Origin of the sequence: Salinarimonas soli, from assembly GCF_008386575.1 — a bacterium.
Lineage (GTDB): Bacteria > Pseudomonadota > Alphaproteobacteria > Rhizobiales > Beijerinckiaceae > Salinarimonas_A > Salinarimonas_A soli.
Genome location: NZ_VUOA01000006.1, coordinates 53,292 through 108,675, shown reverse-complemented (window position 1 = coordinate 108,675; position 55,384 = coordinate 53,292). Strand labels below are relative to the sequence as shown.

Below are 55,384 nucleotides of genomic sequence, written 5' to 3'. Positions count from 1 at the left end.
GCCGGCAAAGGAGTTGCCCATGGCGCAGCGTTACTTCCTGTTCTAGGAGGAACCCGCGCGGCTTCGGCCGTCCTCGGTCAGGGCGCATGGCAGACCCCTTCCTCATCGCGCTCGCCCTGAAGATGGTGACGAGCGCCCTCATCGTCGTGGCGGCCTCCCTCGTCGTCGAGCGGGCGGGTCCGTTCCTCGGCGCCATGATCGCGACCCTCCCCATCTCGGCGGGGCCGTCCTACGCCTTCCTCGCCTACGAGCATGGCCCCGCCTTCGTCGAGGCGAGCAGCCTCGTGAGCCTCGCGGCGAACGCCGCGACGGCGCTCTTCATCGTGCTCTACGCCGCCCTGGCGCAGCGGCACGGGGTGGCGGCGAGCATCGCGGGGGCGCTGGCGGCCTGGCTCGTCACGGCCTGGACGATCACGCGGTTCGACTGGTCCCTGCCGGCGGGCATCGCGCTCAACGTGGCGGCCTATGGCGGTGCGCTTCTCGCCGCCCGCCGCTTTCTCGGGCGCTCCTCGGGGCGCGGGCCGGCGGCGAAACCCTGGTGGGCCGTGCCGGCGCGGGCGGTGGGCGTCATGTGCCTCGTCGCGACCGTCGTGGTGGTCGGGCGCCTGATCGGGCCGAAGGCGGCCGGCATGGCGGCCCTGGTGCCCGTGGTGCTCACGAGCCTCGCGGCGGTGCTCCACCCCCGGATCGGCGGCCCGGCCACGGCGAGCGTGATGGCGAACGGCTTGCCGGGCATGATCGGCTTCACCACCTCTCTCGTCGTGCTCCACGTCGCTGTCGTCCCCCTCGGCTCGGTCCTGGCGCTCCTCGCGGCGCTCGCCGTCTGTGTCGGGTGGAACGTCGGGCTGACCGTCCGCCAGCGTCTGCTCCGACCAGGCGCGTCGCGTTAGCGGCACGGCGGTTTCCCCCCGGGCGCGGCGCTGCTATCACTCGCCCACGCATCACGAGAGGCCCCCATGCTCCGCGCCACAGCCATCGTCCGCAAAGCCGCCGTGAAGGCGGACCGGGTCGTCGACACGGTCACCCTCGACCACGAGGGGCGCAGCCGCCGCCGCTTCGCGCTTCGGGGCGACGGCGGTCTCGACTTCCTGCTCGATCTCGACAAGGCGACCGTGCTCGCCGAGGGCGACGCGGTAAAGCTGGAGGACGGGCGCCTCGTGCAGGTGAAGGCCGCCCCGCAACGTCTCCTGGAGATCCGGGCCGAGAACCCGCTGCGTCTCATGCGGCTCGCCTGGCACATCGGCAACCGCCACACCCCCGCCGAGATTGCTGCCGACGCGATCTATATCGAGGACGACCACGTGCTCGCCGAGATGGTGCGGGGGCAGGGCGGCACGGCGAGCGCGGTCTCGCGCGCCTTCCACCCCGAGCGCGGCGCCTACGACCACGAATGCGGCCCCGATTGCGGGCACGATCACGGCCATCACGCGCATGCGCATCACGAGCACGGGCATGAGCATGCCCACGCGCACGCCCACTCTCATTCGCACGCCCATGCCGAGGCCCATACCCATCCGCACGCGGAGGCGCACAGCCATTCGCATGCCCATGCCGGTCATGATCACGGGCCGGGCTGCGGCTGCGGGCACGATCACCACGACCACGGGCACAAGCACGGCCATTGATGCACCCGGCCCATCTGCCCCTCATGGTCTGGCTGTCCCCGGCCTTCCCGGTCGGGGCCTTCGCCTATAGCCATGGGCTGGAATGGGCCTTCGAGGCGGGCGACCTCGGGGACGCGGCGGCCCTGGAGGGCTGGCTGTCCGATCTCGTCGCCCATGGGGCCTTGCGCAACGACGCGATCCTGCTCGCGGCGGCCTATCGGGCCGTCGTCGCGGGAGACGAGGGCACGCTCGCCGAGGTGGCCGAGCTCAGCCTCGCGCTGTCGCCCTCCGCCGAGCGCCGCCTCGAGACGGTGACCCAGGGTTCCGCCTTTCTCCTCGCCATCGGCAAGAGCTGGCCCTGCGCGGCGGTCGAGGCCTTTGCCCGCGCCACCGGGGGCGACGCGGCCTACCCCGTGGCAGTGGGCGTCGCGGCGGCGGGCCATGGCCTGCCGCTCACGCAGACGCTGCAGGCCTACGCGCTCGCCTTCGCGGCCAACCTCGTCTCGGCCGCCGTGCGCCTCGGCGTGGTGGGCCAGACCGACGGGCAGCGGATCACGGCGGCGCTTCTGCCGGCCCTCGTCGCCGCTGCCGGAGAGGCCGGGGCGGCGACCCTGGACGACCTCGGCGGCTCCACTTTCCGCTCCGATCTAGCGTCCCTGCGGCACGAGACGCAGTACACGCGGCTGTTTCGGAGCTGACGGGCTTCTAGAGCCGGTGCCCCCGCTTCTCCATCTCCACCTTGATCCGCTCCACGATCGCGGGACCGCGTTCCTGCATGGCGAGATGGAGGGCGCCGCCCATACGGGTGCCGAACTCCGAGCCCTTGACGGTCATCTTCATCCCGACCGGGCTGGCGTAGAAGGCGCGCAGCTGCATCAGCTCCTCGACCGTGAAGTTGTCACGGAAGAAGCCCGCCATGGCCTTCACGATGCTGTCGAGGATCGGCTGGAACTCCTCCTTCAGGACCGGGGCGAGGCTCAGGAGGTCGGCCCGTACCTTCGGGTCCGCGATCCTGAGGTTCTGCACGATCTGATCGAGCGATGCTTGAGTCAAGGCGTCGATGTCGATCTGCTTCACCTGGAACGCCATGATCTCCTGCGAGAGCGCCTCCTCGCGGCTGCCTCCCGTTTGGGCTTGCGCCGGGACGGCGGCCGTCGCCAAGATCAGGGTCAAGGCCACGAGCCCGTGGCGGATGCTGAACGTCATGACGGCCTCCGAGGCGACTGCCCCGCAGGATTGCGCGGCACGGTCGCTTCAGCCTAGCGTGACGTCGGCAGGATGGAATGACAAGATGACCCGCTCCCCCCACGGCCCCCTGCGCGTCGGCATCGGCGGGCCCGTCGGCTCCGGCAAGACGGCCCTGATGGAAGCCCTGTGCAAGCGCTTCCGCGACGTCTACGACCTCTGCGCCATCACGAACGACATCTACACCAAGGAGGATGCGCGCCTCCTCACCGTCGCGGGCGCCCTGCCCGAGGAGCGGATCATGGGGGTGGAGACGGGCGGCTGCCCGCACACCGCCATCCGGGAGGACTGCTCGATCAACCTCGCGGCGATCGAGACGATGAGCCGGCGCTTTCCCGCCCTCGACCTGATCCTGCTGGAATCGGGCGGCGACAATCTCGCGGCGACCTTCTCGCCGGAGCTCGCCGATCTCACGATCTACGTCATCGACGTGTCGGGCGGCGAGAAGATCCCCCGCAAGGGCGGCCCCGGCATCACCCGCTCCGACCTCCTCGTGATCAACAAGGTCGACCTCGCGCCGCATGTCGGAGCCGACCTCGCCGTGATGGACCGCGACGCGCGCCGGATGCGCGGCCAGCGGCCCTTCGTGTTCACCAACGTCCGCTCGGGCGAGGGGGTCGACGAGGTGGCGCGCTTCGTCGAGCGCGCCGGAGGCCTTGCGGCCAAGGCTGCATGAGCGCGCGCATCCGCATCCATCGGACACCAGCACTGGGGACCACGCCATGAAGGCCACGACGCTCGCCCTCGCTCTCCTGACCGCCGCCGCCTCGCCCGCCCTCGCCCATACGGGCGTGGGCGCGACGCACAGTTTCTTGGCGGGCGTGAGCCATCCCTTGCTGGGGCTCGACCACGTCCTCGCCATGGCGGCGGTGGGAGCGTGGGCGGGGCTCAACGGCGGGCGGGCCGTCTGGGCCTGGCCGCTCGCCTTCGTCGGGCTCATGGTCGCGGCGGCGCTCCTGGCGCTCGCCGGGGTCGCGGCGCCCGGGGGCGAGATCGGCATCGGGCTCTCGGTCCTCGTCCTCGGCACCCTCGTCGCCCTGCGCCTGCCGCTCACGCTCGCGGCCGGCGCCGCGATCTGCGGCGCCTTCGCGCTCTTCCATGGGCATGCCCACGGGGCCGAGCTGCCGGCCGGGGCGGGCGCCGGGTCCTACGTGGCGGGCTTCGTCCTCGCCACGGCGATCCTGCACGCCGCCGGCGTGGGGCTCGGCCTCGCCTCGGGCCGTCTCGTCTCGCCCTGGCTCGCCCGGGCGGCGGGCGGCGCGGTCGCTCTGGCTGGGGTCGTCCTCCTCGTCGGGTGATTCGCTTACGTACTGCCCCGCTTGACTGACGCTGGGGTAGGGCCAGCAGGGTGCGCCACCCAGGAGGCGTGGCCGTGCGTAAGTTGTTGCCAACCGTGCTGTTCGTGGAAGACTCGGATCTCCTCCGCCAGGTGGTGAGCGAGGAGCTGTCCGAGGCGGGCTTTCGCGTCCTCGAGGCCGCGTCCGGCGAGGACGCGCTCGCGGTCTTGCGCGAGCGGGTCGGGCAGATCGACTGGCTCTTCACCGACATCCGCCTGCCGGGGCCCATCGACGGCTGGCGGGTCGCGGACGAGTTCCGCTTCACCTATCCCCTGCGCCCCGTGATCTTCGCCTCCGGCGACACGGCGAGCCGTCCGCGGGCCTATGGCGACAGCCTGTTCCTGCGCAAACCCTACCGGGTCTCCGAGGTGGTGGAGAGCGTCCGCTCCCTCCAGGCCGGCTGGACCCATGCCGAGATCGAGATCGCGGCCCTGCGCCGGCTCCACCCCTCGGTGGGCGGGCTCCACGGGCGGCGCCCGGATTAGGTGCCGCGTCGATTCCGGTCAGGTGCCCAGCCGCAGGCGGTAGCTGTAGGCATCGCCGCGGAACAGGCCCTCGACATATTCCATCATCACCTCGCGATGGGTGTAGCTCGACCGCTTGAGCAGGAGGCAGGGGATCGGATGCGAGAAGCCGAAGATCTCGCATTCCTGCTCGTTCGGGAACGCCGCCTCGATGGTCTGGTCGGCATAGACGAGGGGCTTGCCGCAGGTCTCCGCCAGGAAGCCGTAGACGGAGCCCGACAGGTCCGCCGTCTCCAGCGCCGGCGCCGCCGTGAGGTTGTACCAGCCCGTCTCCCGCGAGAGCGGCACCCCGTCGCCGCAGCGAACCCGCACGAGCTTGAGGAAGCGGGCCTGGGAGGCCAGGCCGAAGATCGAGGCGATGGAGCGGTCGCTCACGATGCTGCGCTCCAGGATCCGCGACGAGGCTGTCTTGCCCAGGAGCCGCATCTCCTCCGTGAAGCCCTTGAGCCGGTCCATGCCGGGATGCAGCCGGGGTCCGAGCCCCTGGACCACCGAGCCGCGCCGCCCCTGCGCCAGCACGAGGCTGCGCTGGCGCAACGCGTTGTAGGCGCGCTGGACCGTCACCCGGCTGAGGCCGAGCGCGTCGGCGAGCTGGCGCTCGGCGGGTAGCACGGTCCCGGTCGGCAGGCGGCCGTCGCCGATCAGCTCGGCGATCTGCTCCTCGAGCTGCTGATAGATCGGCATCGCCGTGTCGGCGCGAAGCCGCAGGAGGGTTTCCAGGCGTGGTCTGTCCGGCTCGCTCGCCCTAGGCTCTTGGGCCTCGGGCCGGACCGGGTTAGAACTATCCTGGTCTCCGGGAACTCGGGAGGCCATTGACCGATGTCGCTCGCTCACGAGACGGACCTTAGCACGGAAGAGACAGGCTCTGTCTTCATCCTCGGCAGCTTCGTGGTCGCATGTAGCGCGAAAGTTGGGCGTTTGCCACGTCCGGGCGAGTCGCTCGGGGCCGAGGCCTTCACGGTTGAGCCCGGCGGGAAGGGGCTGAACCTCGCCGTCGGGGTCCGCCGCCTGGGGCTCGCCGTGGACGGAATCTTCGCGGTCGGCGACGACCTCTTCGGGCAGGTGGCCCCCGCCGCCTTCGCGCGCGCGGGCCTGAGATCCTCGATGCTGCGGTGCTTTCCCGGCGCGACCGGCGGCGGCGTGGGCTTCACGGACGCCACTGGCGAGAACTGCCTTGCCGTCCACATGGGCGCGAATCGCCTGCTCTCGGCGGCCTGCGTGGAATCTGCCGCCTCGGCCCTGCGGCGGGCCGATCTCGTGCTCGCCCAGTTCGAGATCCCCGACGAGCCCGTCCGCGAAGCCTTCCGTGTCGCCCGTGCGGCCGGCGGCCGGACCCTGCTCAACCCCTCGCCCTACCGGCCCGTCGCCCCGGACATCCTCGCGCTCACCTCCGTCCTCGTGCTCAACCGAGTCGAGGCTGCCGAGATGGCGGGGGCGCTCGGGGCGGGCGACGGGCTCGAGGGGATGGCCCGGGCCCTCCTGGAGCGGGGGCCGGACATCGTAGCCGTGACGCTGGGCGAGGAGGGCGCGGTCGCCTATCGGCGCAACGCCCCGCCCGTGCGCCGGCCCGCCTTCCCCGTCGAGGCGGTCGACACACTTGGGGCGGGCGACGCCTTCACGGCCGGCTTCGCCTCGGGGCTGGTCCGGGGGCTGCCGCTCGAGGAGTGCCTGGTCCGGGGGGCGGCCTGCGGCGCCCTGGTCTGCCGGAGCCTTGGCGTGCTCGACCACCTGCCGACGACGGCGGCTCTCGACGCTTTCCTGGCCCGCGCCCGCGCGCGCGCCTGAGCGTGCGGGCGCGAGCCCGATCGATCGTCCCGGCAAAACGCGCTCAAGCTTTGCGCATTTTGGACTGTTTTTGGCCTTGCCGAAAACAGTCCATTATCTACACTCACTGGCTTGAGGCGACTCGGGGGAGGGCCGGCCATGACATCTCGTAGGGGAAGAGCGACTGCAGGTCATCGCTTCGCCCGCGCGGTGCCGGGCCGCGGCCGCCGCAGGGCCTCGGTAATTTCCGTCTTGCTCGACTAGTTGCCCACGCGTTCTGCCGCGCCGAGCGCCGTCGCGCTCCGCGCCCGGGGGATGTCATGTCATTGCCGAGCGACGCGTCAGGTGATTGCGCCACCGCATGCGACCCCGCACCGGTCCTACAGGTGCGAGGTGAGCCCATGTCGTCCGTCTCCGAGAGCCGCCTGAGCGACATCATCGATGCCCTCTATGCGGGATCGGGGGATCCGCGCGAATGGCCGGGCCTGCTCGGGCCCATCTGCACCTATCTCGACGCCGAGGTGGGGCAGGTCGTGGTCGGCGACCACACCCGCTCGCGGTGGGACGGCGACTATTACTACGCGCTCACGCCCAATCGGGACGAGGCGGATCTGACGGACTTCCTCGCCGCCCACGGCGCCACCGATCCGCGGCGCAAGCTGTTCCTGGCAAGCGAGGGCAGGGTCTGGCTCGACCACGAGATGGAACCGCCCGGCTTCGACGCCTCGCCCATCGTCCGCGACTTCCTCGATCCCCTCGAGATCCGCCGGCAGATCGCCGCCGTGGTGGTGCGCGACGAGACGACGATCGCGACCCTGACCGTCATGCGCTCGCGCGCGGCGGGGCCGTTCACGGCCGTGCATGCCGACCGGTTCTCGCTCCTCCTCCCGCATTTCCGGCGCAGCTTCCACATCCACAAGGCGCTGCGGCAGGCGGCCGGCGTCGCTCAAGGAGCGGCAGCCTTCGTGGAGTCCCTCGACAATCCGGTGATCCTCTGCAACGGCGGCGGCCAGGTGGTCCTGGCCAACGAGGCCGCGCGGGCTCTCTCCCGGCAGGGCGCCCTGAGCCTTCGCGGCGGCCGCCTCTCCCTGCCCCGGGCCGCCGACGAGGGCCGGCTCAACGCCTGCATCGCGGCGGTCTTCGGCCACGACCGTCGCCTGGGGCGCGGGAAGGCCGGTCACGAACCTTGCGGCGCCATGGGCATCGCGGTTCCGAGGCCCGATCCCAAGCCGCCCCTGCGGCTCCTCGTCTGCCCGCTGCCCGGCGCGCATGCCCTTGCCGACGCGAGCCCGGGGACGAGCCTCGTGGCGCTCGTCGGCGTCGGCGACACCACCGACCGTCCGCTCGGCACGCTTCTCGCCTCGCTCTACGACCTCACGGCGGCGGAGACGCGCCTCGTCGACCAGTTGCGACGGGGCCTGTCGCTGAAGGAGGCGGCGGATGCGCTGGGCGTCGCCCATTCGACCACGCGAACCCAGCTCGCCAACGTGTTCGCCAAGACGCAGACGAGCCGCCAGTCGGAGCTCGTGGGCCTCGTGGGGCGCGTCGCCTCGCTCCAGGCGCCGCTTTAGGAGAGCCGCCTAGAGCTTCGTGCGCACCTTCAGGAACCGCATGGCCCGTTCCGAGAGTTCGGGCGTCACGGCGGCATAGGCTGCCCGCTCCGTCTGGATGCGCTGGGCCGAGAGGCCCAGGCGCTGGGCGCGCAGGGTCAGGATCCCGGCAAAGCCCGCCTGCGTGGCTCCCGCGGCCCGGCACGCCACGGCAATGCCCGTGACGTCGTGCTGGAGCAGGGCACGCAGCACCTGGGCGCTCGTGATGTCGGCCACCGAGCCCAGGGCCTGGGCGAGGTCGAAGGCGCGGTCCTGCTCGGCGAGGGTGAGCAGCACCTCGTCGATGGTGGTGCGGCCGTCCCGCAGGTCGGCGAGGAGAAGGCGCACTTCGAGCCGCCGCTCGCGGGCCTGCCGCGCCAGGGGCTGCGCCCCGACGGCGCTCGCCTGAGCGGTGGCCTGCGCGATCCGGAGCACGCGCTGGGCCTGCTCGGCGGGCAGGCGCGAGGCCCGATCCTGGAGGTTGCGGGCGATCTGCCCGTCGGACGCGCCGCGCTCCATGAGCCGCGAGAGGCCGCTGTCGGAGAAGGCCGCGCCCTCGTTGCCGCTGACGGTGCGCAGGACCTGCGCATCGCCGCGCTCCACGAGCACCTCGGTCACGGTCTCCGACAGCGTCGCGCGCTCGGCGATGGCCGCAAGGTGAGCCTGGGAATGCGTGACGGCGATGGAGGCCAGGTCCGCGTCGGTGAGAACCGGCGAGAGCGTCAGGACGAGCCGCGCCACGCCCGCGTCGTCGTCGCTCGCGAGGCGGGTCGCGACCGTCCGCGGCAGGGTCGGGCTCGCGGCGACGCGCTCGGCGTAGCTCACGCGGTCCTGCGATTTGAGCCCGTCGAGGGAGTGGGTCGCGATGCGGGCGTAGTCCTCCTTCACCGTCTCGCTCGGGTCCACGTCCACGAGGAAGAGGTCGGTTACCGCATGAAGAAGAGCCCGCCGGTGGTCGGGTGACGCACTGGAAGCGAGGACGGCCAGCTGCTCGATCATGGGGGCTCGCCAATTGAGCGTTCGACTCAGCTCAATTTGACGCAAATCACCTAAAGGTATGTGAATCGAATACGCTCCGGCAGGATCGCGAAAGGCCGTTTTGCACGCGGCGCGGGCTCCAGGCTCAAGGTGATACCTCGACGGGCGCGATCCGTTTCGCGGTCACGCGCAAGGCGAGCACGAGAACGACGTTGAGCGCCGACGCGGCCACGAGGACCCCGAGCAGCGCGCCCGGTCCGCCGATCTCGATGAGGTACGCCCCGAGCGAGGGAGAGAGGGCGGCCGCGAGCAGCGCAGGCATGGCGAGCCGCCCGATGAGCGCGCCGTATCCCCTGCGGCCGAACAGGGCGAGCGGCACCGTCCCGCGCGCAATGGAATAGACGCCGTTGCCGGCGCCATAGAGCACGAGCGCGATCCCGGCCTGCGGGATGACGGCGAGGAGCAGGAGGCCGAGCGTCATGAGCACGACCGACGCGGTCATGGTCCAGAGCGGGTGGAGGCGGATCCCCACCGTCATCTCGACCATGCGGGAGGCCACCTGCGCGGGACCCACGAGGGCGCCGAGCGCCACCGCGGTGGCGAGATCCAGGCCGCGGGCCTGGAGCAGGGTGAGCAGGTGGACGGCGATCACGGAGGTGATCACCGACCCGATCACCAGGCCGCCGCCGAGAAGGACGAGGGCGCGCCGCCGCCAGCGGTCGATCCGCACCTCGTCCGCCTGCGTGTCGCGCGCGTGCTCCACGACGGGAACCCGCCGCGGCACGAGCAGCCAGTGGATCGGCAGGGAGACCGTGAGCTGGATGGCGGCATAGACGAGGCACGCGCCGCGCCAGCCGAGCGTCTCGACCAGATAGGCGCTGAGCGGCCAGCAGACCGTGCTGGCAAGCCCGCCCCACAGCGTCACGCCGATGATCGCGCGCCGCGCCGCCTCGCCGTAGAGGCGGCCCAGGGTGGCGAACGCAGCGTCGTAAAGGCCCGCCCCCATGCCGGCGCCGAGGATGAGCCAGCCCAGGACGTAGACGGGAAGCGCGCCCGCGAGGCCCAGCGTCGCCTGGCCGGCGGCGATGAGGCATGAGCTCGCCGCCAGGACCGGGCGCCCGCCGAAACGGTCGATGGTCCGCCCGACATGGGGCGACACGAGGCCCGACACGAGAAGCCCGAACGAGAACGCGCCGACCACGAGGGACAAGGGCCAGCCCGTGTCCGCGGCGATAGGTTTCGCCAGAACCGCCGGCAGGTAATAAGTCGAGCCGAAGCCGAGGATCTGCGTGATCCCGAGCGCCGTCGTCACCACCCGGGGACCGGGTGTCGGCGGCGCCGAGGCGGCATCGTCGGCCGGGCTCATGGGACACTTTCGAAGGGTGGGCTGGCGCGCCGAATCGCTCCTGGTGCGTTCCTTTTGTCATGATGGAGGGCGGTAGGCGAGAGGTGGCTGCGGCCAGGTCCATCGCCCCTCGTGGTCTCGAGTCCATGACGACCGGGCGGCGGTCCCGCCAGCGGTCAGCCCGATCCCGTGACGCTTCGCCCGCCCGCGGGCCTGGTGCTCAGGCGTTCGACGAGCTTCGTCTCGAGCCGCACGTGAGCGGGAGCCCTGCGGCCCGCCAGGAGATCGAGAAGCACGCGCGCGCCCGTGCGTCCGAGCTCGCGCCGGGGCTGGTGGATCGTGGTGAGGGACGGGCGGGCCATGGCCGCGAACTCGATGTCGTCGAAGCCCACCACGGACATCCCGTCCGGAACCTCGATCCCCTCCGCCGCGAGGCCTCCCACGAGGCCGATCGCCATCTCGTCGCTGGAGCAGAAGACCGCGCCGGGCCTGCGCTTGAGCCGCAGCAGCGCCTCCGCCGCGGCCGCGCCCGAGGCGAGGGTGTAGTCGCCCGGCACCACGAGCTCCGCGTCGAAGGGGAGGCCTGATTGCTCCAGCCCGTCGCGGTAGCCCGCGAATCGTTCGCGCTCCAGGCTGTTTCCGGCAGGGCCCGTCACATAGGCGATCCGGCCGTGACCCTGGCGGGCGAGGTAGAGCGTGGCGGCCCGGGCGGCGCCCCGGTTGTCGATCTCGATCTGGGGGATGCCGGCGTGGGGAATGGCCTCGCACAGGGCGACCAGCGGCACCGAGAGAGGGGCCGGGCTGCCCTGCCCGTCGCGGGTCTGGCCCACGAGGTGGCCGTTGAGCAGGATCGCGCCGTCGACGAGGCCGGTCGCCATGAAGGCGGCGAATCGCGCCTCCTTCTCCGGCGATCCGTCGAGATTGCCGATGATCATGCCGTAGCCCGCCTCGAACAGCACGTCCTCGATGCCCTGGAGAATGCGGGAGAAGAACACGTTGGACAGGTCCGGCAGCACGACAAGCACCATCCGGCTCTTCTGCGAGCGCAGGGAGCGTGCCGCCTGATTCGGCAGGTAGCCCACCTGCGCCACCGCCTCCATGACCCGCGCCCGTGCCTTGGGCGATACCCGCTCGGGGTCGCTCAAGGCACGGCTCACGGTGGCCGTCGAGACGCCTGCGATCCGCGCCACGTCCTCGATGCGCGCCGCCCGCTGGGGTTGCTCAGGCGGGGCGGAGGGCGGGCTCTCGGAGGGGAGGGGGGGACGGCTCATCTTTCCATTTGACAGAACTCCGCACTGGCAACAAACTCATTTTTGTAATCGTTTACATCGTCACCGAAACGATGAGACGAACGCCCCGGCAAGAGGGCGGCGCCCAGAGGAGGAAAGCCATGACCGACCCGACTCCCATCGGCTGACGCCGTTCGCCGTCACGTTCGTTCCAACTTCAAGTCTTTCGCGGGGTGCCCATGGCGCCTGTTCTGCGTGCGGATCGCGTGTCGAAATCGTTCGGGCCCGTCGAGGTCCTGAGCGACGTCGTGCTGAGCCTCGACCCGGGCGAGGTTCACGCCGTCATCGGCGAGAACGGCGCGGGCAAGTCCACGCTCATGCGGGTCCTCTCGGGGCACCTGCCGCCGACGAAGGGCGGCCTGGTGCTCGACGGCGAGCCCGTCACCCTGAGCGGTCCCGTCGACGCTGAGCATCGCGGCATCGTCCTGATCCACCAGGAGATCCTGCTCGCCGACGACCTCACGATCGCCCAGAACCTGTTCCTCGGGCGTGAGGTACGTCGCGGCCCCTTCGTGGACGACGCCGCCATGCGCCGGCGCGCCGCCGAGGCCCTGGCGGAGCTCGGCTCCACGCTCGCGCCCGACACCCTCGTCCGCCGGCTCTCCATCGCCGAGCGCCAGTTCGTGCAGATCGCCCGCGCACTCCTCGTGCCCCACCGCGTGGTGATCTTCGACGAGCCCACCGCCGTCCTGACGCCCATCGAGGCCGACAAGCTGTTCGCCGTGATCCGCCGCCTGCGCGCCTCCGGCACGGCGGTGCTCTACATCTCCCACCGCCTTCCCGAGGTGAAGGCCATCGCCGACCGGGTCACGGTGCTGCGCGACGGCCGCCTCGTCGCGACCCGCGAGATCGCGGGGCTCGAGCCCATCGAGATGGCCCGCCTCATGGTGGGGCGGGACATGTCGAAGCTCTATCCCGAGAAGCCCCCGCTCGCGGGCGGCGATCCGGTGCTCGCCGTGCGGGACGCGCGGGTGCCGGGCTTCGTGGACGGGGTGTCGTTCAGTCTGCGCCGGGGCGAGATCCTCGGCTTCGGCGGGCTCGTGGGCGCGGGCCGCACCGAGCTGTTCGAGGGCCTCATGGGGCTCCGGCCTTTCTCGGGCGCGGTCGAGGTGGACGGGCGCGCCATGCGCTTTCGCGACGCCGCCCAGGCCTTCGCGGCGGGTGTCGCCTATGTGAGCGAGGACCGGAAGGGCAGGGGGCTCCTGCTCGGCCAGTCCTTGCGCGCCAACCTGACCCTCGCGGCCCTCGACCGCTTCACCCGCGGGCCGATCATCGACGTCGGCGCCGAGGAGCGCGCCTTAAGCGGCGCCATCCGCGAGTTCGACATCCGGGCGCGGCGCCCCGACCTCCTCGCCTCGCAGCTCTCGGGCGGCAACCAGCAGAAGCTGCTCCTGGCCAAGATCATGCTCCTGGAGCCCCGCATCGTGATCATCGACGAGCCCACCCGGGGCGTCGACATCGGCACCAAGGAGCAGATCTACCGCTTCATCGCCGGCTTGAGCGCGCAGGGGCGCTCGGTGGTGGTGATCTCCTCCGAGATGCCCGAGCTCATCGGCCTGTGCCACCGCGTGCTCGTGATGCGCAACGGAGGGCTCGCGGGCGAGGTCGGCGGGGCGGACCTCACCGAGGACGCCATCGTGTTCCTGGCGACCGGCGTCCACGAGGACGACGCCGCCCGCATCGCCGCCGGCCGATCCACCCACGGAGCGGCGCCCCGCGCCGGACACGCATGACCGACACCGCGCTCGCCACCGCACCGGCCCGCCGCTGGACGATGCCCGACCTCACGGCGCTCTCGCCCTTCATCGCGCTCGCAGCCCTCCTGCTGCTCGGCGCGCTGGTGAGCGACCGGTTCCTGACCTACGACAACCTCGTCAACGTGGCGACGCGCTCGGCCTTCATCGCCATCATCGCGGTGGGCGCCACCTTCGTGATCGCGTCGGCCGGGCTTGACCTATCGGTCGGGTCCATGGCGGCGCTCGTGGCGGGGGTGATGATCTTCGTCATGAACGCGGTGGGAGCGCCGGGCGCGGCCACGCCGGGCTTCCTCGCGGCGCTCTCCGGCATCGTCGGCACCTCGCCGACGGGCGCCCTCGTCGCGGGCGTCGGGATAGCTCTGATCCTGAGCGTGCTGTGCGGGCTCGCGAACGGGCTCGTGGTCACCTATGGCCGGATCGAGCCCTTCATCGTGACGCTCGGCACCATGGGGATCTTCCGCGCCCTCATCGTATGGCTCGCAGCGGGCGGCACCATTACGATGCGCAGCTTCGAGCTGCGCGAGGCCTATCGCCCGGTCTATTTCGGCACGCTGCTCGGCATCCCGATCCCGATCGTCGTCTTCCTCGCGGTCGCGCTCGTCGGCGCCGTCGTGCTCTACAAGACGGCGTTCGGGCGTCACATCGTGGCGCTCGGCTCCAACGAGGATGTGGCGCGCTATTCGGGTGTGCCGATCGATCGCGTGCGGATCCTGGCCTACGCGATCCAGGGCCTGTGCGTCGGCATCGCGGTGCTCGTCTACGTGCCGCGGCTCGGCTCCGCCACCCCCACGACCGGCCTCCTCTGGGAGCTCCAGGCCATCACCGCCGTGGTGATCGGCGGCACGGCGCTGAAGGGCGGCACGGGCCGGATCTGGGGCACCGTGGTGGGTGCCGTGATCCTGGAGCTTGTCGCCAACATCATGGTGCTCTCGTCCCTCGTCTCCGAATACCTCGTGGGCGCGGTTCAGGGCGCGATCATCATCGTCGCCATGCTGGTGCAGCGAAGCCTGCAGCGCAGGCGGTGACGCCTTCGGCCGGCGGACGCCGTCCGCCCGGTCACCGGAGAAGAGCCGGCCGGTCCTCTGGCAATCCGGCTCACGTATGGGAGGACACGATGAAGAAGACGATCGGATTGGGCCTTGCGGCCCTGGCGCTCAGCGCCGGCGCGGCGCTCGCGCAGCAGAAGTCAGTGACGGTCGCCGTCTCGATCCCCGCCGCGACCCACGGCTGGACGGGCGGCGTGGTCTACCACGCCGAGGAGACCGCGAAGCTCCTGGAGAAGGGCTATCCGGGGCTGAAGGTGATCGTGAAGACCTCGCCGAACGGCGCGGCGCAGGCCAACGCGCTCGAGGACCTCATGACCCAGAAGGTCGACGCCCTCGTGGTGCTGCCCTTCAACTCCGACGAGCTGACGAACCCCGTCCGCGAGGTCAAGAAGCGCGGCACCTTCATCACGGTCGTGGACCGCGGACTCAAGGACCCGGCGATCCAGGACGTCTATGTCGCGGGCAACAACCCGGAATTCGGCCGCGTCGCCGGCAAGTACTTCGTCGACAACCTAAAATCCGGCAACGTCGTGGTCTTCCGCGGCATCCCGACCGTGATCGACGAGGAGCGGGTCTCGAACTTCGAGAAGGCGCTCGAGGGCTCGGGCGTCAAGGTGATCGACAAGCAATACGCCAACTGGAACCGGGACGACGCCTTCCGGGTGATGCAGGACTTCCTCCAGAAGCACCCGAAGATTGATGCGGTCTGGGCCTCCGACGACGACATGGCCCTCGGCGTCATGGAGGCGATCCGCCAGTCCAAGCGCGAGGACGTCAAGTTCGTGCTCGGCGGCGCCGGCATGAAGGAGATGATCAAGCGCGTCATGGACGGCGACAAGATGATCCCCGCTGACGTCTCCTACCCGCCCTCCATGATCTCCACCGCCATGGGCGTCACGGCGGCGCACTTCTACTCCAACGCCCCCATGCGCGGCACCTACGTGCTCAACGCCCAGCTGATCACGAAGGAGAACGCGAAGGAGCACTACTTCCCCAACTCGCCGTTCTGAGGCGCTGCTCCGCGTCTCCCCTCTCCCGCATGGGAGAGGGGCCGGGGGTGNNCGGCCGGGAGGGGCGCACCACCTCACCGCCCCATCACCGTCATCCCCGGGCTTGTCCTTCGACAGGCTCAGGATGAGGCCGGGGACCCAGGCCCACGCGTCGACTGGATGGCCGGGTCAAGCCCGGCCATGACAAGCGGAGAGGTCGAGGACGTCTGGTTTCAACGCGCCACCCTCACCCCCAACCCCTCTTCCATCCGGGAGAGGGGAGTTCAGCTATCCCCGGAGGCCGTCCATGCCCACCATGAAAGGTCCCGCGATCTTCCTCGCCCAGTTCGCGGGCGACGAGGCGCCCTTCAACTCGCTCGATTCCATCTGCGCCTGGGCGGCGTCGCTCGGCTACGAGGGCGTCCAGGTGCCCTCCTGGGACGCGCGCCTGTTCGACCTCGCGAAGGCCGCCGAGAGCGACGCCTATTGCGACGAGGTGAAGGGGATCGCCGGCCGCCACGGCATCGCGATCACCGAGCTCTCAACGCACCTGCAAGGCCAGCTCGTCGCCGTCCACCCAGCCTATGACGAGGCCTTCGACGGGTTCGCGGCGCCGCATGTGCGCGGCAACCCGGAGGCGCGCACCGAATGGGCGATCGAGCAGATGCGCCTTGCCGCCCGTGCCTCCCGGCGGCTGGGGCTCGGCGCCCACGTCACCTTCTCCGGCGCGCTCGCCTGGCCCTATGTCTATCCCTGGCCGCAGCGCCCGGCGGGGCTCATCGAGACGGCTTTCGCGGAGCTCGGCCGGCGCTGGCGCCCCATCCTCGACGCGTTCGACGAGGTGGGCGTGGACGTCTGCTATGAAATCCACCCGGGCGAGGACATCCACGACGGCGCCACCTTCGAGCGCTTCGTCGACGCGGTCGGCGGGCACGCCCGCGCCTGCATCAACTACGACCCGAGCCACTTCCTGCTCCAGGGGCTCGACTATCTCGCCTTCATCGACCTCTACCACGAGCGCATCAAGGCCTTCCACGTGAAGGACGCGGAGCTGAACCCCGATGGGCGCATCGGCGTCTATGGCGGCTACGAATCCTGGGTGAGCCGCGCCGGCCGCTTCCGCTCGCTCGGGGACGGGCAGGTCGACTTCGCGGGAATCTTCTCGAAGCTCGCGCAATACGATTACGGTTCGTGGGCGGTGCTCGAATGGGAATGCGCCCTCAAGCATCCGGAGGACGGCGCGCGCGAGGGCGCAGCCTTCATCCGCGACCACATCATCCGCCGCACCGAAAAGGCTTTCGACGATTTCGCGGGCGGGGGCACGGACGAGGCGGCGAACCGGCGGATGCTGGGGCTGGAGCCCGCGGGCTCCCGCCAGGCGGCCGAGTGAGCGGGAGGGGGCATCCATGAGCATCGAGGGATCGAAGAGCGCCGGCCTCGGGCGCCGGCTGCGGCTCGGCATGGTGGGCGGCGGGCGCGGCGCCTTCATCGGCGCCGTGCACCGCATCGCGGCCCGTCTCGACGACCGCTGGGAGCTCGTGGCGGGGGCGCTCTCCTCCGACCCCGAGCGCGGGCGGGCGTCGGGCGCCGACCTCCTGCTGCGGCCGGACCGGATCTATGACGGGGCCGAGGCGATGGCCCGCGCCGAGCGGGCGCGCGCGGATCGCATCGACGCGGTCTCCATCGTGACCCCGAACGACGCCCATGCGGCGGCGGCCCGCGCCTTCCTAGAGGCGGGCATCCACGTCATCTGCGACAAGCCTCTCACCACGACGCGGGCGGAGGCCGAGGAGCTGGCGCGGCTGGCCGACGAGCGCGGCGTGATCTTCGCGGTGACGCACAACTACACGGGCTATCCGCTCGTGCGGCAGGCCCGCGCCATGGTGGCGTCCGACGCCATCGGCCGGGTGCGGGTCGTGCAGGTGGAATATGCCCAGGAGTGGCTATCCACGCGGCTCGAGGAGACGGGACAGAAGCAGGCCGCGTGGCGAACCGACCCGAAGCGCTCCGGCCCCGCGGGCGCGGTGGGCGACATCGGCAGCCACGCCTTCAACCTCGCCGAGTTCGTGGTGGGCGACGAGGTGCGGGCGCTCGCGGCCGAGCTCCATACCTTCGTCGACGGCCGCCCCCTCGACGACAACGCCCACATGATGCTGCGCTTCCGGGGCGGCGCGCGCGGCATGCTCTGGTGCAGCCAGGTGGCGCCGGGCAACGAGAACGGCCTGCGCCTTCGCGTCTATGGTGAGACCGGCGCCCTGGAATGGGAGCAGGAGACCCCGAACCGCCTCGTCCACGCGCCCCTCGGCGAGCCGCCACGGCTCATCCGGCGGGGCGGAGCCGGCGCCAACGAGGTGGCGGCCGCCGCGACCCGCATCCCGGCGGGACACCCGGAGGGGTACCTCGAAGGCTTCGCCCAGCTCTACACCGACATCGCCGAGCAGATCACGGCGCGGATCGAGGGCAGGCCCCCGAGCGAGCTGTCGGGGCAGGTGCCCACCGTCCATGACGGCGTGCGGGGCGTGCGCTTCATCGAGGCGGCGGTGGCCTCCTCGAAGGCGGACGCCGCCTGGACGGAGCTGTGACGATGGCGATGTACGAGTCCCTGAAGGGCCGCACCGTCCTCGTGACCGGCGGGGCGAGCGGCATCGGCGAGGCGATCGTCACCGCCTTCGCGGGCCAGGGCGCCCGGGTGGGCTTCCTCGATCTCGACGAGGCGGCGGGCCGGGCGCTCGCGGCCCGTCTCGGCGAGGCGGCTCATTTCGAGGCCGTGGACCTGCGCGACATCGAGGCCCTGCGCGCCGCGATCGGGCGGGTGCGGGAGCGGCTGGGGCCGATCACCGTGCTCGTCAACAACGCGGCCCGCGACGATCGCCACCGGATCGAGGACGTGACGCCTGAATATTGGCGCGAACGCTTCGCCACCAACATCGACCACCAGTTCTTCTCGACGCAAGCCGTGCTCCCCGACATGGAGGCGGCGGGGGGCGGGGTGGTCGTAAATCTCGGCTCCGTCTCGTGGCTCGTCTCGCCCGACGACTTCGCGGCCTACAAGACCGCGAAGTCCGCGGTGGCAGGGCTGACCCGGGCGCTGGCGCGGGAGCTCGGGCCCCGGAACATCCGGGTCAACGCCATCGTGCCGGGCTGGATCATGACCCAGCGCCAGATCGACCTCTGGCTCACGGAGGACGGCGAGCGGGAGCTGATGGCGCGCCAGTGCCTCAAGCGCAAGCTCGTGCCTGACGACATCGCCCGGGTTGCCCTGTTCCTCGCCTCCGACGAGGCCGGCGCCATGACGGCCCAGAACGTCATTGTCGACGGCGGGTGGGTCTGACGGGTCAGCGCGCCGCGTAGCGCTCGATCAGCGCGACCGCGCGGCCGACGCCGTCCTCGGCCCGGACGCGCACGCCGATGGCCCCGGCGCGGCGCGCCATCCCCGGGTCGCGGGCCACCTCGCCCAAAGCCCGGGCCAGGTTCTCGACCGTGAGCCCCGCCTGCGGGATCGGAGCCGGGCCGGCGCCGAGGCGCGCGACCTGCCGGCCCCAGAACGGCTGGTCGCCGAAGAACGGCAGGATCAGGCTCGGCCGTCCGGCACGCAGGCCCGCCGCCGTGGTGCCCGCGCCCCCGTGGTGAACCACCGCCGCCATGAGCGGGAACAGCCCCGCATGGGGCGCCGCGTCGAGCATGTGGACGTGGGCGGCGTCCGCCTGCGCCAGCCCGCCCCAGCCGGTCGCGAGGACGCCGCGCAAGCCCGCTCGCGCCAGGGCCTCGATCACAAGGGCGGTCGTCGCGGCGGGGTCGAGGGAGGGGATGCTGCCGAAACCCACATAGACCAGCGCCGGGCCTGCCTCCAGGAAGGCCGCCAGGGCCGGATCCGGGCGCCAGCCGGGCGCTTCGTCGAGGAACCAATAGCCTGTGAGGTGCGAGTCCGCGTCCCAGTCGCCGGGCCGGGGCACCACGACGGGGCTCACCCCGTAAAGCCGCGCCACCGGCACGGCACCGGGCCCCGCAGGCCCGCTCAATCCGAGCACCTCTTCGCGAAAGCGCGCCAGGGGCTTGGCGAACAGGCGGTCGCCGTAGCGCAGGAAGAGGCGGTGGCTGAGCGCGTTGAGGGGGCCGAGATCGGCGAAGGGCAGCATCGGGCTCGGGAAGGCGCGCGTCGGGGTCATGCCCGGCAGCGGGAAGCCGAGGAGCGCCGGGATCCGCAGCCGCTCGGCGATGGCCGTGCTCGCGACGGCCTTCGGATGGTAGAGGATCGCCTCCGCGCCCCCCGCCGCGGCCCATTGCGCCTCGAACAGGCCCCGCATCATCGGCCTGATGCGCCGGACGAGGCGCGTCATGGCGAGGGGGTTCACGCGCCCCGCCATGGCGGCGCGGCCCTCGGGCGCGTCCATGAGGTCGAGGAGATCGTCTGGCAGCGGCGCGAAGGCGAGACCGTGACCCATCACGAAAGCCTCGAACCGAGCCGGGGCGGCGAGCACCACGTCGTGGCCTGCCCGCGCCAGACCGAGACCCAGCGCGAGATAGGGCTGCACGTCACCCCGGGTGCCGAGGGTCTGGATCGAGATCTGCATGGGGCCGGCCAGCCATGAACGGCCGAAGAGGTCGCATCGGCGGATCCCATTTGGCAAGGCTGTTCCGAGACCCCGGATCGCCCCTCCTTGACGGGGCCCGGCGCCCGCGCCATGTCTCCACCCGCGCCGGCGGGCTGGAAACGGCCCGTCGTCGCGCGCTCGACCGAACCCCGGATGCCCGCTTGATCCGTGCCTGGACCCACCTTCGCCGTCTCGTCGCGAGCCTCATGCTCGTGGCCGTGACGTCGTTCGTGCTCCATGGGGGCGCGCTGGCGGCGCACCATACGGGAGGGCAGGTCTCGATCGACTGCGCCGCGAGCGCTCATCATGCCCACCATGACGGGGATGACCACGGCCATGGGCACCATCACGCCCATGCGGCGCCTGACGACGGCTCGGGCGCCAAGGCCGACAGCAAGGGCGACGGCAAGGGCTCGCCCTGCTGCACGGGCCTGTGCGCCCTGGTGCTCGCCCCCGTCGCGCCCGACACGGGCTCCGCCCCCATGGTCCCGGAGCGGATCGGCGAGGGCGTGTCGCGCCTCGACCCCGGCGTCGAGCCGGGCGGCCTGATAAGGCCGCCGCGAACCACCGACATCGCCGCCTAGGGGCGACCGGTCACGAGGCCGCGTCGCTCGCGATGCCGTGCTCTCGTTCCGGGTTCCCCCATGCTGTCCCGTCTCCTCCAGGCGCTGGCCCTCGGCCTCTGCCTTCTCGCCCCGTCCGCACCCCCCTCGTTCGCCCATGAGGGGCACGACCACGGCGCGCCCGTGCCGGCGGCTCCCGCGGCGTCGAGCCCGCGGGCCGCGGTTCATTCCGACGCCTTCGAGCTCGTCGGCATCCTGCGCGGCGGCCGGCTCGCGGTGTATCTCGACCGCTTCGCCACGAACGAGCCCATCACCGACGCCCGCATCGCCGTCACGCTGGGCGACGAGGAGGTGGAGGCGGCGCCCGCGCCCGACGGCACCTACACGGTCGCGTCCGCGAAGCTCGCCGGCGAGGGGCCGCTGGAGCTCGTCTTCTCGATCACAGGGCCGGCGGGCGACGATCTCCTGATCGGGACGCTGGAGCTGCCCCGCAAGCCCGTGGCGGCCGCGCCTGCTGCCCCACGCGCGTCGGCGCTGGAGGGCCTCGCGGCGATGCCGAACCTGCGGCTTGCCAACCGCGACATCCCGGCGCCCTTCGTCCTGGCGGGCCTCGCGCTTGCCCTGGGCTTCGTCCTCGGGCTCGCGGCGCGAAGCCGGGGCAAGCTCGCACCCGCGGCCGGCCTCGCCCTCATCGTGCTCGTCGCCTCCACCGCCTACGCCTTCGCGCACGAGGGCCACGATCACGGCTCGGAGGCGAAGGCGGCCTTTCCCGCCGGCGATACCCCGCGCCGCCTGTCCGACGGCACGGTGTTCCTGCCCAAGCCCAGCCAGCGCCTCCTCGAGGTGCGCACCACGATCACCAGGCCCGAGGCGGCGCAGCGCGGCATCAACCTCATCGGCCGCGTGATCGCCGACCCGAACCGCTCCGGGCTCGTCCAGAGCATCAATGGCGGCCGCATCCTGCCGCCCGAGACGGGGCTGCCGCGCCTCGGGCAGGCCGTCAAGCGCGGCGACGTCCTGGCCCTGGTGGAGGGCGCCGTCGCGCAGGCCGACCGGACCACCATCTCCGAGCGCACGGGCGAGATCGAGCAGCAGATCGCCATGGTGGAGGCCAAGCTCCAGCGCTTCCGTCAGCTGGCCGACCGGGGCATCGCGCCCCCGAGCCAGCTCACCGACGCCGAGACGGAGCTCGCAGGCCTGAGGCGCCGCCGGGAGATCGTCCGCCAGACCCGGATCGAGCCGGAGGTCCTGCGCGCGCCCATCGACGGGGTGATCTCCGGCGCCCGCGTGGTGGCAGGGCAGGTGGTCGCCTCGCAGGACGTCGTGTTCCAGATCCTCGATCCCAAGGGCCTGTGGATCGAGGCCCTCGTCTACGGCGAGGTCGATCCGGCCGGGGTCACGGCGGCGAGCGCCGCGGCCGCCGACGGCACGCCCCTGCGGCTCGCCTTCCAGGGCTTCGGCCGCGCTCTCCAGCAGCAGGCCACCGTGGTCCAGTTCGCGATCGAGGACCCGCCTGCCAACCTCGGGGTGGGCCAGCCCGTCACGGTCACGGCCCGCAACGGGGCGCCCGTCACGGGGATCATCCTTCCCCGCGACGCGATCGTCCGCTCGGGCAGCGGCGACGCGGTGGTCTGGCGCTACACCGATCCGGAGCGCTTCGAGGCGCGGGCGGTGCGGACCGAGCCCTTCGACGCCACCCGCGTCGTGGTGCGGGCCGGGCTCGGCGAGGGCGAGCGGATCGTGATCCGCGGCGCCGGCCTCATCAACCAGATCCGGTGAGGGCGCCATGTTCAACCTCCTGGTCTCGGCGAGCCTGCGCCATCGTCTCTTCGTCCTCATGGCCGCGATGGTGCTCATGGCCTACGGCGCCTACGTGCTCCCGCGCGTGCCCGTGGACGTCTTCCCCGATCTCAACCGCCCCACCGTCACCCTCATGACGGAGGCCGAGGGGCTCGCGCCCCAGGAGGTCGAGCAGCTCGTCACCTACCCGCTCGAGACCGCCATGAACGGCATGCCCGGCGTGCTGCGGGTGCGCTCGGTCTCGGGCGTCGGCCTCTCCATCGTCTATGTCGAGTTCGACTGGGGCACCGACATCTACCGCTCGCGCCAGCTCGTGGCCGAGCGCCTGGCGCTCGTGCGGGAGGCGATGCCGCGCGGGGTGAGCCCGCAGATGGGGCCGGTGACCTCGATCATGGGCGAGATCATGCTCATCGCGATCACCGCCGAGACCGCCTCGCCGATGGAGGTACGCGAGATCGCCGACTTCACGATCCGGCCGCAGCTTCTCAACATCGCGGGCGTCTCGCAGGTGATCCCCATCGGCGGCGAGGTGCGCCAGTACCGGGTGACGCCGAACCTCGCGGCGCTCCAGGCCCTCGACGTCACCCACGAGCAGATCGAGGCCGCGGTCACGCGCTTCGGCACCAATACGGGCGGCGGCTTCGTCGACCAGCACGGGCGCGAATATCTCATCCGCAACGTGGGCCTCACCCGCCGCCTGGAGGACCTACGCAACACGGTGGTGATCCACCGCCTGGGCCAGCCCATCCTGCTCCATCAGGTGGCGCAGGTGGAGTTTGCGCCCCGGGTGAAGCGGGGCGACGCGGGCTTCCAGGGGCGTCCCGCCGTGATCGTCGGCGTCCAGAAGCAGCCCGACGCCGACACCGTGTCGCTGACCCGCAAGGTGGAAGGGGCGCTCGCGGAGATCCAGAAGACCCTGCCCCCCGGCGTCTCGGCCACCAACGTGCAGTTCCGGCAGGCGACGTTCATCGAGACGTCGGTGGGCAACGTGAAGCAGGTGCTCATGGAGGCCGCCGCCGTGGTGGCGGTGATCCTCGTCCTGTTCCTCATGAACGTGCGGGCCACCGCGATCTCGCTCACCGCGATCCCGATCTCGATCCTCGCGACGGTGCTCGTGTTCCACCTCTTCGGGCTCAGCATCAACACGATGACGCTGGGCGGGCTTGCCATCGCGATCGGCGAGCTCGTCGACGACGCCGTGGTGGACGTCGAAAACATCCTGCGCCGCCTCAAGGAGAACCGGGAGCGGCCCGATCCGCGCCCCGTCCTGGAGGTGATCGCGCTCGCCTCGCAGGAGGTGCGCTCCGGGATCGTCTACGCGACGATGATCATCGTCCTCGTGTTCATCCCGCTCTTCGCCCTGTCGGGCATCGAGGGGCGCCTGTTCGCGCCGCTCGGCATCGCCTACATCGTCTCGATCCTCGCCTCGCTCGTGGTCTCGATCACGGTGACGCCGGTGCTGTCCTACTATCTCCTGTCGAAAGGCACGAAGGCGCACCAGCCCGACAGCCCCCTTGTGCGGCATCTGAAACGCGGCAACGCGGCGCTGCTGCGCTGGGCGTTCGACCGGCGCGGCGCCCTGTTCGCCGTCGTGGCGCTCGGGATCGGCGGGGCGGTCTATGCCGCCACGCTCCTGCCGCGCACCTTCCTGCCGCCCTTCAACGAGGGCACCCTCGTGGTCTCCCTCCAGTACAATCCCGGCATCGCCCTGGCCGAGAGCCACCGCCTCGGGCTCCTCGCGGAGCGCCTCGTGCTCGGGGTGCCGGAGGTGAAGTCGGTGGGGCGGCGCACGGGCCGGGCGGAGCTCGACGAGCACGCGGAAGGCGTCCACTCGTCGGAGCTCGACATCGACCTGCACCGCTCCGAGCGTACGAAGGAAGCGGTCTATGCCGACATCCGGGCGGCGCTCTCCATGCTGCCGGTCTCCGTCAATATCGGCCAGCCCATCGGCCACCGCCTCGACCACATGCTCTCGGGCGTGCGGGCCCAGATCGCGCTGAAGGTTTATGGCGAGGATCTCGACACGATCCGCACGTTGGCCGAGACGCTGCGCGAGCGCCTCTCGGCGGTGCCGGGCCTCGTCGACCTCCAGGTCGAGAAGCTCGTGCGCATCCCGCAGCTGCGCATCGACGTCGACTACGAGAAGGCGGCGCTCTATGGGCTCACGCCGGCGGCCGTGACGCAGGCGCTGGGCACCCTGTCCAACGGGCGCACGGTGTCGCAGATCGTGGAGGGCAACCGCCGCTTCGACGTGGTGATGCGCCTGTCCGACCAGAACCGCTCCACGACGGGCCTGGAGGACCTGCTCGTCGCGACCCCCACGGGACACGTGCCGCTGCGCATGATCGCGGCCGTCGCGGAGACGGACGGCCCCAACCAGATCCAGCGCGAGAACGGAGCACGCCGCATCGCTGTCTACGGCAACACGGACGGGGAGCGGGACATGACGGCCATCATCGCCGACATCCGCCGCATCGTCGCCGAGACCGCCCTGCCGCAGGGCTACGTCACCCGGCTGGAGGGCACGTTCCAGGCGCAGGAGGAGGCGACGGTCCGGATCGGGCTCCTGGCGATGGTGTCCCTCGCGATGATCTTCGTCGTGCTCTACACCCGCTACGGGTCGTTGGCCCTGTCCCTCATCGTCATGGGCAACATCCCGCTCGCCCTCATCGGCAGCGTGATCGCGCTCTGGCTCGCGGGGCAGCCGCTCTCGGTTGCCAGCATGGTGGGCTTCATCACGCTCGCCGGCATCTCGGCCCGCAACGGCATCCTGAAGATCAGCCACTACATCAACCTCGTGCTGTTCGAGGGCGAGCGCTTCGGGCGCGATCTCGTGATCCGGGGCAGCCTGGAGCGCCTGACGCCGGTGCTCATGACGGCGCTCTCGGCGGGGCTCGCCCTCGTGCCGCTCCTGTTCGGTGCCGACCAGCCGGGGCGCGAGATCCTGCATCCAGTCGCGGTGACGATCTTCGGCGGCCTCGTCTCGGCCACCCTGCTCGACACCTTCCTCACCCCCGTCCTGTTCCTCGCCTTCGGCCGCAAGCCTCTGGAGCGCATCCTCGCGGCGCGCGCGGGCCGGGGAGGGGCGCTCGCCCCGGCGGAAGCCTTCTGATGCATCGACAAGGGAGACACCCCCAATGAAGCACCTCGTTCTCACCCTGGCCTTGAGCCTCGCGTCCGGCGTAGCGCTGGCGCACGAGATGGCGAAGGGCCCCAATGGCGGCCCGGTGGTGGACGCCGCCGGCCATCACGTCGAGATGATCGCCAGGGGCGCCGAGCTCGTCCTGTTCCTCTCGGACGCCTCCGACAAGCCGCTCGCCTCGGCGGGCACGAAGGGCGCCCGCGCCCTCGTCCAGGACGGCGGCAAGACCGTCACCGTTCCCCTCCAGCCCGCCGAGCCCAACCGGCTCGTAGGCGCGCTCGCCCAGCCCCTGGGAAGCGGCGCCCGCGTGGTGGTCTCGGCCACCCTGGCGGACGGCCACGCCGTCCAGGCCCGCTTCGTCAACCCGTAATCAGGAGCCCTGTCATGCGGATCTCAGCTCTCGCCCTTCTGGCGTTCACGGTTCTCCCCGGCCCAGCCCTCGCGCAGGCGCCGGCAGCCGAGCCTCAAGCCACCCCCCAGGCCGGCCCGACGACCCCGCGCCCGCAAGGCGCGCAGCCTGGCGCCATGATGTGCGGGACGATGCAGCCCGGCCAGTCCACGGCGGGCGGCTGCTCGTGCTGTGGCGGCATGATGGGCAACCAGCGCCAGGGCATGATGGGCACCATGCCCATGGGCCAGCCCCCCGCGCCCGGTGCGATGGCGCAGATGCAGCACGGGGGCATGCCGATGGGCCAGGCTCCCGCCGCCGGGCCGGCCGCGCCGATGGATCACGGCCGGATGGGCCCCGGGAGCCAGGGCGCCGACCAAGGCGGCATGCACGGCGGCATGCATCATACGCCGCCCGCCAACGCCGCCGCTACGCAGCCCGATACCCCCGCCACCACGGCCTTTCGCGATATCAATGCCCGCATGCACCGGGAGATGGACATCCGCTACACAAACGACGTGGAGGTGGACTTCATGCGCAACATGATCCCGCACCATGAGAGCGCCGTCGCGATGGCGCGGGTGGTGCTGGAGCACTCCAAGGAGCCCGAGACCCGCAGGCTCGCCGAGGAGGTGATCAGGGCCCAGGAAACCGAGATCACACAGATGCGCGCCTTCCTCAAGCGCCGGGGCGTGGAGCCTTGAGGGGCGGTTTGCGCGTGAGCCCAGGGCGGACTATTTCACCCCCATGACGCCACAGGACATCCGCTTCTCCGTCGCCCCGATGATGGATTGGACGGACCGGCATTGCCGGTTCTTCCATCGCCTGCTGTCGCGGCGCGCGCGGCTCTATACCGAGATGGTCACCACAGGCGCCGTGATCCATGGGCCGCGCGAGCGGCTGCTCGGGTTCTCAGGCGAGGAGCACCCCCTCGCCGTGCAGCTCGGCGGGTCGGATCCCCGCGAGCTGGCGCAGGCCGCGCGGATCGCGGAAGGGTTCGGCTACGACGAGGTGAACCTCAACGTCGGCTGCCCGTCCGACCGGGTGCAGGACGGGCGCTTCGGGGCGTGCCTCATGCGCGAGCCCGACCTCGTGGCCGAGGGCGTGGCGGCGATGAAGCGGGCCGTGTCGGTGCCGGTCACGGTGAAGTGCCGCATCGGGGTCGACGAGCAGGACCCGGAGGAGGCGCTTGGGCGGCTTGCCGAGACCGTGATCGCAGCGGGCGTCGACGGGCTCGTGGTGCATGCCCGCAAGGCCTGGCTCCAGGGGCTGTCGCCGAAGGAGAACCGGGACATCCCGCCCCTCGACTACGACCGCGTCCACCGCCTCAAGCGCGCCCATCCGGGCCTGCCGATCGCGATCAACGGCGGCATCAAGACGATCGCGGACGTGCGCGAGCAGCTCGCCCACGTGGACGGCGTGATGGTCGGGCGCGCGGCCTATCACGACCCGGAGATCCTGCTCGGGGTCGACGCGCTGTTCGGCGAGGCGCCGCCGCACGCGGACGCGTTCGCGGCGTTGGAGGCCTTCGAGCCCTATGTGGCGGCGCGCCTCGCGGAGGGCGTGCGGCTCGCCTCCATGACCCGCCACATCCTCGGCCTGTTCACGGGCCGCCCCGGCGCCCGCGCCTTCCGGCGCCATCTCGCGACCGAGGCCGTGCGGCCAGGCGCGGGGCTCGAGACCTTGAGCGACGCGGTCGCTCATGTGCGCCGGGCGGGCGGTGCCCTGGAGGACGCGGCGTGATGCCGGGCACCCCGGATTTTGCGGAGCGCGTCGCCCGCAGCTTCGCCCGCCAGGGCCTGATGGAGACCATCGGGGCGAGGCTTGCAACCGTCCGCCCCGGCGAGGTCGAGATCGTCCTCGACGTGACGCCGCGCGTGTCGCAGCAGCACGGCTTTGTCCATGCGGGCGCCGTGTCATCCATCGCCGATTCGGCCGCGGGCTATGCGGGCCTCACCGTCATGCCGGCGGAGGCGGGCGTGCTCACGGTCGAGTTCAAGATCAACCTGCTCGCGCCCGCCGCCGGCGAGCGCCTCTTCGCCACCGGGCGGGTGGTCCGGGCCGGGCGCTCCATCGTGGTGGCGCAAGCCGAGGTCGAGGCCGAATCGGCTGGGCGGCGCAAGCCCGTGGCGCTTCTCACCGCCACGCTCATGGCGATCCAGGGCCGCGACGGGGTTGCGGATTAGAGACGGTGCGCGGGCATCGTGTCGATGACCCTTCCCGTCCGCCCCCGCGTCGGTTAAAGAAGCGCCCGCCCCACGGGCCATCCTTCACGATCTCTTCACTTCTAGGTGCTCCATGGCGGACGCGACGGCTTCGGGAATTCTCGCGGGCAAGCGCGGGCTCATCATGGGGCTGGCGAACAACCGCTCCATCGCCTGGGGCATCGCGGCGGCCGCGCGGGCCCAAGGGGCCGAGCTCGCCTTCACCTATCAGGGTGACGCGCTTCGCAAGCGCGTCGAGCCGCTTGCCAAAAGCGTCGACGGCCTCGTGGTCGGCCACTGCGACGTGACGGACGCGGCGAGCATCGACGCGGTGTTCGCGGAGATCGAGCGCCAATGGGGCCGCCTCGACTTCGTGGTCCACGCCATCGCCTTCTCCGACAAGGACGAGCTCACGGGCCGCTACATCGAGACCACCGAGGGCAACTTCACCAAGTCGCTCTTGATCTCTTGCTATTCCTTCACGGCGGTGGCGCAGCGCGCCGAGCGGCTGATGAAGGACGGCGGCTCGCTCCTCACGCTCACCTATTACGGCGCCGAGAAGTGGATGCCGCACTACAACGTCATGGGGGTCGCCAAGGCGGCGCTGGAGGCGAGCGTGCGCTACCTCGCGGCCGATCTCGGCCCCGGGAACATCCGCGTCAACGCGATCTCGGCGGGCCCGATCAAGACGCTCGCCGCCTCCGGCATCGGCGATTTCCGCTACATCCTCAAGTGGAACGAGTACAACTCGCCCCTGCGCCGGACCGTGACCATCGAGGAGGTCGGCGAGACGGCGGCGTTCCTCGTCTCCGATATGGCGCGTGGCATCACGGGCGAGATCCTCCACGTCGATTCCGGCTACCACGTGGTCGGGATGAAGAACCCCGAGGCGCCGGATCTCTCCCTCGATCGGGAGTGAGGCGCCCGTGACGCGGCCTCGCATCCTCTTCGTCCGTCACGGCGAGACCGACTGGAACGCGGAAGGGCGCCTGCAGGGGCAGCACGACATCCCCCTGAACGCTGTCGGCCGCGAGCAGGCGGACCGGGTCGGCACCACCCTGGCGCGTCTCGTGCCCGGGATCGGCGATCTCGACTTCGTGGCGAGCCCGCTGGGGCGCACCCGCGAGACCATGGAGCGCCTGCGCGCCGTCATCGGCCTCGCGCCCGAGGCCTATGGCCTCGACGAGCGGCTGAAGGAGATCACCTTCGGCTCCTGGGAGGGCCTCACCTGGCCCGAGGTGCGGGCCCGCGACGCGGCCGCGGCGTCCGAGCGCGAGCGGCGCAAATGGGACTACGTGCCCCCCGGCGGCGAGAGCTACGCCATGCTCCTGGAGCGCGTGCGGCCCGCGATCGACGCCCTGACGCGCGAGACGGTTCTCGTCTCCCACGGCGGCGTCGCCCGGGTTCTGCTCGCGATGCTGTGCAACGTGTCGCCCCGGCAGGCCGCCGGCCTCGACATCTGGCAGGGCCGCGTCCTCGTCATCGCGGACGGCCATTTCACCTGGGAATAACGGCTAAGTTGCGCCACCAACGGCGTAACTCCGGGGAATGGCCCCGTTCAATTCCTGTTCAGCGCCCCCATGTAACGTGATACAAGGCGGCCGCCGCAAACAACGAACAAGCCGAGGCGCTCCCGCCGAACCGGGACGGTGCAGCCCACGGTAGAACCACGCGGCGGGGGGACGGCGGGACGGTCGGCGCGTCGCGACGCGCGGATCGCTCCGGGGACGGTGGGGCGAGCGAGGTTTTCGGGAATGAATGGATTCAGCGAGAGCGGGGGCGTCCAGCTCGAGGGCGCTCGTCCGGTTCAGGACGTGCGCCTCGCGGGCGAGCGGCGCGAGGAGCTGCTGCGCGACGAGGTGCTCGGCGAGATCTTCGCCGCCAGCGTCGCGTCGAGGCCCGCCCACCCGGCTCTCGTGTTCGCCGGCCGGACCCTCACCTATGCCGACGTGAACGCCCGGGCCGACGCCATCGCCCGCGGCCTCCTGGCCCGCGGCATCGGGCCGGGCGGCGTGGTGGGCCTGTGGATGCCCCGCGGCGCCGATCTCCTCGTCGCCCAGATCGCCATCACCAAGACGGGCGCCGCCTGGCTCCCCTTCGACGCGGACGCCCCCGTCGACCGCATCGCCGTCTGCCTCGACGACGCGGACGCGAAGGCGCTGCTGACCAGCGAGGAACTTGCCCCGAAGGCGGCCGAGATCGGACGCCCGGTGCTCACCGGGCCAGGGCTTGCGACAGATGGCGAGCCCTTGCCCGCGCGGGCGGCGGGGCTCGCGCCGGATCACCCGGCCTACATGATCTACACCTCCGGCTCGACGGGCACGCCGAAGGGCATCGTCATCAGCCACCGGAATATCTGCCACTTCCTGCGCTCGGCGAACCACGTCTACGGCTTCCAGCCCGACGACGTCGTGTTCCAGGGGGCTTCGGTGGCCTTCGATCTCTCCATGGAGGAGATCTGGGTCCCCTATCTGGTGGGCGCGACGCTGTTCGTCGCGACCCCGGCCATGATGGGCGACGCCGAGCGCCTGCCCGACCTCATCGCCGAGGCGGGCGTCACCGTCCTCGACACGGTGCCGACCCTGCTCGCCATGATCACCCGGGACATGCCCGGCGTGCGCCTGATCCTGCTGGGCGGCGAGGCGCTGCCCCAGCCGCTCGTGGAGCGCTGGGCGACCCCCGGGCGCCGGCTCTTCAACACCTACGGACCCACCGAGGCCACCGTGGTCGCGACGGTCGCCGAGATGCGCCCGGGCGAGCGCGTCACCATCGGGCGGCCGATCCCGAACTATACCTGCTACGTGGTCGACGAGGCGCTGGCGCCCGTGCCCCCCGGCCGTCAGGGCGAGCTCCTCATCGGCGGCCCAGGCGTGGCCCAGGGCTATCTCAAGCGGCCGGAGCTCACGGCCGAGAAGTTCGTGGCGAACCCCTTTCCGGGCGACGGGCGCGATCCGATCCTCTACCGCTCCGGCGACGCGGTGAGCCTCGACGACGAGGGCAACATCGTCTTCCATGGGCGCATCGACGACCAGGTGAAGATCCGGGGCTTTCGCGTGGAGCTCGGCGAGATCGAGGCGAAGCTCGCCGCGCAGGCGGGCGTCGCCCAAGCCGCCGTGGTGCTGCGCCAGGACGAGGGGATCGACCGCCTCGTGGCGTTCCTCGTCGGCGAGACCGGCCGGCCGCTCGACAAGATGAAGCTGCGCGGCGACCTGCGCGACCAGCTGCCGCCCTACATGGTGCCCAACCACTTCGAGGTCGTGGACGTCCTGCCCCGCCTGTCCTCGGGCAAGGTGGACCGCAAGGCGCTCCGGGCCGTGACCCTCGCGGTGGGCGACACGGGCGACGAGCAGGAGATGCCCCGCAACGAGACCGAGGCGGCGCTCCTCGTGGCCGCCAAGCGCGTCTTCGGCAACCAGGGCATTCCCTTCGAGGCCGATTTCTTCATGGATCTCGGCGGTCATTCCCTGCTCGCCGCCCGCTTCGTGGGCGCGGTGCGCGAGGTGCCGGCCCTGGCCTCGATCACGCTCCAGGACGTCTATGCCAGGCGCACGCTGCGCGCCATGGCGGACGACCTCATCGAGCGCACGGGCGGCGCCGGAACCGAGACGGTCCAGCGGGACCTCTCCTTCGAGCCGCCCCCCTTGCGCCGCCGCTTCCTGTGCGGGCTCGCGCAGGCCGTGGCGCTGCCCTTCATCCTGACCCTGAACACGGTGCAGTGGCTCGGGATCTTCGTCACCTACATCCTCATCACCGGCGGCGAGCTCGGCTTCTTCGCCGAGATGCTGTCGCTGATCCTCGTCTATCTCGGCATCGTGCTCGTGACGGGGCTCATCGCGGTCGGCGCCAAATGGGTGATCCTCGGGCGCACGAAGCCCGGGCGCTATCCCCTTTGGGGCAGCTATTATTTCCGCTGGTGGCTCGTGAAGCACCTCCAGCCGCTGCTGCACATCAAATGGCTCCAGGCCTCGCCGGCCATGCCGCTCGTCATGCGGATGTTGGGCGCCAAGGTCGGCCGCGACTGCATCATCTCCGACTTCGACGCCGGCGCCATCGACCTCCTCGTGATCGGGGACCGCGTCGCGACGGGCGGCAAGTTCAAGCTCGCCAACGCGGAGGTGATCGGCAACGAGCTCGTCATCGGCACGATCGAGATCGGCAACGACGCCTATATCGGCACCTCCGTGGTGCTCTCCAGCGGCGTCGTCGTGGGCGACCACGCCGAGATCGCCGACCTGACCGCGATCCCAGAGAACACCCGGATCCCCTCCGCCACGAAGTGGGACGGGTCTCCCGGGCGCGAGGTGGGCACGGTGGACGTCGACGCGCTGCCGGAGCCCGCCCAGGCCTCCCCGGCGCGCCGGCGGATCCTGAACCTCTATTACGCCATCGCCCTCGTCTGCATCCCGCCGGTGAGCCTGCTGCCGATCTTCCCGGCCTTCTACCTCTTCGACAAGATCGACGAGGCGATCTCGGCCTACACGACCGTGAGCTATCTCTGGTACCTGCCCCTGCTCGCCTGGCCCGCGGCCCTCGTGATGGTGGCGCTGACCGTGCTCCTGATCGCGGGCGCGCGCTGGGTCGTGCTGCCGCGGGTCAAGTCGGGGCGCTACTCCATCTTCAGCGCGTTCTACATCCGCAAATGGACGGTGGCGCTCGCCACCGAGGTGACGCTCGAGACGCTCACCTCCCTCTTCGCCACGATCTACATGCGCTCCTGGTACCGCATCATGGGCGCCAAGATCGGCCACGGGGCGGAGATCTCGACGAACCTCGCCGGGCGCTACGACATCTCGCATATCGGCGCGAAGAACTTCATCGCCGACGAGGTCGTCTACGGCGAGGAGGAGATCCGCCGGGGCTGGATGACCCTGGAGCCCGTGCGCACGGGCGAGCGGGTGTTCGTGGGCAACGACGCGGTCGTGCCGCCGGGCGCCGACATCCCCGACGGGGTGCTCATCGGCATCAAGTCGAAGCCGCCCGCGAACGAGCGCCTGTCGCCGGGCGACACCTGGTTCGGCTCGCCGCCCATCAAGCTGCCGACCCGACAGAAGGTGGACCTGGGATCGAGCTGGACCTACGAGCCGTCCTGGCGCTGGAAGCTCGGGCGCGCCGTGTTCGAGGCGCTCCACACCTCCTTCGCGTCGATGCTCTTCATCACCCTGGGCATCCTCGCGGTGGAAGTGTTCTTCTCCCCCATGATCGAGCAGCGCAACTTCCTGGGCCTCGCCGTCCTGTTCATGGCGGCGAGCGTCATCATCGCCGTAATCCAGACCCTCGTGGTCGCGGCCGTGAAATGGATCTTCATGGGCGCCTACAAGCCCCTGATGAAGCCGATGTGGTCGTGGTGGGCCATGCGCACCGAGGCCATCGCGGTGCTCTATTGGGGGCTCGGCGGCAAGGTGCTGCTGGAGCACCTCACGGGCACCCCGTTCCTGCCCTGGTTCCTCCGCCTCTTCGGCGCCAAGTTCGGCCAGGGCGTCGTGATGCTCACCACCGACATCACGGAGTTCGACTGCGTCGAGGTGGGGGACTTCTGCACGATCAACGGCCAGTCCGCGCTCCAGACCCACCTCTACGAGGACCGGGTCATGAAGGTGGGCCGGGTGCGGCTGGAGGCGGGCGTCTTCGTGGGCGCGAACGCGACCGTGCTCTACGACAGCAATATCGGCCGCTATGCCCGCCTGATGCCGCTCACCGTGGTGATGAAGGGCGAATCGATCCCGCCGCACTCGGAATGGGAGGGTGCGCCCGCCGTGCCCGTGGTGCACAAGGCTCCCCCGCAGCCCGGCACGGCGCCGGAGCCCGACCGGCAGGCGGCCTGAGCGCCGCTTGACGCGGGCCGCCGTCGGCAACACCATCGGAGCCGTCCCACGCCCACGGGAGGGTTCCGATGTCCGCACGCGGTCTTTGCCTCGCGGCGGCGCTCGCCGTCCTCTCGGCCCCGGCCCTCGGCGCGGAGCCCATCGCCTCGCGGGCCCGCACGGCCCAGGCCGACCCCCACGCCGAGTGCTATTGCCGGGCGCAGGGGCGCCAGTTCGGCATGGGCGAGCAGGTCTGCCTGCGCTCGCCCGAGGGGCCGCGCATGGCGCGCTGCGTCATGGACCTCAACGTGACCTCCTGGCGCTTCACGCAGGACCCTTGCCCCGACTCGTGAACGCCACCCCATTGCCCATTCGATAGGCATGGGCGACAAGGGGGCGCACAAATTGGGGGATTCCCATGCTCGTCCTGCGCTCCTCGCCCGCCTCGCCGTTCGGGCGAAAGGTCAAGATCGCCGCCGCCCTGCTGGGGCTCACCGACCGCATCCGGATCGTCACGGCCGATACCCTCGACCCTAACGACGTGCTGCGCACGCAAAACCCGCTGGGCAAGATCCCGACCCTCGTCCTGGAGACGGGGGAGACCCTGTTCGATTCCCGCGTCATCGTCGAATATCTCGACGCGCTCGCGGGCGGGGGCGGGGTGATCCCCGTCTCCGGCCCGGAGCGCTTCGCCGCGTTGCGGCTCCAGGCGCTCGGCGACGGGCTGATGGACGCGGCGCTGGCCCAGGTCTACGAGGGCCGCTTCCGCCCCGAGGAGATGCGCGTGCAGGCCTGGCTCGACCACCAGGCCGGCAAGGTCGAGCGGGCGCTCCAGGCCCTCGAGACAGCCCACGCGGCGCTGGGCGGGCGGATCACGGTGGGCGAGATCACGATCGCCTGCGCGCTGGGCTATCTCGACCTGCGCTTCGCGGGCCGCTGGCGGTCCGAGCATTCCCGCCTCGTGGCGTGGCTCGCCGATTTCGAGTCCCGGGTCCCGGCCTACGCCGCCACACGCCCGCCGACCTGAGGGGCGGATTCGGGCCGAGGGCTCGTCCCACCTCGCAACGGCCGCCCGGGGCAGCGGATCATCCCATCCGGCTTTCAGCGGATCGTTGCCTTCCGAATGGATCGATTGCGCGCACGCCTTTACGTAGGGGCATCTTCAGACGAGGACCGCCCATGCCAAGACGTCGCGTCACCGCGCCGCTGATGAAAGCTATTGCTCTGCTTGCCGCCTCGGCGGGACAAGCCTCGGCTCGCGGTGGCGAGCCGACCCTGGCGCCTCTCGCCTTCGTCCGGTTCTGCATGGAGAACCCCGCGGATTGCCGCGCCGGCCGCGATCAACGCACCAAACCTCTCGTCTGGTCCGAGGATCTGAGCCAGCGCTTGGCGCTCGTGAACGCGGCGGTCAACGCTCAGATCATCCCTCAGGTCAGGGCGCCTGGATCGGGGCCGGAGCGGTGGTCCATCGCGCCCACGCGGGGCGATTGCAACGACTATGCCGTCACGAAGCGGCATCGCCTCCTGGCGCAGGGCTACCCGCCTGGTGCCTTGCTCCTCGCGGTGGTGACGACGGCGCGCAACGAGGGCCACCTCGTATTGGTCGTGCGAACCACCCGGGGAGACCTGGTTCTCGACAACCTGGACACGGCGGTCCGGCCGTTTCCCGAGACCGGGCACCACCTCGTCTCGCGGCAGACTCCAGCCGATCCGAGGGTGTGGGCGTCCTGAGACCCCGGCCAGGAAAGGCGCCCCACGCCATCCAAGCCCCTCATGCCGAGGAGGCCTGCGTGGCAAGCCGTCTCGAAGCACGCAGCACCTCGCCACAGCCATCCACAAACCATTGGAGCGCTCTTCAAGGCGTCGCTCCACGTGGCGCCTGAGAGGCTGACCCGAAAGGGCCCGCTCCCGTCCCCCTCATGCTGAGATGCGCAGCGAAGCGGAGCCTCGAAGCACGCACCACGCCTCCACAGCCGTCCTGTGATTCCTGGAACGCCCTTCGAGGCTCGCTTCGCCCGCACCCGAGGACGAGGTTGGAGCATCGGCCGGACTTGGGGGCAGAATCTGAGGACGGGGTTGGAGAAGCGATCCCAACCATGGGCCAGCGTGTGAGAGCACGTCTCTCAAGGGGATGCGCACCATCGGCATGAGCGCGCATCCGCCGGCCCGGCTCGCGCGTATCCTCATGCGGGGCAGGGGACCCATGGAGCGGCGAGGGCGGGATGGCGAAGGCGGCTTTGGTCACGGGCGGCGCCGTTCGGATCGGGCGGCGGATCGTGGAACGGCTCGCGGCCGAGGGCTACGCTGTGGCGATCCATTGCCGGAGCTCGCGCCACGAGGGCGAGGCGCTGGCGGCGGCGCTCCGCGAGGCCGGCGGGCGGGCCGCGGTGGTCCAGGGCGATCTGGCGAGCGCCGACGACGTGGCGCGGCTGGTACCGGAGGCGGCGGCCGCGCTCGGGCCGCTCACGCTTCTCGTGAACAACGCCTCCGAGTTCGAGCCCGACGAGGTCGGCACCCTCGCGCCCGAGCGCTTCGACCGCCACATGGCCGTGAACCTGCGCGCGCCCGCCTTCCTGACCCAAGCCTTCGCGGCGCAGGCGCCCGCGGGCGTCGACAACCTCGTGGTCAACATCATCGACCAGCGGGTCTGGAAGCCGACGCCGCTGTTCTTCTCCTACACGCTCGCCAAGTCCGCGCTCCTGACCGCGACCCGCACCATGGCCCAGGCTCTCGCCCCCCGGGTACGGGTGAACGCCATCGGCCCGGGGCCGACGCTGACCAGCGTGCGCCAGGGTGACGAGGACTTCCGGCGCCAATACGAGGCCTTGCCGCTGCGGCGCTCGTCGAGTCCCGACGAGGTGGCCGACGCGGTCCTGTTCTTCGCACGCGCGCCCAGCGTCACGGGCCAGATGCTGGCGCTCGACGGCGGCCAGCATCTCGCCTGGGAGACCCCCGACGTGGTCGGCGTCAGGGAGTGAGCGCGATGGCCGCGATGAGGCGCCCGTAATCGGGCTCGCCCCGGTGCGTGGTGCGCCGGTAGCTGAAGAAGCGCTCCTCGTCCGAATAGGTGCACAGGCCCAGATCGACGAAGGTGCCGACGCCCGCCTCCCGCATCCGCTCGCCGATGAAGGCGGGCAGGTCGAACATGGCATGGCCCTCGCGGGCGGACGGCTTGAAGAAGCGCTCCGTCGCGACGCCCGCGTCGCGGAAGCGCCCGACGAACTCCGGACCCACCTCGTAGGCCCCGGCGCCGATCGTCGGGCCGAGCACCGCGACGACCCGCCCCCGGTCGGCCCCAAGCCCCTCCATGGCCTTGAGCGTCGCCTCCGCGACCCCAGTGAACGCGCCCTTCCAGCCCGAATGCGCCGCGCCGACCACGCCCGCCTCCGCGTCGGCGAAGAGGATCGGGCCGCAATCGGCGGTGCCGATGCCGAGCGCGATCCCTGGGGTGCGGGTCACCATGGCGTCGGCCTTCGGGCGGGCCTCGTAGGTCCAGGGCCGTTCGACGACGACCGCGTCCGCGGAGTGGATCTGGTAGAGGCTCACGAGGGCGTCGGGCGCGACGGCGAGGCGCTCGGCCATGCGGCGGCGGTTCTCGACCACGTTCGCGGGATCGTCGTCCGAGCCCAGGCCGCCGTTGAGCGAGGCGTAGATCCCGCCCGAGACGCCGCCCTGCCGGGTGAAGAAGGCGTGGCGCAGGCCGGGGATGCGGCTGAGGGCGGGCGCTTCGATGAGCATGGTCTCTCCTTCAGGCCGGCGGGAAGCCCGGCAGCGGGGGCAGGGCAGGGTGGGCGAAGCCGATGGCCTTGAACAGGCCGCCCATCGCCTCCGGCCCCGTGCCCACGAGACGAGCGAGCGCGGCGTCGATGGCCTCCGCCTGGGCCGGCGTGGCGCGGCGCTTGAGGATCGCGGCCCGGGCCTCGATGCCGAGCGCCCGCAGGAAGGCGCCCTGCGTGACGGGCCCGTGCACGGCGGTACCGCCCGCGCGGGCCGCTCGGGCGAGGGCGGCGAAATCCACATGCGTGGTGAGGTCCGCCTCGCCCGGATCCGCGAGGGGATCGGCGGGGGCGTGGCGGCGCAGGGCCTGGAGCGTGTCGCCGAAGCCGCTCTCCAGGTGGCCGTAATCGATGGCGAGCGCCGCGCCGCCTTGGGCCGCAAGCCGCGCGGCGAGCGCGCGGGCGATGTCGAGGCCGATCGCGGGCCATTCCAGCACGGCGCCCTCGGGCCCGGATCGATCGATGGTCCGCTCGGGCTCCGGTGCGAGGCCGAAGGCGAGGGCGCCGTCGTCCGTCAAGCCCACGAGCCGCTCGCGCCAGGCCCCGCCGGCCCGCACGAACTGGCGCACGGGAAGTGCGTCGAAGAACTCGTTGGCGACGACGATGGCGGGGCCCTCGGGCACCTCCTCCAGGCGCTCGTGCCAGGCAACCTCCACGCCCGCGAGCGCCTCGCCCTGGCGGGCCCGCAGGGCGGGGCTCGTCTCGACGAGGTGGACCCGGACGGCAGCCAGGAAGGCCGGCAGGACGCGGGCGGCGCGCAGGGCGTCGCGCATGAGGGTGCCGCGCCCCGGGCCGAGCTCCACGAGGCGCACCGTCGCAGGCGCCCCCATGTCGCTCCAGACACCCGCGGCCCACAGGCCGACGAGCTCGCCGAACATCTGGCTGATCTCGGGCGCCGTCGTGAAGTCGCCCGCGGCCCCGAGGGGATCGCGGGTCACGTAGTAGCCGTGCACCGGATGGGCGAGGCACAGCGCCATGTAGCGCTCCACCGGCATCGGCCCGTCGAGCGCGATGCGCTCGCGGATCTCCTCCGCGAGCCGGCTCACGCCGCGCCCTGGCCCGCGACGGCGCGCGGGCGCGTGACCCCGCGCAGGGCGAGCACGATGGCGCACAGGCCGACGAGGGCCATCGGGATCGAGAGCAGCATGCCCATGGTGATGCCGCCCCGCAGCGCGTCGACCGAGGCGCCGAACAGGAAGCCGAGCTGGGCGTCGGGCTCGCGGAAGAACTCGCAGACGATGCGGGCGAGCGCGTAGCCGAGCACGAAGATGCCGCCGATGAGGCCCGGCCGCCGGAAGCCGAAGCGCCGCACCGAGATCACGAGCACCAGGAACAGGATCAAGCCCTCGGCGAGAGCCTCGTAGAGCTGGCTCGGGTGGCGGGGGAGGGGCCCGCCATGGGGAAAGACGAAGGCGAGGGGAAAGTCGGGCGCGGGCCTTCCCCAGAGCTCGCCGTTGATGAAGTTGGCGATGCGCCCGAAGAAGATCCCGATCGGCGTCACCACGGCGGCGAGGTCGAGCATGCTCAGGGGGTTGAACCCCCTCCGACGCGCGAAAAGCACGATGGCGAGCACGGCGCCGAGGAAGCCGCCGTGGAACGACATGCCCCCGTGCCAGATCGCGAGCGCCTCCCAGGGCCGCGAGGCATAGGCGGCGAAGTTGTAGAACAGGACGTAGCCGATCCGCCCGCCGAGCACGACGCCCAGCGCCACCCAGACCACGAGGTCGTCGAGCTCCTCGGGGCTCGGTCGCTTGAGGCCGTTCCAATAGGCGTCGATCGCGGCAAGCCGGCGCGCGATCCACCAGCCGCCGACGAGGCCCGTGATGTAGGCCAGGGCGTACCAGCGGATGGCGAGCGGGCCGATCTCCAGCGCGATCGGGTCGATGGCCGGGAACGGCAGGACGAAGAGGGGGGGCATCTGACTTCCTCGCGAGGGCGCCATTGGACCCCCGGCGCGGCGGACGTCAAGCGGGCGGCGCGCGGCGGGTTAGGAAAGCGTCAGCCGTGATTCCAACGGCCCGCGTTCCGGTGTGACCTTCCTGCCGCGTCCCCGATGAATTGTGCGAAGATGCCCCTGCGCCGAGCTTGCGCGGGCGATTGTCGGCCCCCTGCCTTACCGCTATAGAGGCGCCGACGAGCCAATGCTTGCGGCCTGTTCGGGGGGACGGCGATGACGATAAGGGTCAGCATGTCGAAGATCACGATCGACGAGAGCTATCGGCCGACCGACGACGAACCATTCATGAACGAGCGCCAGCGGGAATACTTCCGCCGCAAGCTGCACCAGTGGAAGGCGGATATCATCCGCGAGTCCAGCGAGACGCTCGCCACGCTCCAGAGCGAGAACGAGAACCATCCCGACCTCGCGGACCGGGCCTCCTCGGAGACCGACCGGGCGATCGAGCTCAGGGCTCGCGACCGCCAGCGCAAGCTGATCGCCAAGATCGACGCGGCGCTCGCCCGCCTCGAGGATGGCTCCTACGGCTATTGCGAGGAGACCGGCGAGCCGATCTCCCTCAAGCGCCTGGAGGCCCGCCCCATCGCGACCCTGTCGCTGGAGGCCCAGGAGCGCCACGAGCGCAACGAGCGGGTCCACCGGGACGATTGAGCCGGCGAGCCGGACGAGACCTGGAGCCCCCGCCCGCGAGGTCGGGGGCTTTTTGCGCTGGGAGGGGCGCGCCGCCTCACCGTGAGCGGAATCCGCCCGCCATCGCATAGATGGCGAGCCCGGCGCCGAGCGCCAGGACAGGGCCGATCAGAACGAGGTACGTGTTCATTCCTCCAGCCTCCCGAGGATCCGCCTCGCCGCGAAATGTAGGGTGAGCCCTGCGCCGAGCCAACCGAGGGCCGCGAGCAGCGTTGCCGGAACGCCGACGTGAAGCGGGCCTTGAACCCCGAACGAAGCCGCCGCGAGCGGGGTGATGAACCCGGCCACGATGCATGCGATCGCCACCCCGTTCAACGCGGTCGCGGACAGCTTCGTTCGCTCGTTGTGGATGAGGCTCACGAGAGGGAATTGTCACAGAGCTTGGCAGCGCATATTGATCAGAAGATGTGACGTCATGCAAGGCACGCAAGAGGCGAGACCATCTCGGCGGCGAGGGTGTTCGTCCCGATGCGAAAGAGCCGAGCAGCCCCCTTCTCGACATCGCTCGGCCACCCCATTAAACCCCCTTGACCACAGATGAAACGGCGCGCCGCGGGGCGGGCCACGGGGTGCTTTCACGATGAGCGGCGTCAACGAGATCCGGTCGGCCTTCCTGAACTACTTCGCCAAGAACGGTCACGAGGTCGTGGCGTCGAGCCCGCTCGTGCCGCGCAACGACCCGACCCTGATGTTCACGAACGCCGGCATGGTGCAGTTCAAGAACGTCTTCACGGGCGTCGAGAAGCGCCCCTATGCCCGCGCCACCACGGCCCAGAAATGCGTGCGCGCCGGCGGCAAGCACAACGATCTCGACAATGTCGGCTACACGGCCCGCCATCACACCTTCTTCGAGATGATGGGCAACTTCTCCTTCGGCGCGATGCCGGGGGAGGCGAACGCCTCGCCCTACTTCAAGGCGCTCGCCATCGAGCTCGCCTGGGGCCTCATCACGAAGGAATACGGGCTGCCCAAGGACCGGCTGCTGGTCACCGTCTACCATGACGACGACGAGGCGGTGGAACTCTGGAAGAAGATCGCCGGCTTCTCGGACTCGAAGATCATCCGCATCCCGACCTCCGACAATTTCTGGCAGATGGGCGACACGGGCCCCTGTGGCCCGTGCTCGGAGATCTTCATCGACCAGGGCGACAAGCTCCAGGGCGGGCCTCCGGGCTCGCCGGACGAGGACGGCGACCGGTTCCTGGAGTTCTGGAACCTCGTCTTCATGCAGTACGAGCAGGTGGAGCCCGGCACCCGGATCCCGCTGCCCAAGCCCTCCATCGACACCGGCATGGGCTTGGAGCGCATGGCGGCGATCATGCAGGGGGTGCATTCGAACTACGACACGGACCTGTTCCGCACCCTCATCGACGCCATCGCGCACGCCACCGGCGTGGCGCCGGAAGGCGCGCGAAAGGCCTCGCACCGGGTGATCGCGGACCACCTGCGCGCCTCGTCCTTCCTCGTCGCCGACGGGGTGCTTCCCTCCAACGAGGGCCGCGGCTACGTCCTGCGCCGCATCATGCGACGCGCCATGCGTCACGCACAGCTCCTTGGATCCAGGGATCCCTTGATGTTCCGCCTCGTGCCCGCCCTGGTGCGGGAGATGGGGCAGGCCTATCCGGAGCTGGTGCGCGCCGAGCCCTTGATCACCGAGACGCTTCGCCTGGAAGAGACGCGCTTCCGCAAGACGTTGGAGCGCGGCCTTGCCATCCTGGACGAGGAGACCCGCGACCTGCGGGAGGGCGCGAAGCTGTCGGGCGAGACCGCCTTCACCCTCTACGACACGTTCGGCTTCCCCCTCGACCTCACCCAGGACGCCCTGAAGGCGCGGGGCATCGGCGTCGACACGGACGGCTTCACCGAGGCCATGCAGCAGCAGAAGGCGAAGGCGCGTGCCGCCTGGGCCGGCTCCGGCGAGGCCGCGACGGAGACCGTCTGGTTCGCCATCCGCGAGCGGGTCGGCGCCACGGAGTTCCTGGGCTACGACACCGAGACGGCGGAGGGCGTCGTCACCGCCCTCGTCCGCGACGGCCGCGAGGCCGAGGCGATCGCGGCGGGCGAGACGGGGCTCGCCGTATTCAACCAGACCCCGTTCTACGGCGAGTCGGGCGGCCAGGCCGGCGACACGGGCCTCGTCACCGGGGGCGGCCTGCGGGCACGGGTCACGGCCACCGAGAAGCGGCTCGGCGACCTCTTCGTCCACCACGTCACCGTGGAGGAGGGAACGCTGCTGCCGGGCCAGGCCGTGGAGCTCGCCGTCGATCACGAGCGGCGCGGCACGGTGCGGGCGAACCACTCGGCCACCCACCTCCTGCACGAGGCCCTGCGGCTCGTGCTCGGCGACCACGTGGCGCAGAAGGGCTCACTCGTGGCGCCCGAGCGCCTGCGATTCGATTTCAGCCACCCCAAGCCCCTCACGGAGGAGGAGCTGGCGCAGGTGGAGGATCTCGCCAACAAGCTCGTGCTCCAGAACGAGCCCGTGGTCACGAAGCTCATGGCCGTGGACGAGGCGATCGAATCCGGCGCGCGGGCGCTCTTCGGCGAGAAGTACGGCGACGAGGTGCGCGTGGTGTCCATGGGCACGCATCGCGGCGGCGAGCGCGCCGGCAAGGCCTACTCGATCGAGCTGTGCGGCGGCACGCACGTGTCGCGCACGGGCGACATCGGCCTCATCGCCATCGTCGGCGAGAGCGCGGTGGCGGCGGGCGTGCGCCGCCTGGAGGCGCTGACCGGCGACGCGGCGCGCCGCCATCTCTCGGCGGAGAGCCGCCGCCTGCGCGACGTGGCGGGCCTGCTGAAGGCCCCCGTGGACGAGGCGGGCGAGCGGCTCGCCGCCCTGATCGAGGATCGCCGGCGCCTGGAGCGCGACCTCGCCGAGGCCCGCCGCAAGCTCGCCATGGGCGGCGGCGGCACGGGCGAGGATCCCGTGCGCACCATCTCCGGCATCAAGCTCATGGCCCGCGCCGTGTCGGGCATCGAGATGAAGGACCTGAAGAGCCTCGCCGACGAGGGCAAGAAGCGCCTAGGCTCGGGCGTCGTCGCCATCGTGGGCGTTGCCGACGACGGCAAGGCGGGCATCGTGGTCGGCGTCACCGAGGACCTCACGGCACGCTTCGACGCGGTCAGCCTCGTGCGGGCCGGCGCCGAGAAGCTCGGCGGCAAGGGCGGCGGCGGGCGGCGCGACATGGCGCAGGCCGGCGGCCCCAACGGCGCCGACGCGCAGGCCGCGCTCGAAGCCGTCGAGGCGGCCCTCGCCACCGCGTGAGGGGCCGTGAAACGGGGTAACGAGCGGTCGCTCCGGCGCCGGGTCTACGAGCTTCTCGAGCCCGGCTCGGAGGACCGCGCGGCCTTCTTCGTCGATATGGCGCTGATCGCCTTCGTGCTGGTCAGCGTGGCGGCGGTCGTTCTGGAGACCGTGCCGTGGATGGCGGAGGCCTGGCCCGCCTGGTTCGTCGCCGCCGAGATCGGCACCGTCGCGATCTTCACGGTGGAATATCTCCTCCGGTTCTGGTGCTCCCCGGAGCACGCGCCCTGGCGTAACCGGCCCGAATGGCGGGCGCGCCTGAACTTCGTGCGCCAGCCTCAGGCGATCATCGACTTCGTCGCAATCCTGCCGTTTTACCTCGCGCTCGTCATGGACGCGGGCGATCTCAAGTCGCTCCTGATCCTGCGCCTGTTCCGCTTCCTGAAGCTCGCCCGCTACTCGCCGGGCGTGCAGAGCCTGCTCGACGCCATCTACGGCGAGCGGCGCGCCCTCGTCGGCTGCGGCGTGCTCTTGCTCGGCACCATGCTCGTCTGCGCCGCCGCGATGCACTACGCCGAGCACGACGCCCAGCCCGACAAGCTCGGCACGATCCCCGACGCCATGTACTGGGCCATCGTCACCCTCACCACGGTCGGCTACGGCGACGTGACGCCGATCACGGCGCTCGGCCGGATCATAGCGTCTCTCACTGCGGTGATGGGCATCATCATGCTAGCCCTGCCCGTCGGCATCGTGGCGAGCGCGTTCCAGAAGGAGATCCACCAGCGCGACTTCGTGGTGACCTGGAGCATGGTGGCGAAGGTGCCCCTCTTCGCGGCGCTGGACGCCAGCGAGGTCGCCGAGATCATGCGCTTCCTGCGCGCCCGCTCCTGCGAGAAGGACGAGATCATCGTGCGCCGGGGCGAGGCGGCGGACGCGATCTATTTCATCGTCACGGGCGAGGTCGAGGTGCGCATGCCGGAGGGCGAGCGGCGGATGGGGCCGGGCGACTTCTTCGGCGAGATCGCCGTGCTGCGTGGCGGCGAGCGCACCGCCACCATCGTCGCGGCCGCCGACTGCAAGCTGCTTGCGCTCGGCGAGCACGACTTGCGTCACCTCATGGACCGCAGCCCCGAGATGGCGCGGCGCATCAAGGACAAGGCCCGCGGCCGCCTGGAGGAGCGCGGCGAGGCGCCGAGCGGCGAGATCGAGAAGGCCTGACGGCGGCCGGACGTGCGCGGGCGCACGCAAGCCCCGGTTCCCTCCGTTTAGCCCTTGCGGGGCCGGCGCAAGATCGGCTCCCGGGGAATGAAATCCATGCTTCGCCTCGCGCCCGCCCTCCTGGGCGGGATCCTCGCCTCGTCCACCGCGCTCGCCCAAGGCGCGCCCGCCACCGTCCTCGTCATCGACGCCTCGAACTCCATGTGGGGCCGGGTCGACGGGCGCCCGAAGATAGAGATCGCGCGGGAGGCGGTGGCATCGTTCGCCGGGGTGCTGCCCCGCTCGGGCCGGCTCGGCGTCGTGGCCTATGGCCACCGCCGGCCCACGGACTGCGCCGACATCGAGACGCTCCAGCCCCTGACGGCGGTCGACCCCGCCCGGGTGAAGGCCATCGCCGACGGCCTCGTGCCCCGGGGCAAGACGCCCATCACCGCCGCCCTGCGCCAGGCCGCGGGCTCGCTGGATGCGAAAGGCGGCGCCGTGGTCATCGTGACGGACGGCGTCGAGACCTGCGGCGGCGATCCTTGCGCGCTCGCCGACGAGATCAAGCGCCGCAACGGCGGCATCGTGGCCCACGTCATCGGCTTCGACCTGCGCACCGCCCGGGAGCGGGCGAGCGTCGCCTGCATCGCCGAGCGCACGGGCGGCACCTTCGTCGCGGCCTCCGGCGCCGCCGATCTCGCCGGTGCCCTGCGCGCCGTGGCGGGCGCGAAGGCGAAAGCGGTGGTACCCGCGCGCACCATCGCGTTGGAGGCCACCGACGGGCCCGGCGGCAAGCCGGTTCCGGGCGCGAGCTTCACGCTCCAGCGGCGGGGCGAGGAGCTGCCGGCCGCCTCCGGCGTCGCCGGGCCGGTTCTCCTCAGCCCCGGCCTCTACCGCGTCTCCGCCGCCACCACGACGCGCACCGGAGCCGTCGAGGTCGAGGTGAAGGCGGGCGCGCCGGACCGGATCCAGGTTCCGCTCGCCGGTACGCTCCCGAAGGCGGATCTCGCCGTCCTGACGCCAACCGTGCCGGCGGCCGGCACGGCCCGGGTGCGCTGGAGCGGACCCGCCGCCGAGAACGACTACGTGGCGGTCGTCCGCCGCGACGGCGAGGCGCTCGAGACGCCGTCGTGGGCGGACCTGCGCGAGGGTAACCCGCTCGCCGTGCGGGCGCCGGGGGAGGCCGGCGCCTACGAGGTCACCTATGTCCACGGCGCCACCGGATCGGTGCTGGCCCGGACGCCGCTCACCGTGACTGCCGTGAGCGCGACGTTGAGGGCCCCCGCCAGGGCCGGAATGGGGGACGAGATCCGGGTCGAGTTCACGGGTCCCAAGGCGGCCGAGGACTGGATCGAGCTCGTGGCCCCCGCCGCCGGCAATGCGTCGCCCGCCTCCGTCACGTGGCAGAGCGCGGAGGGCGATCACGTCACCCTGCGCATGCCCGGCAAGCCCGGACGCTACGAGGTCCGCTACGTCATGGGCCTGAGCCAGCGGGTTCTCGCCGCCGTGCCGGTCGAGGTCGCCGCCGCCTCCGCCACGGTGAGCGGCCCCGCCCGCGCCGTCGCCGGGGGCACGATCGAGGTCGCCTACAAGGGCCCGCAGGGCAGCAGCGATACCTTCGTCGGGATCGTGCCCAAGGGCTCCGGGCAGGAGGCCTTCATGGCCGGAGCCTACGAGAGCTGGTCGGAGGAGGGCAGGGCGAGCTTGCGCGTTCCCGGCAAGCCGGGGAGCTACGAGCTGCGCTACGTGCTGGGCACGGCGGACGGGTCGCGGGTCCTGGCCTCGGCGCCGCTCGAGGTCGCGCCCGCCGCGGCGACCGTCTCGGCGCCCGACCGCGTGCGCCGGGGCGGCACGCTCGCCGTCGCCTTCACCGGGCCGAAATGGGAGAGGGACTTCGTGACCCTGGTGCGGGCCGGCCGGAGCGACGGCGATTCCGGAACCTATCGCGAGGCCGGCGAGGGATCGCCCGCCACCCTCGACGTGCCCGACGAGCCCGGCGCCTACGAGGTCCGCTACGTCATGGACGCGCCGGAGGGGCAGGTCGTGCTCGCCCGCAAGGCCGTGCGGGTGGACTAGGACGGGGAGCGCCATGCGTTGCGCTGCGGGCCTGTCCGGCGTTACATCGGGATCATGACCCGCGACACCCTCTCCATCGCCCTGGCGCAGCTCAACCCCACCGTCGGCGATGTCGACGGAAACCTAGAGCGGGCCCGGCGGGCCCGGGCCGAGGGGGCGGGGCTCGGGGCGGACCTCGTCATGTTCTCCGAGCTGTTCCTGGCGGGCTATCCGCCCGAGGACCTCGTGTTGAAGCCTGCTTTCCAGGATACCTGCCGCGCCGCCTGCGAGGTGCTCGCCCGGGAGACGGCGGATGGTGGGCCGGCGGTCCTCATCGGCCTGCCCTGGGCCGAGAACGGGGATCTCCACAACACCTATGCCCTTCTCGACGGCGGCGTGATCCAGGCGGTGCGCCACAAGGTCGACCTGCCCAATTACGGCGTCTTCGACGAGAAGCGCGTCTTCGTGCCCGGCCCCCTGCCGGGGCCCGTGTCGGTGCGCGGCGTGCGGATCGGCATTCCCGTCTGCGAGGACATCTGGAAGGAGGAGGTGGTCGAGTGTCTCGCCGAGACCGGCGCCGAGATCCTGCTGGTACCCAACGCCTCGCCCTATTGGGGTGGCAAGACGGACGAGCGGCTCAACATCGCCGCCGCCCGGGTCACCGAATCGGGCCTGCCGCTCGTCTATCTCAACCAGGTGGGCGGCCAGGACGAGCTCGTCTTCGACGGCGCCTCCTTCGCGCTCGACGCCGATTGCTCGCTTACCGTCCAGATGCCCGCCTTCGTCGAGAGCATCGCGCTCACCCGCTGGGAGCGGCGCGGGGCGGGCTGGACCTGCGTCGAGGCGCCGAAGGCCGTCGTGGAGGACGGCGAGCCCGCCGACTACGCGGCCTGCATGCTGGGCCTGCGGGATTACGTGGACAAGAACCGCTTCCCCGGCGTGGTCCTGGGCCTCTCGGGCGGCATCGACTCGGCCCTATGCGCCGCCATGGCGGTGGATGCCCTGGGCCCTGAGCGGGTCCATTGCATCATGCTGCCCTACCGCTACACCTCGTCCGATTCCCTCGACGACGCGCAGGACTGCGCCCGGCGGCTGGGCGTGCGCTACGACGTGATGCCCATCGCGCCCGCCGTCGAGGGCCTGGAGGCGTGCCTCGCGCCGCTCTTTGCGGGCAAACCCCGGGACATCACCGAGGAGAACGTGCAGAGCCGCGCGCGGGGCACGCTTCTCATGTCGGTGTCGAACAAGTTCGGGCCCATGGTGGTCACCACGGGCAACAAGTCCGAGATGTCGGTGGGCTACGCGACGCTCTACGGCGACATGAACGGGGGCTTCAACCCGATCAAGGACCTCTACAAGATGGAGGTCTACCGCCTGTGTGCGCTACGCAACCGCTGGAAGCCGCGGGGGGCGCTCGGGCCGGACGGCGAGGTGATCCCGGAGCGCATCATCACCAAGGCGCCCTCGGCGGAACTGCGCGAGGACCAGAAGGACCAGGACTCGCTGCCGCCCTACGAGGTTCTCGACGACATCCTGGAATGCCTCGTGGAGCTGGAGATGCGGGTCTCGGACGTGGTGGCGCGCGGCCACGATCCCGACACTGTGCGCAAGATCGAGCGGCTTCTCTACCTCGCCGAGTACAAGCGCCGCCAATCCGCGCCCGGCGTGAAGGTGACGCGGCGCAATTTCGGGCGCGACCGGCGCTACCCCATCGTGAACCGCTTCCGCGACCCCGGCACCGCCGCGCTCCAACCCGACGAGGCGCTGTACCGGGCGGCCGGGCCCGCGCGGAGCGACGCGGCGGACTACTAGCGCCGCCCCCAAGAAAAAACCGCCGGAGGTGCGCTCCGGCGGCGGAAGTGTCGGGTCTCGAAAACTGCCGGGCCGTCGGGTCCGGCGGTCAATACTTTGAAATCAGAACACTCCCGCCACGATGGCGCCCATGAAGACCAGGGCGGCACAGACCGCGGCGACGTTCAGCTTCGGAGCCAAATTGTATCTGCTCACGAGGCCCATGCAACACCTCCCCTGCGAAGGACCTGACGCAGAGATTAGCAGGCCCTGGCGTGTCGACAAGTGGGCGAAGATGCGACAAGCGCCGCAGCGGCATGTCGTTCTTGGTTAATCATGGGTTAAGCCTCTGTTTTGCCGAGGCGAAAAATTTTTCGTCCGCACGGTCTCACGCGTCCCTCAACGCGCTCTCGACGAAACGCGCCGCCGAAAGCGCCAGCGCATCCGCCCCGAACGGCGCCACGACTTGCACGCCGAGCGGCAGGCCCCGGGCATCCGCGAGGCCCGGCACGTTCACGCACGGGGTGCCCATGAGGGTCCAGAGCCGGTTGAAGGCGGAGGTTCCCGTGGAGGCGAGGGTCTCGGGCGCGGGGCCCGGCGCCGAGACCGTGAGGAGCACGTCGACATCGAGGAACACGTCGCGCAGGGCGCCCCGGGCGCGGTTGGCGGTGGAGCGCGCCGCGTCGTAGGCCCCGGGCTCGATCCCCGCCGCGGCGTCGAGGAGACCGCGTAGCAGCGGGGGCAGCGCGTCGCGGTGGCGGTCTTGCTCGAAGGCGAGCGCCTGCGCGGCCTCGAAGTCCTGGATCGTGGCATGGGCCGCGAAGGCGGCGGCGAAGATCGGCGGCAGGTTCACCCGAGTGACCCGCGCGCCCTCCGCCTCCGCCGCGGCGGCCGCCTGCTCGACCGCCTGAAGGATCGCCGGATCGGCCTCGCCCGCGAAGTCCTGGACCACGACGCCGATGCGCGGGGCCCCGGGCTCGCCCTGGGGCAGGAGCTCGCCCCGGCCGGTGAGCGCGGCAAGCCCGTAGGCCACGTCGGCGACGCCCGCCGCGAAGAGGCCGACCGTGTCGAGGCTCCAGGAGAAGCACTTCACGCCGATCGCGGGCAGCATGCGGTAGGAGGGCTTGATCGCCGCGACGCCGCAGAACGAGGCGGGGCGGATCACCGAGCCGCCGGTCTGCGTGCCGATCGCGAGGGGTACCATCCCGGCCGCCACCGCCGCCGCCGACCCCGACGAGGAGCCCCCCGGCGTGTGGGCGGGATTACGCGGGTTCCGGGTCGGGGTGGGGTCGATATAGGCGAACGCCGTGGTGGAGGTCTTGCCGACAGGCGTAGCGCCTGCCCGGCGCAGGAGGCTCGTCACGGGCGCGTCGGCGAAGGGGCGCCAGCCGTCATAGATCGGGGAGCCCATGCCCGTCGGCTGGCCCGCCACGTCGACGATGTCCTTCACCCCCACCGCGATCCCCTGGAGCGGTCCCTCGCGGCCCGGCCCCGCCGTGGGGTCGAGGTGCACGAAAGCCCGGATCGCGTCGTCGCCGGCGGCGACCGCCTCCAGGGAGGCGCGGATCGCGGCCTCGGGCGTGAGCGAGCCGGCCTCGATGCGGCGGCGGATCTCGATGAGCGACTGCATGGGAGCCTCGGGCAGCGGGGAGGGGATCCCCTGGGGCGCGGGCCACGGCCGCCCCTGGCGGCGCGAGCCGGGCTCGTCGCGGTGATGGGCTGGTCTAGCATGCGGGCGCCGCCCCGTCGCGAGGCGAAGGACGGCGCCGTGCTCCGAATCGGGGCAATCCGGGCCGATCAGGGTTGACGCCGTCTTTACCGCGGGCTGCGCATTTGAGGGGCATGTTGCGTCGTGGTGTTGCCTTCTCGGTTCTCGTTGTCGTGGGCTTCGGTCTCACGGGGTGCGGCCTGTTCAAGGGCGAGCAGCGCGAGGCGTGGCGAACGCAGGCCGAGGAGGCCTGCCTCGCCGCCCGCCAGGTGACGAACTCCGCCTATATGTCGCGCACCTCGCCCATCGACGGACCGGGCACCTGCGGCATCACCTATCCGTTCCGCGTCGCGGCCTTCGCGGGCGGCACCGTGGGCCTCAGCCGGCAGGCGACGCTCGGCTGCCCCATCATCCCGAAGGTGGACACCTGGCTCGACGACACCGTCCAGCCCGCCGCCGCGCTCTATTTCGGCCAGCCCGTGGTGGAGATGAAGTCGGGCTCCTACAACTGCCGCCCGCGCAACAACCAGCGCGGCGCGCGCCTGTCCGAGCACGCCTTCGGCAACGCGGTGGACATCTCCGCCTTCGTGTTCGCCGACGGTCGCGAGATCACCGTGGTGAAGGGCTGGCGGGGGCAGCCGGAGGAGCAGGAGTTTCTGCGCGAGGTGTTCGTGGGCGCCTGCCGGCACTTCACGACCGTGCTTGGCCCGGGCGCCGACATGTTCCACTACGACCACTTCCATCTCGACCTCGCCCGCCACGACGCGCGGGGCACGCGCCGGATCTGCAAGCCCGTGCTGAAGTTCTCGCCCCGTCTGACCGAACCCACGGCGGCCGCCGTGATGAGCCACGGCCGGTTCCAGCCCCCCGCCGACTGGTCGCGGCCCGCGCCGCGCCCGCAGCCCAAACCCGGCTGGGTCCAGCAGCCCGCGGCGGAGCCCGAGTTCTCCGAGGAGGAGCCCGACGCCGAGACCCTCGGGCCCGTGTCGCAGGGCCCCGGGCCGTCCCCGGCCCGCGCCATGGCCTCGTCGGCGGAGCCCCGCTTCACGCCGATGCCGGGCCGCTCGCCTGGACCCGCGCCGATGGGGGCCCCGATGCCGCTCGGCGGCGGGACGCGGGAGGCGTCCGGCTCGCCGCAGCTCGGGACGGGGGTGCCCCTCTACTGACCGGCGGCCTGCCGTCGCGACAGCTTTGCCACACTCGGGCTCTCTCGTGCCCGCGGGCGTGGCATCGACCTTGACCTTCCGGGACACCGCCGCCATCGTCGCGGCAAACCTATCGAACGGATCAGCCATGCGGCGTGTTGCGCTTCTCTCCCTCCTGGCCCTCGTGGCCGCCAGCGCGGTCCAGGCGCGCGACGTGGTGCCGGCCGAGCGGCGCATCCTGCCCTGGGACGCCAACATCCCGGCCTGCCAGGACCCGAGCGTCCTGGAGAACATCACGGCCGCCTTCGCGAGCCGCGAGGACAAGTTCTGGACCGAGGGTCTGCGGCTCGTGGCCTACGAGCAGATCAACCCCGTCGCCTGGCGCCCGGACGGCCTCGACCTCATCCCCCGCCGCTTCTGCACGGCGGTCGCCCACGTGAACGACGGGCGCAAGCGCCGCATCGACTACGTGGTGCGCGAGGATCTCGGCTTCGCGGGCTTCGGCTGGGGCGTGACGTGGTGCGTCCACGGCCTCGACCGGCACTGGGCTGACGCCCCGGGCTGCCGGATGAAGCGCCCGTGAGGGCAGCGGCCCTCGCGGTGGCGGCGCTGCTCGCCGCGGCGCCGGCCTCTGGTGAGACGCGGGGAGCCGAGCCCGGCTCCTTCGACTTCTACGTCCTGGCCCTGTCCTGGTCGCCTGGGTTCTGCGCGTCGGAGGGCGGGCGCCGGGATCGCGATCAATGCGCGCCGGGCAGCGGCCTCGGCTTCGTGGTGCACGGCCTGTGGCCGCAGAACGAGCGGGGCTACCCGACCGCCTGCGGCGCCGAGCGGACGCCCACCCGGGTCGCCCTCGACGAGGCCCGCCGGGTGCTGCCGAGCGAGGGGCTCGCCCGCCATCAATGGCGCAAGCACGGCACCTGCTCCGGCCTCGATCCGCTCTCCTACTTTCGCGCCGCGGGCCAGGCGCGCGACCGGGTGACGATCCCGGACCGCTTCCGCGACGCCCGCGAGCCCCTGACCATCGCGCCCGTCGAGATCGAGCGCGCCTTCGCGGCCGCCAATCCAGGCCTTCGCCCCGACATGATGGCGGTTGCCTGCCGGCGCGGCGCCCTCCAGGAGGTCCGCATCTGCCTCGACCGCACCCTGAAAGGTTTCGTGGCCTGCCGCGAGGTCGACCGGGACGGCTGCCGGGGCGGGGACCTGCACGTCGACCCCGTGCGTTGAGGGCGGGCACCGGGCTCACCCGCCCGCCGGGGCCGGTCGCCCCGTTTTCCATCCGGAGCGTCCCATGAACTACCGGCACGCCTTTCACGCCGGCAACTTCGCCGACGTCATGAAGCACGTGCTGCTCGCGCGCCTCATCGACTACCTCAAGCGCAAGGACACGCCCTTCCGGGTGATCGACACCCATGCGGGTATCGGCCTCTACGATCTCCAGAGCGAGCAGGCGAGGCGCACGGGCGAATGGGGCGAGGGCGTGGGCCGGCTCGACGCGCCCTTCGCCCCCGACGTCGAGGCGCTGATCACGCCCTATCGTGCGGTGCTTGCGGCGGTGCGGGCGCGCCACGGCGCCGACGCCTATCCGGGTTCGCCGGCGGTCGCCCGCGAGATGCTGCGGCCGGCCGACCGCGCCGTCGCGGTCGAGCTCCACCCCACCGACCATGCGAAGCTTGCCGAGCGCTTCATGAGCGCCACGAACGTCAAGGTGATGCATCTCGACGGCTGGACGGCGCTCCATGCCCTGATCCCGCCCCGCGAGCGGCGCGGCCTCGTCCTCGTCGATCCGCCCTTTGAGACCCCGGGCGAGATGGAGCGCCTCCCGGCCGAGCTCCTGAAGGCTCTGCGCAAGTGGCCGACGGGGATCTTCGCGGGCTGGTACCCGATCAAGGACACCCGCGCCGTGGACCACGCTCTGATGCCCCTCGCTGATGCCCCGCGCCCGGTGCTGCGCCTCGAGCTTCTGGTGGACAGCCCCGATAACCCGAACCGCCTCAACGGCTGCGGCCTCGTCGTGATCAACCCGCCCTGGCCGCTGGCGGATGAAGCGGCGATCATCCTCCCCGCGCTCGCCGAGCGCCTGGCCCGCGCGGGCCACGGCGCGTCCCGCTGTGAGCGGATGGGAGCGGCAGGGTAGGGGGTTCTCCACCCGCCTCATGCTGAGGAGGCCTGCGGGGCAGGCCGTCTCGAAGCACGCAGGACGCTCGTGAGCCGGAGGGAGATTCCTGGAGCGCCCTTCGAGGCTCCACCGGACCAAGTCCGGGGTCGCGCCTCAGGATGAGGGTGAGTGTGGGGAAACGACCTCTCAGCCACCCGCCCGGCGGAACACCACGCTCAAGTTGTTGGCCGGCATGGCGATGCGCTCGGCGAGCGCAAGGCCGTGGCGCTCCGCGAGGCCCGCGACCGCGTCGAGGTCGCGCAGGCCCCAGGCGGGGTCGCGGGCCCGCAGGTCGAGATCGAAGGCCTCGTTGCTCTCCGCGGTCGCCACGCCGTCCTCGCGGAACGGGCCGTAGAGATACAGGACCCCGCCCGGCGGCAGCACCGCGGCCGCACCCGCCATGAGGCCGTGGGTGGCGGCCCAGGGGGCGATATGGATCATGTTGATCGAGACCACCGCGTCGGCCCGCAGATCCGCCGGCCAAGCGCCCGCCGCGTCGAGCGGAATCGGGGGGAGAAGGTTCGGCAGCCCGGCCCTGGCGCGATGAGCCGCGATGCTGCGCAGCGCGGCGGGATCGGCGTCGGTCGGCTGCCAGCGGAGGCCGGGGAGGGCGCCGGCCAGGTGCACCGCGTGCTCCCCCGTGCCGCTCGCGACCTCCAGGACGAGGCCCGTGGGCGGGAGCACCCCGCGCAGGACTGCGAGGATCGGCTCGCGGTTGCGCTGGACGGAAGGGCTCTCGAGGGCGTCGACGGGATCGAATTCCATGACGCCGTCGGTGCCCGCGGCGGGCGGCCGCGTCAAGGCTGAAAGAACGGGCGGAAGGGGGCGAGCCAGGCGCGCAGCCACAAGTCAAGCGCCTGCTTGGCCCCATCCTCCGAGGGCGCCCAGCCCCACGCGTCCTCGGCAAGCGGGCTCGACCAGAGCCAGAGGCGGTTCGTGGCGTCGAACTCGACCGCGCCGACCTCCACCTCACCCACATGGCCGACGACGCGGCGGGTGGGGATGCCGGCGATCTCGGGGCGGGTCCAGGCGATGGGGCTCTCTCTCATGGCCCCCTCAACCCGCGAACCGGCCCCCGCGTTCGCCTCACGCGGCGATCGAGGCTTCGGGCTCGCCTGCGAGCACGCCCCGCATCCGGTGGCACAGATCGTCGATGCCGAGCTCGTCGAGGAGGTTGCCCTCGGTGAGGTCCTGGATGTCGGCGGGGAGCGATTCCATACGCTCCTGGAGCTCGCGCAACGCCACCATGATCGTGGTGGCCTCGGACTCGTTCAGGCGAAAGGTAAGCATGCAGCGACCTGCCCCTCGTTCGTGACCGCGCGCGAGTGTGAGGCGCGGCGATGAACGGAGGGTAAAAAACGACCCAGCCGTCAGCAAACGCCAAGATGCCGCACAGCAGCGCAAGATGATAACGTAGGTTAAAGGAATACAGTTCGGCGTGTTGCTCGATGCTCAGTTGCGTGACGTCGGGCCGGATGCTCGCTCAGGCTGAGTTGGCCACGACGAGGATCGCGATCAGCACGGCGACGGCGAGCAGGCCGCCCATGGCGACGACCCAATGCGTATGCCCACCCCCGGCGCGCCCCTCGTCCACGGCGCCGGCCGGAGCGCGCACGGGCGCCGCGGCGGCGGTGTCGCTCGCGGGACCGGCGGGCGGAACGGCGATCTCGCGCGCGGGCAGGATGATGGAGGGCTCGTCC

53 protein-coding genes (2 of these 53 only partly in view) are annotated in these 55,384 nt (G+C 71.4%); 38 read left to right on the top strand and 15 right to left on the bottom strand.

The features are described 5' to 3' along the window. From ureC to F0L46_RS02995, 4 genes are all read left to right on the top strand, one after another. Nucleotides 1-46, top strand: the 3' end of a protein-coding gene (gene ureC / locus F0L46_RS03010; RefSeq protein ID WP_149815543.1) for an urease subunit alpha. Its footprint begins 1,670 nt before the window's first position; 46 of the gene's 1,716 nt are visible here — the last part of the coding sequence; the start codon falls outside the window, past its left edge; its stop codon occupies nt 44-46. A 40-nt stretch (nt 47-86) separates the two neighbouring features. Next, nucleotides 87-890, top strand: a complete 804-nt coding sequence (locus F0L46_RS03005) for a hypothetical protein (protein ID WP_149815542.1) — start codon at nt 87-89, stop codon at nt 888-890. Between the two features lie 66 nt (nt 891-956). Further along, nucleotides 957-1,625 (top strand): urease accessory protein UreE, encoded by a 669-nt coding sequence (locus tag F0L46_RS03000; RefSeq protein WP_149815541.1) that lies wholly within the window; start codon nt 957-959, stop codon nt 1,623-1,625. Then, a complete protein-coding gene (locus F0L46_RS02995; protein WP_240539835.1) occupies nt 1,625-2,302 on the top strand; it encodes an urease accessory protein UreF in 678 nt (225 codons plus the stop codon). The genes F0L46_RS03000 and F0L46_RS02995 overlap by 1 nt, the downstream gene beginning before the upstream one ends. Nucleotides 2,303-2,309: 7 nt before the next feature. Here F0L46_RS02995 and F0L46_RS02990 read toward each other — a convergent pair whose 3' ends face one another. Continuing rightward, nucleotides 2,310-2,810: a DUF2059 domain-containing protein gene (locus tag F0L46_RS02990; RefSeq protein WP_149815540.1), complete on the bottom strand. Its 501-nt coding sequence runs from the start codon at nt 2,808-2,810 to the stop codon at nt 2,310-2,312. Between the two features lie 85 nt (nt 2,811-2,895). Between F0L46_RS02990 and ureG the strand changes: the two genes are divergently transcribed. From ureG to F0L46_RS02975, 3 genes are all read left to right on the top strand, one after another. Beyond that, on the top strand, nt 2,896-3,525 hold the full coding sequence (ureG, locus tag F0L46_RS02985; RefSeq protein ID WP_149815539.1) for an urease accessory protein UreG: 630 nt from the start codon (nt 2,896-2,898) through the stop codon (nt 3,523-3,525). A gap of 46 nt (nt 3,526-3,571) precedes the next feature. Continuing rightward, on the top strand, nt 3,572-4,147 hold the full coding sequence (locus F0L46_RS02980; RefSeq protein WP_149815538.1) for a HupE/UreJ family protein: 576 nt from the start codon (nt 3,572-3,574) through the stop codon (nt 4,145-4,147). 74 nt (nt 4,148-4,221) lie between these two features. After that, on the top strand, nt 4,222-4,671 hold the full coding sequence (locus F0L46_RS02975) for a response regulator (protein WP_210247591.1): 450 nt from the start codon (nt 4,222-4,224) through the stop codon (nt 4,669-4,671). An 18-nt stretch (nt 4,672-4,689) separates the two neighbouring features. Here F0L46_RS02975 and F0L46_RS02970 read toward each other — a convergent pair whose 3' ends face one another. After that, a complete protein-coding gene (locus F0L46_RS02970) occupies nt 4,690-5,394 on the bottom strand; it encodes a GntR family transcriptional regulator (protein ID WP_149815536.1) in 705 nt (234 codons plus the stop codon). 135 nt (nt 5,395-5,529) lie between these two features. Between F0L46_RS02970 and F0L46_RS02965 the strand changes: the two genes are divergently transcribed. Next, the gene (locus tag F0L46_RS02965) at nt 5,530-6,495 is read left to right on the top strand and encodes a ribokinase (protein ID WP_149815535.1); all 966 of its coding nucleotides are present in this window, start codon (nt 5,530-5,532) and stop codon (nt 6,493-6,495) included. A 380-nt stretch (nt 6,496-6,875) separates the two neighbouring features. Continuing rightward, nucleotides 6,876-8,045: a helix-turn-helix transcriptional regulator gene (locus F0L46_RS02960; protein WP_149815534.1), complete on the top strand. Its 1,170-nt coding sequence runs from the start codon at nt 6,876-6,878 to the stop codon at nt 8,043-8,045. A 9-nt stretch (nt 8,046-8,054) separates the two neighbouring features. Here F0L46_RS02960 and F0L46_RS02955 read toward each other — a convergent pair whose 3' ends face one another. The 3 genes from F0L46_RS02955 to F0L46_RS02945 form a co-directional block, all read right to left on the bottom strand. Beyond that, entirely contained in the window at nt 8,055-9,062 is a 1,008-nt protein-coding gene (locus tag F0L46_RS02955; protein WP_149815533.1) for a DUF2336 domain-containing protein, read from the bottom strand. A 124-nt stretch (nt 9,063-9,186) separates the two neighbouring features. Further along, nucleotides 9,187-10,407 (bottom strand): MFS transporter, encoded by a 1,221-nt coding sequence (locus F0L46_RS02950; RefSeq protein WP_149815532.1) that lies wholly within the window; start codon nt 10,405-10,407, stop codon nt 9,187-9,189. A gap of 155 nt (nt 10,408-10,562) precedes the next feature. Next, entirely contained in the window at nt 10,563-11,657 is a 1,095-nt protein-coding gene (locus F0L46_RS02945; RefSeq protein ID WP_149815531.1) for a LacI family DNA-binding transcriptional regulator, read from the bottom strand. Nucleotides 11,658-11,854: 197 nt separating this feature from the next. Here F0L46_RS02945 and F0L46_RS02940 point away from each other — a divergent pair, with 197 nt between their 5' ends. The 6 genes from F0L46_RS02940 (at nt 11,855) to F0L46_RS02915 (ending at nt 18,798) form a co-directional block, all read left to right on the top strand. Further along, nucleotides 11,855-13,408 (top strand): sugar ABC transporter ATP-binding protein, encoded by a 1,554-nt coding sequence (locus F0L46_RS02940; RefSeq protein ID WP_149815530.1) that lies wholly within the window; start codon nt 11,855-11,857, stop codon nt 13,406-13,408. Further along, nucleotides 13,405-14,457: an ABC transporter permease gene (locus F0L46_RS02935; RefSeq protein ID WP_149815529.1), complete on the top strand. Its 1,053-nt coding sequence runs from the start codon at nt 13,405-13,407 to the stop codon at nt 14,455-14,457. Before F0L46_RS02940 ends, F0L46_RS02935 begins: the two co-directional genes overlap by 4 nt. An 89-nt stretch (nt 14,458-14,546) precedes the next feature. Beyond that, nucleotides 14,547-15,488, top strand: a complete 942-nt coding sequence (locus F0L46_RS02930; protein WP_149815528.1) for an ABC transporter substrate-binding protein — start codon at nt 14,547-14,549, stop codon at nt 15,486-15,488. A gap of 286 nt (nt 15,489-15,774) precedes the next feature. After that, the gene (locus tag F0L46_RS02925) at nt 15,775-16,857 is read left to right on the top strand and encodes a sugar phosphate isomerase/epimerase family protein (protein WP_149815527.1); all 1,083 of its coding nucleotides are present in this window, start codon (nt 15,775-15,777) and stop codon (nt 16,855-16,857) included. A 16-nt stretch (nt 16,858-16,873) separates the two neighbouring features. Further along, entirely contained in the window at nt 16,874-18,049 is a 1,176-nt protein-coding gene (locus F0L46_RS02920; RefSeq protein WP_149815526.1) for a Gfo/Idh/MocA family protein, read from the top strand. A 2-nt stretch (nt 18,050-18,051) separates the two neighbouring features. After that, the gene (locus F0L46_RS02915; protein WP_149815525.1) at nt 18,052-18,798 is read left to right on the top strand and encodes an SDR family NAD(P)-dependent oxidoreductase; all 747 of its coding nucleotides are present in this window, start codon (nt 18,052-18,054) and stop codon (nt 18,796-18,798) included. A 4-nt stretch (nt 18,799-18,802) separates the two neighbouring features. Here the strand turns inward: F0L46_RS02915 and F0L46_RS02910 are convergent, their stop codons facing one another. Next, the gene (locus F0L46_RS02910) at nt 18,803-20,038 is read right to left on the bottom strand and encodes a glycosyltransferase (RefSeq protein ID WP_149815524.1); all 1,236 of its coding nucleotides are present in this window, start codon (nt 20,036-20,038) and stop codon (nt 18,803-18,805) included. Between the two features lie 182 nt (nt 20,039-20,220). Between F0L46_RS02910 and F0L46_RS02905 the strand changes: the two genes are divergently transcribed. From F0L46_RS02905 to F0L46_RS02840, 14 genes are all read left to right on the top strand, one after another. Continuing rightward, complete coding sequence (locus tag F0L46_RS02905) at nt 20,221-20,643, top strand: hypothetical protein (RefSeq protein ID WP_149815523.1); 423 nt, start codon at nt 20,221-20,223, stop codon at nt 20,641-20,643. 60 nt (nt 20,644-20,703) lie between these two features. Next, nucleotides 20,704-22,401, top strand: coding sequence for an efflux RND transporter periplasmic adaptor subunit (locus F0L46_RS02900; RefSeq protein WP_149815522.1), 1,698 nt, complete (start codon nt 20,704-20,706; stop codon nt 22,399-22,401). Nucleotides 22,402-22,408: 7 nt separating this feature from the next. Continuing rightward, entirely contained in the window at nt 22,409-25,534 is a 3,126-nt protein-coding gene (locus tag F0L46_RS02895) for an efflux RND transporter permease subunit (protein WP_149815521.1), read from the top strand. 25 nt (nt 25,535-25,559) lie between these two features. After that, nucleotides 25,560-25,934, top strand: coding sequence for a hypothetical protein (locus F0L46_RS02890; RefSeq protein ID WP_149815520.1), 375 nt, complete (start codon nt 25,560-25,562; stop codon nt 25,932-25,934). A gap of 14 nt (nt 25,935-25,948) precedes the next feature. Further along, the gene (gene copM / locus F0L46_RS27565; protein ID WP_438646656.1) at nt 25,949-26,656 is read left to right on the top strand and encodes a CopM family metallochaperone; all 708 of its coding nucleotides are present in this window, start codon (nt 25,949-25,951) and stop codon (nt 26,654-26,656) included. Between the two features lie 43 nt (nt 26,657-26,699). Beyond that, a complete protein-coding gene (dusA, locus tag F0L46_RS02880; RefSeq protein ID WP_149815519.1) occupies nt 26,700-27,695 on the top strand; it encodes a tRNA dihydrouridine(20/20a) synthase DusA in 996 nt (331 codons plus the stop codon). After that, nucleotides 27,695-28,138 (top strand): PaaI family thioesterase, encoded by a 444-nt coding sequence (locus tag F0L46_RS02875; protein ID WP_149815518.1) that lies wholly within the window; start codon nt 27,695-27,697, stop codon nt 28,136-28,138. Before dusA ends, F0L46_RS02875 begins: the two co-directional genes overlap by 1 nt. Nucleotides 28,139-28,250: 112 nt before the next feature. After that, nucleotides 28,251-29,075 (top strand): enoyl-ACP reductase FabI, encoded by an 825-nt coding sequence (fabI, locus tag F0L46_RS02870; RefSeq protein ID WP_149815517.1) that lies wholly within the window; start codon nt 28,251-28,253, stop codon nt 29,073-29,075. A gap of 7 nt (nt 29,076-29,082) precedes the next feature. Then, complete coding sequence (locus tag F0L46_RS02865; protein WP_149815516.1) at nt 29,083-29,667, top strand: histidine phosphatase family protein; 585 nt, start codon at nt 29,083-29,085, stop codon at nt 29,665-29,667. Nucleotides 29,668-29,910: 243 nt separating this feature from the next. Next, nucleotides 29,911-33,978: a Pls/PosA family non-ribosomal peptide synthetase gene (locus F0L46_RS02860; RefSeq protein ID WP_149815515.1), complete on the top strand. Its 4,068-nt coding sequence runs from the start codon at nt 29,911-29,913 to the stop codon at nt 33,976-33,978. A gap of 68 nt (nt 33,979-34,046) precedes the next feature. Continuing rightward, on the top strand, nt 34,047-34,310 hold the full coding sequence (locus F0L46_RS02855) for a hypothetical protein (protein WP_240539833.1): 264 nt from the start codon (nt 34,047-34,049) through the stop codon (nt 34,308-34,310). 65 nt (nt 34,311-34,375) lie between these two features. Next, a complete protein-coding gene (locus F0L46_RS02850; RefSeq protein WP_149815514.1) occupies nt 34,376-34,984 on the top strand; it encodes a glutathione S-transferase family protein in 609 nt (202 codons plus the stop codon). Between the two features lie 152 nt (nt 34,985-35,136). Then, the gene (locus F0L46_RS02845) at nt 35,137-35,688 is read left to right on the top strand and encodes a transglutaminase-like cysteine peptidase (RefSeq protein ID WP_149815513.1); all 552 of its coding nucleotides are present in this window, start codon (nt 35,137-35,139) and stop codon (nt 35,686-35,688) included. Between the two features lie 491 nt (nt 35,689-36,179). Further along, complete coding sequence (locus tag F0L46_RS02840) at nt 36,180-36,935, top strand: SDR family oxidoreductase (RefSeq protein WP_149815512.1); 756 nt, start codon at nt 36,180-36,182, stop codon at nt 36,933-36,935. Here the strand turns inward: F0L46_RS02840 and pgeF are convergent. The 3 genes from pgeF to lgt are packed head-to-tail and all read right to left on the bottom strand — an operon-like array spanning nt 36,925 to nt 39,651. Then, nucleotides 36,925-37,695, bottom strand: coding sequence for a peptidoglycan editing factor PgeF (gene pgeF, locus F0L46_RS02835; RefSeq protein ID WP_149815511.1), 771 nt, complete (start codon nt 37,693-37,695; stop codon nt 36,925-36,927). The genes F0L46_RS02840 and pgeF overlap by 11 nt on opposite strands. Nucleotides 37,696-37,705: 10 nt before the next feature. After that, nucleotides 37,706-38,779, bottom strand: coding sequence for a class I SAM-dependent methyltransferase (locus F0L46_RS02830; protein ID WP_240539832.1), 1,074 nt, complete (start codon nt 38,777-38,779; stop codon nt 37,706-37,708). Beyond that, on the bottom strand, nt 38,776-39,651 hold the full coding sequence (gene lgt, locus F0L46_RS02825) for a prolipoprotein diacylglyceryl transferase (RefSeq protein ID WP_149815510.1): 876 nt from the start codon (nt 39,649-39,651) through the stop codon (nt 38,776-38,778). Before lgt ends, F0L46_RS02830 begins: the two co-directional genes overlap by 4 nt. A 270-nt stretch (nt 39,652-39,921) precedes the next feature. On the opposite strand from lgt, the gene dksA reads away from it, so the two are divergent. Further along, nucleotides 39,922-40,341 carry an RNA polymerase-binding protein DksA gene (dksA, locus tag F0L46_RS02820; protein WP_149815509.1) on the top strand — a complete coding sequence of 140 codons (420 nt, stop codon included), beginning with the start codon at nt 39,922-39,924 and terminating at the stop codon, nt 40,339-40,341. 165 nt (nt 40,342-40,506) lie between these two features. Here the strand turns inward: dksA and F0L46_RS02815 are convergent, their stop codons facing one another. Next, nucleotides 40,507-40,740, bottom strand: coding sequence for a hypothetical protein (locus F0L46_RS02815; RefSeq protein ID WP_149815508.1), 234 nt, complete (start codon nt 40,738-40,740; stop codon nt 40,507-40,509). A gap of 220 nt (nt 40,741-40,960) precedes the next feature. Here F0L46_RS02815 and alaS point away from each other — a divergent pair, with 220 nt between their 5' ends. The 4 genes from alaS to F0L46_RS02795 all read left to right on the top strand — a co-directional run bounded on the left by alaS (nt 40,961) and on the right by F0L46_RS02795 (nt 48,697). Beyond that, nucleotides 40,961-43,648: an alanine--tRNA ligase gene (gene alaS / locus F0L46_RS02810; protein WP_149815507.1), complete on the top strand. Its 2,688-nt coding sequence runs from the start codon at nt 40,961-40,963 to the stop codon at nt 43,646-43,648. A gap of 6 nt (nt 43,649-43,654) precedes the next feature. After that, nucleotides 43,655-44,848: a cyclic nucleotide-gated ion channel gene (locus F0L46_RS02805; protein WP_240539831.1), complete on the top strand. Its 1,194-nt coding sequence runs from the start codon at nt 43,655-43,657 to the stop codon at nt 44,846-44,848. Between the two features lie 96 nt (nt 44,849-44,944). After that, nucleotides 44,945-46,906: a vWA domain-containing protein gene (locus F0L46_RS02800; RefSeq protein WP_188311826.1), complete on the top strand. Its 1,962-nt coding sequence runs from the start codon at nt 44,945-44,947 to the stop codon at nt 46,904-46,906. Nucleotides 46,907-46,960: 54 nt separating this feature from the next. Continuing rightward, entirely contained in the window at nt 46,961-48,697 is a 1,737-nt protein-coding gene (locus tag F0L46_RS02795; RefSeq protein WP_149815505.1) for an NAD+ synthase, read from the top strand. 367 nt (nt 48,698-49,064) lie between these two features. On the opposite strand, the gene F0L46_RS02790 is transcribed toward F0L46_RS02795, so the two are convergent. Further along, nucleotides 49,065-50,306, bottom strand: coding sequence for an amidase (locus F0L46_RS02790; protein ID WP_149815504.1), 1,242 nt, complete (start codon nt 50,304-50,306; stop codon nt 49,065-49,067). 212 nt (nt 50,307-50,518) lie between these two features. Between F0L46_RS02790 and F0L46_RS02785 the strand changes: the two genes are divergently transcribed. From F0L46_RS02785 to F0L46_RS02770, 4 genes are all read left to right on the top strand, one after another. Further along, nucleotides 50,519-51,550: an extensin-like domain-containing protein gene (locus F0L46_RS02785; RefSeq protein WP_240539830.1), complete on the top strand. Its 1,032-nt coding sequence runs from the start codon at nt 50,519-50,521 to the stop codon at nt 51,548-51,550. A 127-nt stretch (nt 51,551-51,677) separates the two neighbouring features. Beyond that, nucleotides 51,678-52,112: a hypothetical protein gene (locus tag F0L46_RS02780; RefSeq protein ID WP_149815503.1), complete on the top strand. Its 435-nt coding sequence runs from the start codon at nt 51,678-51,680 to the stop codon at nt 52,110-52,112. Further along, complete coding sequence (locus tag F0L46_RS02775; protein ID WP_149815502.1) at nt 52,109-52,753, top strand: ribonuclease T2 family protein; 645 nt, start codon at nt 52,109-52,111, stop codon at nt 52,751-52,753. Before F0L46_RS02780 ends, F0L46_RS02775 begins: the two co-directional genes overlap by 4 nt. Nucleotides 52,754-52,817: 64 nt before the next feature. After that, complete coding sequence (locus F0L46_RS02770) at nt 52,818-53,663, top strand: 23S rRNA (adenine(2030)-N(6))-methyltransferase RlmJ (protein WP_149815501.1); 846 nt, start codon at nt 52,818-52,820, stop codon at nt 53,661-53,663. A 168-nt stretch (nt 53,664-53,831) separates the two neighbouring features. Here F0L46_RS02770 and F0L46_RS02765 read toward each other — a convergent pair whose 3' ends face one another. The 4 genes from F0L46_RS02765 to F0L46_RS02750 all read right to left on the bottom strand — a co-directional run. After that, nucleotides 53,832-54,449: a DUF938 domain-containing protein gene (locus F0L46_RS02765; protein WP_149815500.1), complete on the bottom strand. Its 618-nt coding sequence runs from the start codon at nt 54,447-54,449 to the stop codon at nt 53,832-53,834. Nucleotides 54,450-54,481: 32 nt separating this feature from the next. Then, the gene (locus tag F0L46_RS02760; RefSeq protein WP_149815499.1) at nt 54,482-54,733 is read right to left on the bottom strand and encodes a hypothetical protein; all 252 of its coding nucleotides are present in this window, start codon (nt 54,731-54,733) and stop codon (nt 54,482-54,484) included. A gap of 37 nt (nt 54,734-54,770) precedes the next feature. Beyond that, nucleotides 54,771-54,974, bottom strand: a complete 204-nt coding sequence (locus F0L46_RS02755) for a hypothetical protein (RefSeq protein WP_149815498.1) — start codon at nt 54,972-54,974, stop codon at nt 54,771-54,773. A 193-nt stretch (nt 54,975-55,167) separates the two neighbouring features. Beyond that, nucleotides 55,168-55,384 carry the 3' end of an RNA polymerase sigma factor region1.1 domain-containing protein gene (locus F0L46_RS02750; RefSeq protein WP_149815497.1) on the bottom strand. It continues 218 nt past the right edge of the window, so only the last 217 of its 435 coding nucleotides appear in the window; its start codon lies beyond the right edge, outside the window; it ends in the stop codon at nt 55,168-55,170.

What these genes read in the sequence shown, in the direction of transcription:
- F0L46_RS03005 (WP_149815542.1), top strand. Translation starts at nt 87, where the DNA reads ATGGCAGACCCCTTCCTCATCGCGCTCGCCCTGAAGATGGTGACGAGC.
- F0L46_RS03000 (WP_149815541.1), top strand. Translation starts at nt 957, where the DNA reads ATGCTCCGCGCCACAGCCATCGTCCGCAAAGCCGCCGTGAAGGCGGAC.
- F0L46_RS02995 (WP_240539835.1), top strand. Translation starts at nt 1,625, where the DNA reads ATGCACCCGGCCCATCTGCCCCTCATGGTCTGGCTGTCCCCGGCCTTC.
- F0L46_RS02990 (WP_149815540.1), bottom strand. Translation starts at nt 2,810, where the DNA reads ATGACGTTCAGCATCCGCCACGGGCTCGTGGCCTTGACCCTGATCTTG.
- ureG (WP_149815539.1), top strand. Translation starts at nt 2,896, where the DNA reads ATGACCCGCTCCCCCCACGGCCCCCTGCGCGTCGGCATCGGCGGGCCC.
- F0L46_RS02980 (WP_149815538.1), top strand. Translation starts at nt 3,572, where the DNA reads ATGAAGGCCACGACGCTCGCCCTCGCTCTCCTGACCGCCGCCGCCTCG.
- F0L46_RS02970 (WP_149815536.1), bottom strand. Translation starts at nt 5,394, where the DNA reads ATGCCGATCTATCAGCAGCTCGAGGAGCAGATCGCCGAGCTGATCGGC.
- F0L46_RS02965 (WP_149815535.1), top strand. Translation starts at nt 5,530, where the DNA reads ATGTCGCTCGCTCACGAGACGGACCTTAGCACGGAAGAGACAGGCTCT.
- F0L46_RS02960 (WP_149815534.1), top strand. Translation starts at nt 6,876, where the DNA reads ATGTCGTCCGTCTCCGAGAGCCGCCTGAGCGACATCATCGATGCCCTC.
- F0L46_RS02955 (WP_149815533.1), bottom strand. Translation starts at nt 9,062, where the DNA reads ATGATCGAGCAGCTGGCCGTCCTCGCTTCCAGTGCGTCACCCGACCAC.
- F0L46_RS02950 (WP_149815532.1), bottom strand. Translation starts at nt 10,407, where the DNA reads ATGAGCCCGGCCGACGATGCCGCCTCGGCGCCGCCGACACCCGGTCCC.
- F0L46_RS02945 (WP_149815531.1), bottom strand. Translation starts at nt 11,657, where the DNA reads ATGAGCCGTCCCCCCCTCCCCTCCGAGAGCCCGCCCTCCGCCCCGCCT.
- F0L46_RS02940 (WP_149815530.1), top strand. Translation starts at nt 11,855, where the DNA reads ATGGCGCCTGTTCTGCGTGCGGATCGCGTGTCGAAATCGTTCGGGCCC.
- F0L46_RS02935 (WP_149815529.1), top strand. Translation starts at nt 13,405, where the DNA reads ATGACCGACACCGCGCTCGCCACCGCACCGGCCCGCCGCTGGACGATG.
- F0L46_RS02930 (WP_149815528.1), top strand. Translation starts at nt 14,547, where the DNA reads ATGAAGAAGACGATCGGATTGGGCCTTGCGGCCCTGGCGCTCAGCGCC.
- F0L46_RS02925 (WP_149815527.1), top strand. Translation starts at nt 15,775, where the DNA reads ATGCCCACCATGAAAGGTCCCGCGATCTTCCTCGCCCAGTTCGCGGGC.
- F0L46_RS02920 (WP_149815526.1), top strand. Translation starts at nt 16,874, where the DNA reads ATGAGCATCGAGGGATCGAAGAGCGCCGGCCTCGGGCGCCGGCTGCGG.
- F0L46_RS02915 (WP_149815525.1), top strand. Translation starts at nt 18,052, where the DNA reads ATGGCGATGTACGAGTCCCTGAAGGGCCGCACCGTCCTCGTGACCGGC.
- F0L46_RS02910 (WP_149815524.1), bottom strand. Translation starts at nt 20,038, where the DNA reads ATGCAGATCTCGATCCAGACCCTCGGCACCCGGGGTGACGTGCAGCCC.
- F0L46_RS02900 (WP_149815522.1), top strand. Translation starts at nt 20,704, where the DNA reads ATGCTGTCCCGTCTCCTCCAGGCGCTGGCCCTCGGCCTCTGCCTTCTC.
- F0L46_RS02895 (WP_149815521.1), top strand. Translation starts at nt 22,409, where the DNA reads ATGTTCAACCTCCTGGTCTCGGCGAGCCTGCGCCATCGTCTCTTCGTC.
- F0L46_RS02890 (WP_149815520.1), top strand. Translation starts at nt 25,560, where the DNA reads ATGAAGCACCTCGTTCTCACCCTGGCCTTGAGCCTCGCGTCCGGCGTA.
- copM (WP_438646656.1), top strand. Translation starts at nt 25,949, where the DNA reads ATGCGGATCTCAGCTCTCGCCCTTCTGGCGTTCACGGTTCTCCCCGGC.
- dusA (WP_149815519.1), top strand. Translation starts at nt 26,700, where the DNA reads ATGACGCCACAGGACATCCGCTTCTCCGTCGCCCCGATGATGGATTGG.
- F0L46_RS02875 (WP_149815518.1), top strand. Translation starts at nt 27,695, where the DNA reads ATGCCGGGCACCCCGGATTTTGCGGAGCGCGTCGCCCGCAGCTTCGCC.
- fabI (WP_149815517.1), top strand. Translation starts at nt 28,251, where the DNA reads ATGGCGGACGCGACGGCTTCGGGAATTCTCGCGGGCAAGCGCGGGCTC.
- F0L46_RS02860 (WP_149815515.1), top strand. Translation starts at nt 29,911, where the DNA reads ATGAATGGATTCAGCGAGAGCGGGGGCGTCCAGCTCGAGGGCGCTCGT.
- F0L46_RS02855 (WP_240539833.1), top strand. Translation starts at nt 34,047, where the DNA reads ATGTCCGCACGCGGTCTTTGCCTCGCGGCGGCGCTCGCCGTCCTCTCG.
- F0L46_RS02850 (WP_149815514.1), top strand. Translation starts at nt 34,376, where the DNA reads ATGCTCGTCCTGCGCTCCTCGCCCGCCTCGCCGTTCGGGCGAAAGGTC.
- F0L46_RS02845 (WP_149815513.1), top strand. Translation starts at nt 35,137, where the DNA reads ATGCCAAGACGTCGCGTCACCGCGCCGCTGATGAAAGCTATTGCTCTG.
- F0L46_RS02840 (WP_149815512.1), top strand. Translation starts at nt 36,180, where the DNA reads ATGGCGAAGGCGGCTTTGGTCACGGGCGGCGCCGTTCGGATCGGGCGG.
- pgeF (WP_149815511.1), bottom strand. Translation starts at nt 37,695, where the DNA reads ATGCTCATCGAAGCGCCCGCCCTCAGCCGCATCCCCGGCCTGCGCCAC.
- lgt (WP_149815510.1), bottom strand. Translation starts at nt 39,651, where the DNA reads ATGCCCCCCCTCTTCGTCCTGCCGTTCCCGGCCATCGACCCGATCGCG.
- dksA (WP_149815509.1), top strand. Translation starts at nt 39,922, where the DNA reads ATGTCGAAGATCACGATCGACGAGAGCTATCGGCCGACCGACGACGAA.
- alaS (WP_149815507.1), top strand. Translation starts at nt 40,961, where the DNA reads ATGAGCGGCGTCAACGAGATCCGGTCGGCCTTCCTGAACTACTTCGCC.
- F0L46_RS02800 (WP_188311826.1), top strand. Translation starts at nt 44,945, where the DNA reads ATGCTTCGCCTCGCGCCCGCCCTCCTGGGCGGGATCCTCGCCTCGTCC.
- F0L46_RS02795 (WP_149815505.1), top strand. Translation starts at nt 46,961, where the DNA reads ATGACCCGCGACACCCTCTCCATCGCCCTGGCGCAGCTCAACCCCACC.
- F0L46_RS02790 (WP_149815504.1), bottom strand. Translation starts at nt 50,306, where the DNA reads ATGCAGTCGCTCATCGAGATCCGCCGCCGCATCGAGGCCGGCTCGCTC.
- F0L46_RS02785 (WP_240539830.1), top strand. Translation starts at nt 50,519, where the DNA reads ATGTTGCGTCGTGGTGTTGCCTTCTCGGTTCTCGTTGTCGTGGGCTTC.
- F0L46_RS02780 (WP_149815503.1), top strand. Translation starts at nt 51,678, where the DNA reads ATGCGGCGTGTTGCGCTTCTCTCCCTCCTGGCCCTCGTGGCCGCCAGC.
- F0L46_RS02770 (WP_149815501.1), top strand. Translation starts at nt 52,818, where the DNA reads ATGAACTACCGGCACGCCTTTCACGCCGGCAACTTCGCCGACGTCATG.
- F0L46_RS02765 (WP_149815500.1), bottom strand. Translation starts at nt 54,449, where the DNA reads ATGGAATTCGATCCCGTCGACGCCCTCGAGAGCCCTTCCGTCCAGCGC.
- F0L46_RS02760 (WP_149815499.1), bottom strand. Translation starts at nt 54,733, where the DNA reads ATGAGAGAGAGCCCCATCGCCTGGACCCGCCCCGAGATCGCCGGCATC.
- F0L46_RS02755 (WP_149815498.1), bottom strand. Translation starts at nt 54,974, where the DNA reads ATGCTTACCTTTCGCCTGAACGAGTCCGAGGCCACCACGATCATGGTG.